At 70.9% G+C, this 57,671-nt stretch carries 47 protein-coding genes (1 of these 47 running past the window's edge); 20 read left to right on the top strand and 27 right to left on the bottom strand.

The features are described 5' to 3' along the window. Positions 1-441 precede the first annotated feature (441 nt). A complete protein-coding gene (locus IEY87_RS09550) occupies positions 442-1,464 on the top strand; it encodes an AI-2E family transporter (RefSeq protein WP_225278252.1) in 1,023 nt (340 codons plus the stop codon). A gap of 1 nt (position 1,465) precedes the next feature. Here the strand turns inward: IEY87_RS09550 and IEY87_RS09555 are convergent, their stop codons facing one another. Continuing rightward, entirely contained in the window at positions 1,466-2,176 is a 711-nt protein-coding gene (locus IEY87_RS09555) for a DUF6597 domain-containing transcriptional factor (protein ID WP_189138204.1), read from the bottom strand. Between the two features lie 74 nt (positions 2,177-2,250). Further along, entirely contained in the window at positions 2,251-3,105 is an 855-nt protein-coding gene (locus tag IEY87_RS09560; protein WP_189138205.1) for a hypothetical protein, read from the bottom strand. A gap of 246 nt (positions 3,106-3,351) precedes the next feature. On the opposite strand from IEY87_RS09560, the gene erm reads away from it, so the two are divergent. Beyond that, the gene (gene erm, locus IEY87_RS09565) at positions 3,352-4,167 is read left to right on the top strand and encodes an ErmE/ErmH/ErmO/ErmR family 23S rRNA (adenine(2058)-N(6))-methyltransferase (RefSeq protein WP_189138206.1); all 816 of its coding nucleotides are present in this window, start codon (positions 3,352-3,354) and stop codon (positions 4,165-4,167) included. Here erm and IEY87_RS09570 read toward each other — a convergent pair. Then, positions 4,156-5,535, bottom strand: a complete 1,380-nt coding sequence (locus IEY87_RS09570; RefSeq protein WP_225278253.1) for a putative hexosyltransferase — start codon at positions 5,533-5,535, stop codon at positions 4,156-4,158. The two genes, erm and IEY87_RS09570, sit on opposite strands and share 12 nt — an antisense overlap. A gap of 118 nt (positions 5,536-5,653) precedes the next feature. On the opposite strand from IEY87_RS09570, the gene IEY87_RS09575 reads away from it, so the two are divergent. After that, positions 5,654-7,246 (top strand): molybdopterin-dependent oxidoreductase, encoded by a 1,593-nt coding sequence (locus tag IEY87_RS09575; protein WP_189138207.1) that lies wholly within the window; start codon positions 5,654-5,656, stop codon positions 7,244-7,246. A gap of 39 nt (positions 7,247-7,285) precedes the next feature. On the opposite strand, the gene IEY87_RS09580 is transcribed toward IEY87_RS09575, so the two are convergent. From IEY87_RS09580 to IEY87_RS09595, 3 genes are all read right to left on the bottom strand, one after another. Beyond that, a complete protein-coding gene (locus IEY87_RS09580) occupies positions 7,286-8,719 on the bottom strand; it encodes a carbohydrate-binding protein (protein ID WP_189138208.1) in 1,434 nt (477 codons plus the stop codon). Continuing rightward, entirely contained in the window at positions 8,716-10,272 is a 1,557-nt protein-coding gene (locus tag IEY87_RS45600) for a chitinase (RefSeq protein WP_225278254.1), read from the bottom strand. The genes IEY87_RS09580 and IEY87_RS45600 overlap by 4 nt, the downstream gene beginning before the upstream one ends. A 243-nt stretch (positions 10,273-10,515) precedes the next feature. Continuing rightward, the gene (locus IEY87_RS09595; RefSeq protein WP_225278255.1) at positions 10,516-12,345 is read right to left on the bottom strand and encodes a M14 family metallopeptidase; all 1,830 of its coding nucleotides are present in this window, start codon (positions 12,343-12,345) and stop codon (positions 10,516-10,518) included. Positions 12,346-12,494: 149 nt separating this feature from the next. On the opposite strand from IEY87_RS09595, the gene leuE reads away from it, so the two are divergent. Both leuE and IEY87_RS09605 read left to right on the top strand, forming a co-directional pair. After that, positions 12,495-13,175, top strand: a complete 681-nt coding sequence (gene leuE, locus IEY87_RS09600) for a leucine efflux protein LeuE (RefSeq protein WP_189138210.1) — start codon at positions 12,495-12,497, stop codon at positions 13,173-13,175. A 245-nt stretch (positions 13,176-13,420) separates the two neighbouring features. Next, positions 13,421-14,062 carry a VC0807 family protein gene (locus IEY87_RS09605; protein ID WP_189138211.1) on the top strand — a complete coding sequence of 214 codons (642 nt, stop codon included), beginning with the start codon at positions 13,421-13,423 and terminating at the stop codon, positions 14,060-14,062. Here IEY87_RS09605 and IEY87_RS09610 read toward each other — a convergent pair. Together IEY87_RS09610 and IEY87_RS09615 are read right to left on the bottom strand one after the other, a co-directional pair. Further along, entirely contained in the window at positions 13,970-15,028 is a 1,059-nt protein-coding gene (locus IEY87_RS09610) for a hypothetical protein (RefSeq protein WP_189138212.1), read from the bottom strand. The two genes, IEY87_RS09605 and IEY87_RS09610, sit on opposite strands and share 93 nt — an antisense overlap. Positions 15,029-15,102: 74 nt before the next feature. Next, positions 15,103-16,263: a sensor histidine kinase gene (locus tag IEY87_RS09615; RefSeq protein WP_189138213.1), complete on the bottom strand. Its 1,161-nt coding sequence runs from the start codon at positions 16,261-16,263 to the stop codon at positions 15,103-15,105. Positions 16,264-16,656: 393 nt separating this feature from the next. Between IEY87_RS09615 and IEY87_RS09620 the strand changes: the two genes are divergently transcribed. The 8 genes from IEY87_RS09620 (at position 16,657) to IEY87_RS09655 (ending at position 26,150) form a co-directional block, all read left to right on the top strand. Beyond that, entirely contained in the window at positions 16,657-17,274 is a 618-nt protein-coding gene (locus tag IEY87_RS09620; protein ID WP_189138214.1) for a DedA family protein, read from the top strand. Positions 17,275-17,311: 37 nt separating this feature from the next. Further along, positions 17,312-18,115: a DMT family transporter gene (locus IEY87_RS09625; protein ID WP_225278256.1), complete on the top strand. Its 804-nt coding sequence runs from the start codon at positions 17,312-17,314 to the stop codon at positions 18,113-18,115. 124 nt (positions 18,116-18,239) lie between these two features. Beyond that, positions 18,240-19,439, top strand: coding sequence for a glycosyltransferase (locus IEY87_RS09630; protein WP_225278266.1), 1,200 nt, complete (start codon positions 18,240-18,242; stop codon positions 19,437-19,439). Further along, a complete protein-coding gene (locus tag IEY87_RS09635) occupies positions 19,436-20,092 on the top strand; it encodes a DUF998 domain-containing protein (protein WP_189138215.1) in 657 nt (218 codons plus the stop codon). Before IEY87_RS09630 ends, IEY87_RS09635 begins: the two co-directional genes overlap by 4 nt. A 53-nt stretch (positions 20,093-20,145) precedes the next feature. Continuing rightward, complete coding sequence (locus IEY87_RS09640; protein ID WP_189138216.1) at positions 20,146-21,036, top strand: cytochrome P450 family protein; 891 nt, start codon at positions 20,146-20,148, stop codon at positions 21,034-21,036. Continuing rightward, complete coding sequence (locus tag IEY87_RS09645) at positions 21,033-21,785, top strand: isocitrate lyase/PEP mutase family protein (RefSeq protein WP_189138217.1); 753 nt, start codon at positions 21,033-21,035, stop codon at positions 21,783-21,785. The genes IEY87_RS09640 and IEY87_RS09645 overlap by 4 nt, the downstream gene beginning before the upstream one ends. Positions 21,786-21,792: 7 nt before the next feature. After that, positions 21,793-24,603: an AfsR/SARP family transcriptional regulator gene (locus IEY87_RS09650; protein WP_189138218.1), complete on the top strand. Its 2,811-nt coding sequence runs from the start codon at positions 21,793-21,795 to the stop codon at positions 24,601-24,603. 35 nt (positions 24,604-24,638) lie between these two features. Next, positions 24,639-26,150 (top strand): MFS transporter, encoded by a 1,512-nt coding sequence (locus tag IEY87_RS09655; RefSeq protein WP_189138219.1) that lies wholly within the window; start codon positions 24,639-24,641, stop codon positions 26,148-26,150. Between the two features lie 58 nt (positions 26,151-26,208). Here the strand turns inward: IEY87_RS09655 and IEY87_RS09660 are convergent, their stop codons facing one another. Genes IEY87_RS09660 through IEY87_RS09675 form a run of 4 tightly spaced genes read right to left on the bottom strand, consistent with a single transcriptional unit; the run spans position 26,209 to position 30,638 of the window. After that, positions 26,209-27,564 carry an ABC transporter substrate-binding protein gene (locus IEY87_RS09660; protein ID WP_189138220.1) on the bottom strand — a complete coding sequence of 452 codons (1,356 nt, stop codon included), beginning with the start codon at positions 27,562-27,564 and terminating at the stop codon, positions 26,209-26,211. Positions 27,565-27,608: 44 nt separating this feature from the next. Beyond that, positions 27,609-28,508 carry a carbohydrate ABC transporter permease gene (locus IEY87_RS09665; protein ID WP_189138221.1) on the bottom strand — a complete coding sequence of 300 codons (900 nt, stop codon included), beginning with the start codon at positions 28,506-28,508 and terminating at the stop codon, positions 27,609-27,611. Then, the gene (locus tag IEY87_RS09670) at positions 28,508-29,461 is read right to left on the bottom strand and encodes a carbohydrate ABC transporter permease (RefSeq protein ID WP_189138222.1); all 954 of its coding nucleotides are present in this window, start codon (positions 29,459-29,461) and stop codon (positions 28,508-28,510) included. The genes IEY87_RS09665 and IEY87_RS09670 overlap by 1 nt, the downstream gene beginning before the upstream one ends. Positions 29,462-29,483: 22 nt before the next feature. Continuing rightward, entirely contained in the window at positions 29,484-30,638 is a 1,155-nt protein-coding gene (locus tag IEY87_RS09675; protein ID WP_189138223.1) for an ROK family protein, read from the bottom strand. A gap of 165 nt (positions 30,639-30,803) precedes the next feature. On the opposite strand from IEY87_RS09675, the gene IEY87_RS09680 reads away from it, so the two are divergent. Then, positions 30,804-32,993 (top strand): alpha-galactosidase, encoded by a 2,190-nt coding sequence (locus IEY87_RS09680; RefSeq protein WP_189138224.1) that lies wholly within the window; start codon positions 30,804-30,806, stop codon positions 32,991-32,993. A 60-nt stretch (positions 32,994-33,053) separates the two neighbouring features. On the opposite strand, the gene IEY87_RS09685 is transcribed toward IEY87_RS09680, so the two are convergent. The 7 genes from IEY87_RS09685 to IEY87_RS09715 all read right to left on the bottom strand — a co-directional run bounded on the left by IEY87_RS09685 (position 33,054) and on the right by IEY87_RS09715 (position 40,929). Then, positions 33,054-33,920, bottom strand: a complete 867-nt coding sequence (locus IEY87_RS09685; RefSeq protein WP_189138225.1) for an alpha/beta hydrolase — start codon at positions 33,918-33,920, stop codon at positions 33,054-33,056. A 61-nt stretch (positions 33,921-33,981) separates the two neighbouring features. Continuing rightward, positions 33,982-35,376, bottom strand: coding sequence for an NAD(P)/FAD-dependent oxidoreductase (locus IEY87_RS09690; RefSeq protein WP_189138226.1), 1,395 nt, complete (start codon positions 35,374-35,376; stop codon positions 33,982-33,984). 140 nt (positions 35,377-35,516) lie between these two features. Next, positions 35,517-36,308: an ABC transporter permease gene (locus tag IEY87_RS09695; protein ID WP_189138227.1), complete on the bottom strand. Its 792-nt coding sequence runs from the start codon at positions 36,306-36,308 to the stop codon at positions 35,517-35,519. Next, complete coding sequence (locus IEY87_RS09700) at positions 36,305-37,156, bottom strand: ABC transporter permease (RefSeq protein WP_189138228.1); 852 nt, start codon at positions 37,154-37,156, stop codon at positions 36,305-36,307. The genes IEY87_RS09695 and IEY87_RS09700 overlap by 4 nt, the downstream gene beginning before the upstream one ends. Positions 37,157-37,160: 4 nt before the next feature. Then, the gene (locus IEY87_RS09705; RefSeq protein ID WP_225278257.1) at positions 37,161-38,354 is read right to left on the bottom strand and encodes a polyamine ABC transporter substrate-binding protein; all 1,194 of its coding nucleotides are present in this window, start codon (positions 38,352-38,354) and stop codon (positions 37,161-37,163) included. A gap of 39 nt (positions 38,355-38,393) precedes the next feature. Next, positions 38,394-39,473 carry an ABC transporter ATP-binding protein gene (locus IEY87_RS09710; protein ID WP_189138230.1) on the bottom strand — a complete coding sequence of 360 codons (1,080 nt, stop codon included), beginning with the start codon at positions 39,471-39,473 and terminating at the stop codon, positions 38,394-38,396. Positions 39,474-39,495: 22 nt separating this feature from the next. After that, entirely contained in the window at positions 39,496-40,929 is a 1,434-nt protein-coding gene (locus IEY87_RS09715; protein ID WP_189138231.1) for a gamma-aminobutyraldehyde dehydrogenase, read from the bottom strand. A 263-nt stretch (positions 40,930-41,192) separates the two neighbouring features. On the opposite strand from IEY87_RS09715, the gene IEY87_RS09720 reads away from it, so the two are divergent. Then, the gene (locus IEY87_RS09720; protein ID WP_189138232.1) at positions 41,193-41,687 is read left to right on the top strand and encodes an Lrp/AsnC family transcriptional regulator; all 495 of its coding nucleotides are present in this window, start codon (positions 41,193-41,195) and stop codon (positions 41,685-41,687) included. 197 nt (positions 41,688-41,884) lie between these two features. Here IEY87_RS09720 and IEY87_RS09725 read toward each other — a convergent pair whose 3' ends face one another. From IEY87_RS09725 to IEY87_RS09760, 8 genes are read right to left on the bottom strand one after another with little or no spacing between them, the layout of a single operon-like run. Continuing rightward, complete coding sequence (locus IEY87_RS09725) at positions 41,885-44,581, bottom strand: glycoside hydrolase family 38 N-terminal domain-containing protein (protein ID WP_189138233.1); 2,697 nt, start codon at positions 44,579-44,581, stop codon at positions 41,885-41,887. Continuing rightward, a complete protein-coding gene (locus IEY87_RS09730; RefSeq protein ID WP_189138234.1) occupies positions 44,578-45,669 on the bottom strand; it encodes a Gfo/Idh/MocA family protein in 1,092 nt (363 codons plus the stop codon). Before IEY87_RS09730 ends, IEY87_RS09725 begins: the two co-directional genes overlap by 4 nt. A gap of 57 nt (positions 45,670-45,726) precedes the next feature. Further along, the gene (locus tag IEY87_RS09735) at positions 45,727-46,620 is read right to left on the bottom strand and encodes a TIM barrel protein (protein ID WP_189138235.1); all 894 of its coding nucleotides are present in this window, start codon (positions 46,618-46,620) and stop codon (positions 45,727-45,729) included. Then, positions 46,611-47,798 (bottom strand): CehA/McbA family metallohydrolase, encoded by a 1,188-nt coding sequence (locus IEY87_RS09740; RefSeq protein WP_189138236.1) that lies wholly within the window; start codon positions 47,796-47,798, stop codon positions 46,611-46,613. The genes IEY87_RS09735 and IEY87_RS09740 overlap by 10 nt, the downstream gene beginning before the upstream one ends. Next, a complete protein-coding gene (locus IEY87_RS09745; protein WP_189138237.1) occupies positions 47,795-48,865 on the bottom strand; it encodes an ABC transporter ATP-binding protein in 1,071 nt (356 codons plus the stop codon). The genes IEY87_RS09740 and IEY87_RS09745 overlap by 4 nt, the downstream gene beginning before the upstream one ends. Position 48,866: 1 nt before the next feature. After that, positions 48,867-49,685: a carbohydrate ABC transporter permease gene (locus IEY87_RS09750; RefSeq protein WP_189138238.1), complete on the bottom strand. Its 819-nt coding sequence runs from the start codon at positions 49,683-49,685 to the stop codon at positions 48,867-48,869. After that, on the bottom strand, positions 49,682-50,614 hold the full coding sequence (locus IEY87_RS09755) for a carbohydrate ABC transporter permease (protein ID WP_225278258.1): 933 nt from the start codon (positions 50,612-50,614) through the stop codon (positions 49,682-49,684). The genes IEY87_RS09750 and IEY87_RS09755 overlap by 4 nt, the downstream gene beginning before the upstream one ends. Next, positions 50,589-51,989: an extracellular solute-binding protein gene (locus IEY87_RS09760; protein ID WP_189138239.1), complete on the bottom strand. Its 1,401-nt coding sequence runs from the start codon at positions 51,987-51,989 to the stop codon at positions 50,589-50,591. Before IEY87_RS09760 ends, IEY87_RS09755 begins: the two co-directional genes overlap by 26 nt. 111 nt (positions 51,990-52,100) lie before the next feature. Between IEY87_RS09760 and iolC the strand changes: the two genes are divergently transcribed. From iolC to IEY87_RS09785, 5 genes are all read left to right on the top strand, one after another. Beyond that, positions 52,101-53,042: a 5-dehydro-2-deoxygluconokinase gene (gene iolC / locus IEY87_RS09765; protein WP_225278259.1), complete on the top strand. Its 942-nt coding sequence runs from the start codon at positions 52,101-52,103 to the stop codon at positions 53,040-53,042. Further along, on the top strand, positions 53,039-53,944 hold the full coding sequence (locus tag IEY87_RS09770; RefSeq protein ID WP_225278260.1) for a Cgl0159 family (beta/alpha)8-fold protein: 906 nt from the start codon (positions 53,039-53,041) through the stop codon (positions 53,942-53,944). The genes iolC and IEY87_RS09770 overlap by 4 nt, the downstream gene beginning before the upstream one ends. Then, entirely contained in the window at positions 53,941-54,780 is an 840-nt protein-coding gene (gene iolB, locus IEY87_RS09775) for a 5-deoxy-glucuronate isomerase (protein WP_189138241.1), read from the top strand. The genes IEY87_RS09770 and iolB overlap by 4 nt, the downstream gene beginning before the upstream one ends. Next, positions 54,777-56,618: a 3D-(3,5/4)-trihydroxycyclohexane-1,2-dione acylhydrolase (decyclizing) gene (gene iolD, locus IEY87_RS09780; RefSeq protein ID WP_189138242.1), complete on the top strand. Its 1,842-nt coding sequence runs from the start codon at positions 54,777-54,779 to the stop codon at positions 56,616-56,618. Before iolB ends, iolD begins: the two co-directional genes overlap by 4 nt. Before the next feature lie 81 nt (positions 56,619-56,699). Continuing rightward, positions 56,700-57,671: the 5' portion of an AI-2E family transporter gene (locus IEY87_RS09785; RefSeq protein ID WP_189138243.1), read on the top strand. 36 nt of this gene lie beyond the right edge of the window; 972 of the gene's 1,008 nt are visible here — the first part of the coding sequence; the start codon lies at positions 56,700-56,702; its stop codon lies beyond the right edge, outside the window.

Here is a 57,671-nt window from a genome sequence, read left to right on the forward strand (position 1 = left end):
TCATGCACTGGCTTTTAACACACTGTTGAGTTCTCAAGAAACGGACGCGTACATCCCCGCACCAAACCCCATCAGGGCCGAGCGGCGGAGGCGCTCATTTCGTGTTCTGTTATGTCTTAATCCTGTCAGCCGTTCAAGTCTCTGTCAAATTGACCGGACTCGCTCGACCTGCAGGAATAACCACCGCCCCGCTTCCGGGACAACCCCTCTAACTTACTCCGAAGTCGGATCCTTGTCGAATCGACTCCCCGTGGACACAAAAAATCCACGGACCGGATGGTGCTAGGGAGGTGTCCTGAGTGAGGCCGACGATCACCGCCGTCCTCGTGGGACTGGTGAACTCTATGTACGGCTCCGGGAACCGTCAAATCGACGGTTTACCCGCCTGCGGCAGTGTCACTTCTAAGCCACGGGTACGTACCCTCCGTGGAGCATCGACCTGTGCCGAGAGCCCTCATCATCCTGGTGGGAATCGCCGGCGCGGTGATCCTTCTCTTCGGCATCCGCGAGGTTTCGTCCATCGTCGGGCCTTTCGTCCTCGCCCTGGTGCTCGTCATCGCCGTGTCCCCGGTGCGCACCTGGCTGGCGGCCCGGCGGGCGCCGATCTGGGTGCAGGTCGCGGTGCCGTTCCTGATTCTCGTCATGGTGCTGCTGGCGATGGCCGGCGTGCTGACGATCTCGGCGGTGCAGCTCGGCTCGCTCGTCCCCTCCTACACCCGGGAGTTCCAGGCGCTGCTCGTCGACGCCCAGAACTTCGCCGTCGCCAAAGGCGTCAGCAACGAGCAACTCGACCGGGCGATCGAGAGCTTCGATCCCCAGCGGATCATCGGCATCGCGCAGAGCCTGCTCGGCGGTGTCATCGGGGTCTTCTCGGGATTGTTCCTCATCGTCGTCCTGCTCCTGGCGATGTGCCTGGACGCGCCCGCCACGGCCAGGATCCTGTCCACCAGCGAGGACAGAAGGCCCGCGGTGGTGACCGCGTTGGACACCTTCGCCCACAAGACGCGGCGCTATCTGATCGTCTCCACCGTCTTCGGGCTGATCAACGCGGTCCTCAACGTCCTGGCCCTCACGGTCATCGGCGTCCCGCTACCGCTCCTGTGGGGGGTCCTCGCCCTGATCGCGAACTACATCCCCAACATCGGCTTCGTTCTCAGCCTGATGCCGCCGGCGGCCCTGGCCCTCCTGGACGGAGGCGTCAAGCAGATGCTCCTGGTGATCGCCGCCTACACCGCCATCAACGTCGTCACCCAGTCCTTCATCCTGCCCAAGTTCCTGGGGGACGCGGTGGGCCTGTCGACCACGATGACCTTCATCTCGCTCATCGTCTGGACGTTCGTGCTCGGCCCGCTGGGCGCCGTCCTCGCCATCCCCCTCAGCCTGCTCACGAAGGCGCTCCTGATCGACAGCGATCCGGCGGCGAAGTGGGCCGCCGCGCTCGTCTCGAACAGGCCGCCGCCCTGACCTAACCGCCGTGCAGCAGGTGGCGCAGCGTCACGCCGCTCAGGCGCTTGACGTCGTGTGACAGGTGCGCCTGGTCCGCGTAGCCCGCCGCCACCGCGACGTCCGCCGCCGCGACGCCTGAGCGGGCCAGTCGCAGAGCTCGCTGGAACCGGGCGACGCGCTGCAGCGTCTTGGGCGCGTAGCCGAAGCTCGCCACGGTCCTGCGGTGCAGGTGCCGCTCGCTGAGCCCCAGCTGCCAGGCCACCTCCCGCACACCGCGGCCGGCGCGGAGCCCGGCGAGGATGGCGGGGGCCGCCGGGTCCGGGGCGGGGATCTGTCTCAGGCGGGCCACCACCGCGGCCCGCACGGCAGCGAGCGGGTCGGCCGCCTCCGGATCGAGGTCCGGTACGTCCAGCGCCCCGGCCAGGGATGGCACGGTGCCCAGATCGGTCAGGGGGACACGCTGGTCGCGCAGGTCCTGGAGGGGTACGCCGAAGAACTCGCCCACCGCGCCGGGCCGGAAGCGGATGCCGAACAGCACGTCACCCGGGCGGACCCTGCTGGGCACGGGACCCGTGTCGGGGCCGGCGACGAAGGGCCCGCCGGGGCCCCAGATCAGGTCGACGCAGCCGTCGGGCACCACGAGCAGGGTGCCCTCCCGCTCACCGACCCGCCGCCACAGGCAGGCGACACGCCCGGCCAGATCCCGCTCCGGCGCCCACTCCGCATACATGCCCCCAGGCTAGGCGGCGCCTGTGACACTTCGCCGAGCCAGGCGGCGACCGTAGACGCAGGCGTCTGTGACACTCAGCCCGGTAGACGGCCGTACGCGCGTAGGGTTTTGAGGCGTCCTACCGTCAGGTAGCCGCCCCACTCGTGGGCCACTACCGGCGTCCACATGAGGAAGTTGGGATGCCACCCGCCCTCCTCCGACTGGGCCGCCGGGAGGGCGTCCAGGTGGCGGTCGAGCACCTCGGCGTCGAACAGTGGCAGCCGCAGCGGCGCCGGTGCGAAGTCCAGCGGGAAGTGCGCCTCCCCCGGCGCGTCCGGGTCGAGCGAGACGGTGGCCAGGATGCCGTCCTTCAGGCGGTCGAACTCGGCCAGCGCCCGCTCCCTGTCCGGGACCAGGTCCAGGAAGGTGACGACGGCGCGGGCCTCGTACGGCGTGATCTTGTCCATGGCGGCGACGGCGCGCCAGCAGAAGTCGGTGGCCGGCCCCCGCCAGGGGTGGTCGATGCCGTGTTTGTGCAGGAGGCCGGCGAGGGAGGCGGTGGGGATGAGGTTGCCCGGCGGGTCGTCGGCGGTCTCCCACCAGGGGGCCCGGGGGGTGTCGCGGACGCTGGGCAGCACGAACGGGACGCCGCCGTCCTCGGTGGTGACGCTGAGCAGGTAGTCGCAGGCGGCCGTCACCATCGGATCGGAGAAGGCGTCGAGCTCGTCCAGGATCCAGAACGCCACCTCGACCGGCTCCGGCTGGCTGCCCACGCCGCGCAGGTCGGGTTCGAGCGCGTGGCCGAATCCCCCGTCGGGGTTCTGGTAGCAGCGCAGCGTGTCGAGCACCCGCTCCCGGGACCCGCCGGCGAACAGCGCCTCGAACCTGAGCCTGTCGATCAGCCGGGCGTGAAGCCGCAGGTAGGTGCCTGCTCGGTGAAGAACGTCCATGGGGCGGACGCTACTCGTGGGCCGGTGCGGAAGCTTGTAGGAATCGGACACGCGGCCGGTTTATTCGGTTGCCGCCACAGGGAGGCCCCGCCTAGCGTCGGCGGCATGTGCTTGTGCTTCTACGCGGTTCGCATCCGTCACGGCCGGCCTCTGGCCCGCCGGTGACGCGATGACCGACTGAGCGTCCACCGGCGTGCCCGGGGCCCTTCGAGATCTCCATCGACTCGAGGACCCGGAAGGGCAGCTGTGGCGCAGAATTTCGCACACGGAAACTACTCACACACTCAGAAGAAGGCCAAGGACGGTCGTACGCCCCAGGACAGGGCCAGGCGGGTCCTGTCGCAGAACTTCCTGGTCGACCCGCACGCCGTGGAACTGGTGGTCAAGGCCGCCGGTCCCGAGGGGCTCGTGCTGGAGCCGGGCGCGGGCGAGGGCGTGCTCACCCGGGCGCTGGCCGCGGCCGGGGCCGAGGTGGTCGGCTACGAGGTGGACCCGCGGCTGGCCGGCAGGCTGGCGGCGCTGACCCGCGACGATCCCCGGATCGACGTGGTGCGGGGCGACTTCACCACCGCCCGGCCGCCGCGTGAGCCGTTCGCGGTGGTGGGCAACATCCCCTACTCGATCACGTCCAAGATCGTGCGCTGGTGCCTGCGGGCGCCGGGGCTCACCTCGGCGACCCTGCTCACGCAGCGGGAGTACGCCCGCAAGCGGACGGGCGACTACGGCCGCTGGAGCCTGGTGGCCGTGGAGTCCTGGCCGTGGTTCGACTGGCGGCTGGGCGACCGGATCGGCCGGGCGAGCTTCCGGCCGGTCCCGTCGGTCGACTCGGCGATCCTGCGCCTCCAGCGCCGGCCCGAGCCGCTGGTGGGGTCGGGCCGGGACTATCAGCGGCTGGTCGAGCTGGGGTTCGGCGGGGTGGGCGGGTCGCTGCGCGCCACGCTGCGCACCCGCTACGAGGGGGTGGACGGGGCGCTCGACGCGGCGGGCGTGGCCCGCGACACGGTCGTGGGCCACGTCCACCCCGATCAGTGGATCACGTTGTATGGGCGGCTATGCCGTTGAGGTGACGCTCGCCGGGCCCGCCGGGGTGGCCGGCTCGGCGGGCTCCGGCTCGGGCGGGTTGCGGCGGGCCCACGGCATCGCCAGGAACAGGACCGGCAGCAGCACGATCGACGCGCGCGACCAGTAGCTGTGCAGCTCGACCCAGGTCGCCGGATCCTGGGTCATGTAGATGTAGCCGTAGGCCGCCCAGAGAGAGGTGCCGAGGATCGCCGGCCAGGCGAACCGGGTGGGCCTGGCGATCAGGAACGGCATGAACCAGAGCAGGTACTGGGCGCCCAGCCTGGGCGTGACGACCATGAAGATCAGCAGGATGGCGAGCGTCATGTCGATCGGATCGGCCCGGCGCCAGATCACCACGGCGGCCACGACGCAGACGTAGATCAGGTAGGTGCCGATCTTGGCCATCAGCGGCTCCAGCGACCAGTGGCCGCCGGTGGGCCAGGGAGTCCAGCCCCATTCGCCGACGATCGGCCTGATGTCCTGGATGACCCTGATGACCTCGGGAATCTGGCTGAGCGAGGTGCCCGCGAAGACCGGCAGCGTCACCAGGAAGAACAGCGGCACCACGCCGGTCACGAACAGCCCCACGATCCGCGCCCGCAGGTGCGGCAGGAACAGCAGGAAGCCGGGGATCAGCCAGATCGGCCAGCTCTTGGCGCACAGCGCCAGGCCCATGAGCAGGCCGGCGAGCGCGGCGCGCTTGAGGTCGGCCCGATCGGACGGGATCGGCTTCAGCGCCTGGACCAGCATGCCGAGCGCCCGCCGGGGCACCGCGTTCCGGCCGTCGCGCAGCACGTCCAGCCGGAACCTGGCGACGGCGCTGTCGGTCACGCCCACCCGCTCCGGCGAGCCGGGCCCTCGGGCGACGACGAACGCGGCCACGCCGAAGACCAGCGCCACCGGCTCGACCTGGCCGTGGATGGAGGCGACCAGCAGGGCCAGCGGGTTGAGCGCGTACTGGAAGGCGCGCAGTGACGCTTTGGGGCCGCCCGCCAGCTTGGCCACCAGAGGGATGAGCACGATGTCGGCCACCACGGTGACGAGCCGGCCGGCGTACTCCCATGGGATGCCGAACCACAGCAGGATCCCGTACACATAGGGGATCGTCGGCAGGAAGTGCCAGCCGCCGTTGCTGGCCAGGACCGGGTCCTCGCCGCGCAGCACGGCCTCGCCCGCCGGTTTGAAGCTGTTGACGAAGTCGACCGGCTGCCAGGCGCCCTCGGCCGCGGTGTACATCAGGAGCACGCGGACCGCGATGCCCACACCGATGGCGGCGATCAGGGGTGGCCGCCAGTCCCGCCACTGGGCGATCAGGGCGAGTGCGACTCCGATGACGAGGATGGCCCCCGTGAAGACTGCGTAATCCATGGCGGGATCTAGAGTGCCGTACGAAAAAGCATGGTGCTACCTGCACTTCTGAATTCTTATCCCCGACATGCGGTGCCTTAAGGCGTCAGATCATGACCGTCTGTGCTGAACTTTTCGCATGGGGGGATCGCTAATCAACCAGGCGCTGGTCAGGCTCTACTTCGACGTGCGTGAAGGAGTGCGTGATCCGGTCGCTGCCTGGGCGAAACTCACAGCGAATTCAGAGGTTTATCGGCAGGCGCGGGGCGGGCGCCGGGTTCCCCTCGACGACGACACCGCCGCTGAGCTGGCCGCGGCGGCGATCGTGCACACCGCCGCCGAGCACGGGGCGGACCAGGTGGCCGCGCTGGCGACCTCGCCGCTGGCCGAGCTGGTCGGCGGGCTGGGCGGCGCGGTGCTGACCGAGCAGTCCAGCGCGCCCGCGCAGATGCTCGGCCCGCGCTTCCCCGGGCCGGCCACCGAGCACTGGGCGCGGGCCGCCTATGTGCTGCTGTGGGGGGAGAACAATCGGACGGTACGGGCTCCCGGCACGCCGTGGGTGATCGCCGGGCGCTACAAGGGGCAGAAGGTGGTGGCGATCGGGCCGCATCCGACGCGGCTGTCGGACGAGACGCTGGTCGTCCGGCCCGGCGGCGACGGCGCGCTGGCCATGGCGGTCGGGCATGTGCTGCTCAAGGAGTTCTACCTGGACCGGCCGGCCTTCGCCGAGCACGCGATGGAGTGGACCGATCTGCCGTTCCTGGTGCGGCTGCGCGAGCGCGGCGGCGCGCTGGTGCCCGGCGGGCTGCTCGGGCCGGTCGCCGATCGGCTGAGCCTGTACGGCGCGGACGGCGCGCAGGGGACCGAGGTGCTGCTGCCGCGCTTCGACGACGGGCCGGGCGTGCTGCACCGGGGCGTGCCGGCGGTCCGGGACGGCGAGCAGCTGGTGACGACGGTGTTCGACCTGCTGCTGGCGGTGTACGGGGTGGGCAGGCCGGGGCTGCCGGGCCGTTGGCCGTCCGGTTACGACGATCGCGCCGAGCCGTACACGCCCGGCTGGCAGGAGGCGCACACCGGGGTGGCCGCCTCGCGCACGGTGAAGATCGCGCGGGAGCTGGGCGTGACGGCGGAGAAGACGCACGGGCGGTGCATGGTCGTGCCGGGCTGGCTGGACACGCCGCACGCCGACACCGCCTACCGGGCGATGCTGGCGCTGCTCGTGCTCACCGGCTGCCGGGACGGCTGGGCGCAGCCGTCGGCCGGGACGGACATCCCGCTGGTGCCGTACCTGTGCCTGCACGCGTGCGGCGAGGACCCCGCCGAGGTGGGGTCGCTGAGCTGGGCGCTCGGTGACGGGCTGTTCGAGGACCGGACGTCGCGGTCGGTGCTGCTGGAGGCGGTGCGCGACGGGCTGCCGATGGCGCCGCCGCCCCGGGTGCTGGCCCTGTCGAGGTGGATCTACCCGCTGCCGCCCGAGGTGGACCTGCTCATCGGGCCGGACGAGCGGTGCGATCTGGCCCCGCCGGACGCGCGGCTGATCGCCGACGCGGTGGCCAAGCTCACCACCGCGCCGGTCGAGCCGGGCGGCGCGGACGCCGAACCGGGCGAGCGGCGGATGCGGCTGCTGATCGACCATGCCTGGATGCACGAGTACGGCGAGGCACTGCCGGTCTACCGGCCGCCGGGGGCCGGGATCCCGCTGAAACCCACTCAGCTCGTCCGCATGCCGTGAGCCCGGGGCGGCCTCGCACCGCCCCGGGCCCGGCACCGGTCAGAAACCGGCGGTGATCCTGGTGAACTCCCAGTTGCTCTGGGCGATGCCGCTGCAGTTGGAGGTCACGCCGCCGCCGGGGCAGGGGCGGTCCCGGTTGACGCCCCAGTAGGCGAGCCTGGTCAGGCCCCTGTCCCGCGCCCAGGTGACGATCTGGCTCCAGGTCTGCGGGGTGGTCAGCTCCTGCTGGTCGGACAGGCCGTTCATGCCGGAGATGCCCATGTGGGCGTACGCCTGCGCGTCGGACCAGCCGTAGGCGTTCTTCAGCGCGTTCTTCAGGCCCTCGGCGGCGTTGACGGTGTCGTTGTAGATGTTGGAGCCGCCGAAGTCGAACGGCATGATGGTGAAGTTGTCGATCGGCACGTTCAGGGCTCTGGCCTGGTTGATCAGCCGGACACCGTGCGCGTTCGGGCCGGTCGTGGAGGTGCCGAAGGTGACGGCCACCTTGACGTTCGGGTTGTTCTGCTTGACGATCTTGAGGCCGTTGAGGATGCGGTCCTGGACCGTGTAGTTCTCGAACTCGTCGGTGTTCTCGATGTCGAAGTCGACGACAGCGGGGCCGACGGCGTTGATGACTTGCTGCACGGCGCCGGCGAAGGCGGCCGGGCTGGAGCAGTTCGGGCCGAGCTTGTTGCCCTGCCAGCCGCCGAAGGAGATTTGGACGCTGCCGCCCTTGGACTTGATCGTGTTGATCGCCGCCGCGTCGGCGCCGCCGGTCAGCGGGCGCTGGCCGTCCCAGGCGGGGTTGCAGCCGCCGCTGGACAGGATGAACGCCATGGTGAACGACCTGACGCCGGTGGCGTCCATGACCGTGCCGGGGTTGGGCGGGTCGCCCCAGCCCATCCAGAGGTAGGGCGCGCCGGGCATCCTGGACGGGTTCGGGTCGGGGTTGCCGCCTTCGGAGGTTCTGGCGGTGACGGTGTTGCTCGTGCCCGACAGGTTGCCGGCGGCGTCACGGGCCCGGACCGTGTAGGTGTAGCTGGTGGCGGCGGCCCGGCCGGTGTCGGTGTAGGAGGTGCCGGAGACGGTCGTCACGAGGGTCGAGCCCCGGTAGACGTTGTAGCCGGTGACGCCCACATTGTCGGTGGAGGCGTTCCAGGCCAGCGAGACGCTGCTGGAGGTGACGCCGGTCGAGCGGAGGTTGCCCGGCACGGAGGGGGCGCTGGTGTCGGGGCCGCCGCCGCCGGAGACGACCTTCCACAGGGCGGGCACGACGTTCGGCTCCCAGCCGGGCTGGGAGGTGTGGCTCTGCAGGCACTCGTAGTCGACGCCGTTGTGGGTGACGCGGGTGCCGACGGTGTACGGGGTCCACGCCGTCCAGGCGGGGGCGGCGACGACCACCGCGCCGTAGGCGGCCGGGGCGATGGTGGCGAGGCCGGAGACGGTCAGGGCGAGGGAGGCGAGTAACGCGAGGGCCATTCGACGAAATTTCATGACATTCCCTGGAGGTGCGGCTTGACGGTCCTGGAGAAGTTCCAGTTGTTGCTGGCGTCCCAGTTGATGGACCACGTCATCGCGCCGCGGATGCCCGGGTAGGCGCGCGGTGGCGTGAAGGTCCCGCAGCGGGCGCGCTTGGCCAGGCAGTCCAGTGCCTGGTTGACCAGGGCGGGTGCGACGATCCCGCCACCGGCGGCCCCCGGCCCGGCAGGCAGGCCCAGGGCCACCTGGTCGGGACGCAGGCCGTTCTCCAGCTGGATGCAGGCCAGGGCGGTCATGAAGTCGACCGTTCCTTGTGCGTACGCCCACTGCCGATCGCAGCCGAGCATCGAGCCGGAGTTGTAGAACTGCATGTGGACGACGGTGAGGATGTCCTTGATGCTCAGCGCGAGCTTGAAGTACTCCATCTGCGCCGACTGCATGTCGATGGTCTGCGGCGCCATGGTGATGATCAGGTCGGCGCCCGCCTTGGCGCGCAGCGATCTGAGCGCCTGGGCCATGTAGGTGGCGTTGAGCCCGTTCTCCAGGTCGATGTCGACGCCGTCGAAGCCGTAGCTCCGCATCAGCGCGTACACCGTGTCCGCGAACCTGGTCGCGGCCGCGGCGTCGGCCACCTGCACCCGGCCGGTCTCGCCGCCGACGGACAGGATGACCTTCTTGCCGCGCTGGTGCAGCGCCTGCACGTCGGCCTTGAACTGGGCGTCGGTGTAGCCGCCGAGCGCGCTCGACAGCCCGGTGTCGACGCCGAAGACGACCTCGCCCGGTGTGGCGGTGGCCTCGCCGAACGCGATCGCGATCAGGTCGTAGTCGTTGGGCACTGCGGCGAGCCTCAGCTCGGTGGCCTGGTTGACGAAGTTGTGCCAGTAGCCGGTGAGGAAGTGCGCGGGCAGCTGCCCGCCGGGCTGGCCCGGGTCGCAGCCGGTGGTGGTCGCGGTGACCGGGTCGCTGGCGGGCGACTCCCCCGCCGCGTTGTAGGCCTTGACCGTGTAGGTGTGGGTCTCGCAGGCGCCGAGGCCGCCGATGGTCGAGCCGGTGGCGGTGACCGTGGCCTTGACGGTCGTGCCCTCGTAGACCCGGTAGCCGGTGACGGTCCCGCCGGAGGCTCCCCACGACAGGGCGATGGCGGTGCCGGTGGGGTTCGCCGTCACGGCGCCCGGCTTGCCGGGGACGCCGGGGCCGGGGCCGGAGCCGCCGTCGCAGCTCGCGCCGTTGATCGTGCAGTTGGAGATGCCGGGGAAGTTGCCGGGGCCGCCGTTGAAGCCGAAGCTGACGCTGGCTCCCGGCGCGAGGGCGGACGCCCAGCTCGGGTTGGTGAAGGTGTGCCGCTGACCGTTCCTGGTCAGCACGGCGTCCCAGGCGGAGGGGATGGTGAAGCCGGCCGGGATGTCGAAGGCCACGTTCCAGCCGTTCATCGGGGTGGACGTGCCGTTGGTGACGGTGACCCTGCCTTCGAAGCCGGTGCCCCAGTCGGAGACCTTGACGAAAGTGGCGGAGGCGGCGGCGTGGGCGGGAAGCGCGATGAGGCTGAGGGCGAGGGTCGCGAGTGACACTAAGATCACGCGAGCTTTCACATTTCATCCTTCTTGCCGGCGTGCCATGCGGCTCGCGCCTGGGGGGTTAGCGCAAGCCGCACGGCACGGCCCGCGGGAGGCGACGCGGGCGCTGGGGGGTGACAGCATTCTGTTAGGAAAGTTTCCTAAGAGTTGCCGCGATCGTAGCCTTGACAACCGAGCCTTACAAGACCCAATAAAAGATGCCCCGCCGTACGATCACGGCGGGGCATCGGACGGACGTCAGGGCTGCTGGGTGACGCGCACGTCGTCCACCGCGGCCTCGATCAGCGAGGCACTGGACAGGTCGGCGGCCTCGACGAGGATGCGCACCGTCTGCCCCGCGAAGGCGCTCAGGTCCGCCGTGGCCACGCTCCACGCGCCGTTGCGGTTGGTGGCCGCGCCCGCCTGCTGGAAGACGGTGGCCGTGGTCGAACCCACCACCCTGACCCGGAAGTAGTCCGCGCTGGTGGCGTTCGAGCCGTGCGCGAGGTACCACGACAACGACAGGCTGAGACCGCCGGAGGCGGGCAGCGTGATCGGCGGCGACTGGATCGAGGTGACGCCGCCGTCGACGTCGTGCGTGCCGGCCGAACTGCCCGCCAGGCGGCCGGTCACCAGGTCGTTGGAGCCGCTGACCGTGGTGCCGAGCTGCTTGGCCCCGGAGTCGGAGGTGGCCGCGGGATCGCCGCGCTCCCACTGCCCCGCGGTGGCGGTGTCGGTGCCGTTCGGGTTGGCCGCCCAGCCGGTGGCGGTCTCGAAGGTGTCGCTGTAGACCGTCACCGGCGGGGTGCCCGTGCCGCAGTACTGCGACTCCTTGCCGATGATCCGGTAGACGCAGTCGGAGTACTCGAGGAAGCGGAGCACGGCCTCCCGGTTACGGGTGGTCTGGGGGACGATCTGCTCGTCCGGCGGGTAGAAGCCGGGGTTGGAGCCGACCGGGTACATCTCGAAGGTGTAGCTGAAGATCTTGTACGCGCCCCACAGCCAGTCGTCGATGGTCCCGTCGGTGATGTAGAGGTCGCTGGCCTGCTGGGGGGTGTAGTCGTTGGTGGTGGCCATGTTCTGGCCGAGCGTGGCGTGCGCGTCCCGGTCGTCCTGGGTCAGGCCCGGCCCGGTGTCGTTGAAGGTGTAGCCGTACGGCCACAGGATCAGCTGGCTGTAGGTGTGCCAGTCGATGTGCGCCTTGAGCTGCTGCACGCCGCCGACGACCCGGCCGCGCACCCAGTCCGCCGCCGCCTTGACCTCGGGCGCCGACTCGGCGGCCGCGCCCCGGTAGGTCTCGCTGGAGGTGGACCCGGAGGAGCCGCCGCAGCAGCCCCAGTTGTAGCCCCAGTTGCGGTTCATGTCCGTGCCCACGGCCGACGAGCCGCTGTTCGGCTGCCTGTTCTTCCGCCAGGACCGGTAGCTGCCGGTGGCGATGTCGTACTCGCCGCCGTCGGGGTTGAGGTCCGGCATGATCCAGATCTCCCTGGTGTTCACCAGGTTCGCGATCCGGGAGTCGGTGCCGTAGCCGTCGGTGAGCAGGTCCATGAGGTAGAGGGCCATCTCGACCGTGAGGTGCTCGCGGGCGTGCTGGTGGGCGGTGAACAGCACCTCCGTCTCCGCCTCGTCCGTCGCCACGTTGTCGCTGATTTTGACGCCGATGAGCGGCCTGCCCTCGTAGGAGGAGCCGTAGGTGAACTTCTGGGCGATGGCCGGATGGTCGGCGACCAGGCCGTTCACGTACGCGGTCATCTCCGCGTAGTTGTGGTAGGCCGAGTCCGCCGGCGGGAAGTCAGCTGCCACGGCAGCCGACGGGGATAACGGGCGCGGCACCTCCGCGATCCGGTAGCCGAGCCGCTTGATCGCGGTGACCTCGGCTTCCGTGGCGGTGATCAGGACCGAGTCCCGCGTCACCTCGTCGATGGCGGCGCCGGTCGAGGCGACCGCGCTGCGTTCCTGCGCGGTGGCCGGACCTTGCACCCGGTACTGCTTGTTGGCCGGCGGCTCGGCGGTGGCTCCCGCCCCGGTCATGCCGGTCAGGCAGATGAGTCCCAGGACGGCCAGCAGGATGACTAATCGGCGTCTCACCATGTCCTCCCAGGCGCGCGGGCTTGGTGTTTACGCACGCCTGCACTGAGAGTGAAGAGCCTCGGCCCAGGAGGAAAGACCCAAAAACCGGCGAGTCCAGTGACGCGATACCGTGATATGTCACCACGGCAACCCTCGAGTGAGGCTGCATGTTCTTCGGGATCACCGACATCTGGACCTATGTCATCGGCGCTTTCCTCATCATCCTGCTGCCGGGTCCCAACTCCCTGTACGTCCTGGCCCTGTCCGCACAGCGCGGTGTCCGCCAGGGGTACCGGGCCGCCGCGGGGGTGTTCGTCGGCGACGCCGTCCTGATGGCGCTGGCCGCCGCGGGCGCCGCGTCGCTCCTGCGGTCGAGTCCGGTGCTGTTCGCGATCGTGAAGTACGCCGGCGCGGCCTATCTGGCCTGGATCGGCTTCCAGATGCTGCGCGGCGCCTGGCAGGCGTGGCGGACGCGGCCCGAGGGCGAGCTCGGCCAGGTGGCCGCCACGGCGGTGATGGAGTCCGATCGGCCCGGGTCCAAGGCCGTGCGGCCGTTCCGCAAGGCGCTGACGATCAGCCTGCTCAATCCGAAGGCGATCCTGTTCTTCGTCTCGTTCTTCATCCAGTTCGTGGACCCCGGTTACGCCGCCCCGGCGCTGTCGTTCCTCATCCTGGGGGCGATCATCCAGGTCTTCAGCCTCCTCTACCTGTCCGCGCTGATCTTCGGCGGGAGCTTCCTGGCCGCTCAGTTCCGCACCCGCAGGCGGCTGAGCGCGGGGCTCACCTCGGGGGTGGGCGCGCTGTTCCTGGGGTTCGGGGCGAAGCTGGCCACCACCTCCCTGGGGTGACCGGACGGGTATGGCGAGCCGACGTGGGAGAACACCCTCTCCGAGGGCTGAACGTGGCAAAAGAGGCAGTCACTGCCGAGGGGGTCAGGTACGGTAAGCCACCGGAAAGCGACCGGCAACCATCCGATGCGATCGTCAGGGACGTCCAGGTGGCCGCCAGGTGATATCGAGCGGCCCCTCTGGTCAGCCTGCCGGCCCGAAGTCCGGGTAGTGCCCGGCACATCGGCCTATCTGCGGAGCAAGCCATGACCCACCCACCTTTCACCCTGCCCCGGCTCACCTCCCTGGCCCGCCAGGCAGTGCCGAAGCTGCTCGAAGCGGTCGTGGCGCCGATGGCGGTGTTCTATCTCGCGATGGTGGTGCTGGGGCTGAAGTGGGCGCTGATCCTGACCTGCGCGTGGGTGTACGGCGGGGTGGCCTGGCGGTTGATCAGGCGGATCCCGGTGCCGGCGACGATGCTGCTGGCCGCGGCGGCGATCACCTTGCGCACCATCGTGGGACTGTGGACGGGCACCTGGATGTGGTACTTCATCCAGCCGGAATTGGGCACGATCTGCATCAGCATGGCCTTCCTCGCCTCGGTGCGACTGAACCGGCCGCTCGTGCAGAAGCTCACGCTCGACTACATCCATCTGCCGAACGCGGTGCTCAAGCACGAGCGGGTGCGCAGGTTCTTCGCCCGGATCACGCTGCTGTGGGCGTTCGTGCTGCTGGCGAACTCGACGGTGAGCATCAGCCTCGCGGTGTACGAGTCGCTGGCCGGCTCACTGGCCGGATACATGCTGCTGCGTACCTCAGCGGTGGCCCTGATAAGCGGCCTGGCGATCACCATCTCCGTCTTCGGCTTCAAGCGGCTGCTGCGCAGGCTGCACGTCGCCCACGCCTGAGAGCCCGCCTGAAGGCCCGCCCGCGAGCACGCCTGAGAGCGCGGCCCAGCGCTCGGTCAGCAGGAACGCGCCGCACATGCCCATCACCAGCCCGGTCAGTGTGCCGAACAGCGCCACGAAGTCCGGCCCGCCGAGGATGCCCGAGCCGAGCGGCCCCGCGGTGAAGGTGACGGTGAGCGCGTACAGGCCCCAGCCGAACATCGCCCCGGAGCCGAGCCAGCCGACGACCAGCGGCCGCCAGAACGGCCCGCGCCCGCGCGCCCGCACCAGCACCATCAGCGCGACGCCCGCGGCGATGGCCATCAGGCCCTGCACCGCCTCCCGCATGCTCCCGGCCGGCGTCAGCGCGGCGGCCGTCTCCGGAGGCAGTCCCGCCGTGCCGCCCAGCGCCCAGAAGAGGCGGGTGCCGCCGACGATCCCGGCCACCAGCAGCGATCCCCAGCCCACGACGGTCTGGAAGGGCCGGGTGAGCGAGGGGTGCCGGTGCCCGATCGAGGTGCTGAAGACGGTGCTCCAGCGGTCGCGGGCGTAGAGGACGAACGCCGTCATGAGACCGGCGCCCTGCCCGATGAAGCCGGTGTAGACGGCCAGGTAGACCCACGGCTCGATCGGGCCGCCGGTGTCGAAAACGGACACGCCCTCGATCACCACGCTCAGCGGCGCGGTCACCATCACCACCGACAGCAGCCCCGCGCCCACCCACAGCGGCAGGAGCACCAGCAAGGCGGGCAGCCGCATCCCCCACCGCATGGTGAACGCCAGCGCCAGGACCAGCGCGATCGCGTCCATGGCGAAGGTGAGGGCGTTCATCCCCATCATGACCGAGCCGTTCATCAGCTCCGGGTCGGTGACGCCCACGGAGCTGCCCGTCAGCCAGAGCACCTTGAGCGTGAGGTAGGGCAGCATGGCGGCGATGGCCACGACCGCCGCGGTGATTCGGCCGATTCCGGCCTTCTGCTCGTTCATGCTTCGAGCCTGCTCGGGCCGGCGCGGCCCGGCCTCCCGCGCCGAGGGGATCCTTCTCCCCCGCGAGAGGGAGCTCAGGGCAGGTCGACGGCCAGCTCGAACCCGTCCGCCGTGGGTCCGGCCGCCAGCGTGCCGCCTTCGCGCCGTACCCGCTCGTGCAGGCCCGTCAGCCCGAGACCGCCTGGCCTGGCCGTCGAGCGGGAGCGGGTGGCGGGGCCGTTGGCGACGGCGACGCGGCGCGCCGCGACGGTGACCGTGACCTCGGCGCCCGGCGCGTGCTTGGCCGCGTTGGTGAGCCCCTCCTGGACCACGGCATGCGCCAGCTCCGGCACCGGCTCGGCCAGGCGCAGGGTGATCGCCATCCCGGAGGCCCGAGCCCGGCCGACCAGCGCGACCACATCCTCGCGCACCGGGGACAGCGGCGCGGCATCGGCGCGTGCTGGGGACAGTGGCGCGGTGTCGGTGTCGTCGCGGAGGACGCCGATGATCTGGCGTAGCCGTTCGGTGGCGTCCGCGGCGGCCAGGCGCAGCTCGCCTGCCGCCTTGACCTGGTCGGGTGCCAGGCTGGGCGCCAGCTCCAGGCCGGCGGCGCGGACCGCGATGAGGGCGAGGTCGTGGCCGAGCGAGTCGTGCATGTCCCTGGCGATCCTGGCCCGCTCGCGCAGCCTCGCCTGCGCCTCGGCCGACGACTTCGCCTGCTCCCGCTGCTGCAGCAGCCTGCCGCGGAGCAGGCCTAGAAGGTACGGCACCGCGTAGGTGCCCGCCAGGCCGGTGGTCATGGTGGTCCACAGGCCGACCGTGCCGCCCTTCGCCAGCACCAGGCCCACGCCGATGACCGACAGCACGCCGGCCAGCGCCACGGCGGGCCGGGCCGAGGGCAGCCGCCGGCCGGCGAGGTAGACGTACCCGATGACGAACGGCGAGGTCGTCACGAACGGAAAGATCTTCACGTAGGCGGCGGACGGTGTGAGCCAGGTCAGGTCCGAGGTCGCCACGCCCGTGGCGAAGTCCCACGGGCCGAGCGGCAGCAGCAAGACCACCGCCGCGAGCGGCCACGCCCGGCCGACGAGCACGGCCAGTGCGGCCAGCACGACGCACGGCACGGTGAGCAACGCGAAGGCCGCCGGCTCCTCGAACGGGTCGGGGCCCGAGGCGGCCACCGCGATCACCAGCAGGCACCCCAGCAGCACGTCCTGGACCACCTGGCGGCGGCTCTCGCGGCGTAGACGTCTCACGTCGACGACCGTACAAGCCCTCGCCCGCGCACCGGCACGGCCGATCGTCGATCGCCGGCCCTGACGAAAGTAAGGGTGGTGACCGCGCCACCGCCGGGGTGGTGCTGGCTCCACCTCAAAGGCGGATACCCACACTCCTGTGCCGGGCGGCCGGGACCGGTTTGATCGAAGAGTGTCACCGGGGGGTCGCGCACTCGCCCCTGACGAAAGTCGGGGGTGTTGTGCGCCGATCGACCGATGTGCCATGACCTGCGGGATTTCTAGCTTGTGACGGTACGACCCCTGCCCCCGCTAGGGGACGGGTCCTCGTTCAACCGGGGAAATCCCCGATGTCTCATGGCCCCTCTCGGCGACACGCTGGGCAGGCGCCCCAAATGATCGGAGTACATGCTCATGTCGCACGCTGTCCTGGAATTTCTCCAGCAGGTGATGTCGTCGCCATGGCTGTATCTGGCGCTGTTCGGGCTCGCGCTGCTCGACGGGTTCTTTCCCATCGTGCCTGCGGAGACCTCCGTGATCACCGCCGGGGTGTTCGCGGCGACCGGGCAGACGAACCTCGCCCTGGTGATCGTGGTGGCGGCGCTGGGCGCGTTCGCCGGTGACCACATCTCCTACCTGCTCGGATACAAGGCCGGTGGCCGGATCCGGCGGCGCAAGGCGTTCGTGTGGGCGCGGGACACGCTCGCCGAGCGTGGCGGGCTGGTCCTGGTCGTGGCCCGCTACATCCCCGGCGGGCGGACCGCGACCACGCTCACCATGGGCGCCGTCCGCCATCCGCTGCGCTCGTTCACCTTCTTCGACGCGATCGCGGCCGTCTCCTGGGGCGTCTACTCCGGCCTGATCGGGTTCTTCGGCGGGATGGCGTTCGAGCGGGACCCGATCAAGGGCCTGCTGTTCGGGCTCGGCATCGCGCTGGGCGTCACCGCGATCGTCGAGGTGGTCCGGTGGGTCAGGAAGCGACGCGCCACCAACGCTTCTCCCCAGCGCCTCTCCGTGGACACGTCCGTTTGATCCCGCTCAGTGAACATCCAGTTAGAAAGGAGTCGGCATGATCGTGCTGGCCGCTGCTGTCGCCCTGATCGGATCGCTGTTCTTCGCGCTCGGCGCCGCTCTGCAGCAGTTCGAGGCGTTCGGCACGGCCAAGCCGGGTCTGCTGGCCCTGCTGCGCAGGCCGCGCTGGCTGTTCGGCGGACTGTCCATCCTGGTGGGCGGCGGCCTGCACATCGTGGCGCTGGGCCTCGGCCCGCTGACCGTCGTGCAACCGATGGGCGTGGCCAGCCTGCTGTTCGCGCTGCCGATCGCCGCCACGCTGCACGGCCGCAAGCCCGCCCGGCGCGAGCTGGCGGCGGCGGGCGTGGTCGCGGCCGGGCTGATCGGGCTGGTGCTGCTGGTCCCGGAGTCGGCGGGCACCACCCACCTGGCCCCGCAGGGGGTGCTCACGCTGCTCGGCGTGGCCGGGATCGCGGCGGTGCTGCTGTGGGCGGGCTCGAGGGCGGCCTCCCCGACCGGCCGCGCCGCCCTGCTGGCCACCAGCTCGGGCGTGCTGTACGGCGCCACCGCCACGCTCGTCCGGGCGCTGGTGGACGGCGGCTGGAACTGGTGGTACCTCCTGGCGCTGCCCGTTCCGGCGGTGCTGGCGCTGATGATGCTGCAGCGCGCCTACGCCGTCGGCCACTTCGGCGTCTCCTTCGCCTCCCTGCAGATCGCCGACCCGCTCACCGCGGTGGCCTTCGGCGCCCTGCTGCTCGGTGAGCCGCTGCCCACCGGCGTACTGCCGATCGCGGCGGCGGCGCTCACCGCGGCGGGCACCTTCGCCCTGGCGCGCAGCAGTCCGCTGGAGGCGCGGCTCTGACCGTGACCTGATCCCACCGACCTGATCCCACCGACCTGATCTCACCGACCCGATCTCACCGCTCCGGCCCTCCCCAGCCGGGGTTCCCCTCTCGACAATGGAGTCACCGATCATGGCCATGCCCATGCACACCCTTGAGAAGACCACGGCACTCGCCCCCGCTCCCACCCGCCCCCGGCGGATCCTGATCTCCAGCGACACCTACCCACCCGACGTGAACGGCGCCGCCTACTTCACCCACAGACTCGCCACCGGCCTGGCCGCACGCGGCAACGAGGTGCACGTGGTCTGCCAGTCGGAGCTCGGCCCGGCCGGCGCCGACGTGGTCGACGGCGTGGTCGTGCACCGGCTGCGCTCGGCGCCGCTGCTGGTCCACCCGACCATGCGGGTCACCGTCCCCACCCGGCTGGACCGGCTCATGGACGCCATCGACCCGGACGTGCTGCACACCCAGGGCCACTTCGTCGTCGGCAGGTCCGCCATCGCCGCCGCCCGGCGCCGCGGCGTGCCGGTCGTGGCCACCAACCACTTCATGCCCGACAACCTCTTCCAGTTCGCCCACATCCCGGCCGGGCTGCGGGAGAAGGCGGGCCGGCTGGCCTGGCGCGACTTCGGCCGCGTCTACGGCAAGGCCGACCACATCACCACGCCCACGCCGCTCGCCGCCGAGCTGCTCACCGCCCAGGGCTTCGGCCACGAGGTGGAGCCGGTCTCCTGCGGCATCGACCTGGCCCGATTCCACCCGCACGCCGAGCCGAAGGCCTGGGCCCGCAGGCGGTTCGGGCTGCCCGACCGTCCCACCGTGCTGTTCGTCGGCCGTCTGGACGAGGAGAAGCGGCTCGACGAGATCGTGCGGGCGCTGCCGTACGTGCTGAACGAGACCGACGCGCAGGTGGCGTTCGTCGGCAAGGGCAACCAGCGCGGTGAGCTGGAGAAGCTGGCCAGGCGGATCGGGGTGGACGAGCGGACGTTCTTCCTCGGGTTCGTGCCCGACGAGAGCATGCCGCAGGCGTTCGCCGCCGCCGACGTGTTCGCCATGCCGGGCGTCGCCGAGCTGCAGAGCATCGCGACACTGGAGGCGATGGCCAGCGGGTTGCCCGTGGTCGCCGCCGACGCCATGGCGCTGCCGCACCTGGTCGACGGCAATGGCTACCTGTTCCAGCCGGGCGAGGTGACGGCGCTGGCCGGGCACCTGACGCGCATCCTCACCGACGACGCCCTGCGCGAGCGCTTCGGCCGGGTCAGCCGAGAGATCGCCCTCACCCACGACCACCAGACCTCCCTCGCCCGGTTCGAGCAGATCTACGATGAGGTGGCACGATGAAGGCGACGGGTACCGCGACCCTGGCCGGGGTGCTGGTCGCCCTCCTGGCCTTCGCCTACGCGGAATTCACGCTGCCTGCCCAGCCACTGATCAGCCACTACGTGCTGGTCCCCGGCGGGCTGCTCCCGGTGGTGATCGGCATGCTGGCTCTCGCGACAGCCTGCCTGTCACTGGCGTACGGCCTCGCGATCAGCGACCCGGGGCCCACCGCGGCCGCCAGGGTGCTGCTGCTGGCCGCGGCCGGCGGTCTGATGCTGAGCGCGGTGTTCCCGACGGACGCCTCCGTGATCAAGTCGATGTCCGGGGAGATTCACCGCTGGGCGGCGGCCGTCGTCTTCACCACCCTGCCCGTCGCCGGCTGGAGCCTGGCCCGTGGGCGGGCGAGGCTGCCCCGCTGGAACGCGGTCAAGGCGCTGAGCGTGACCTCCGCGCTGGCGCTGGGCGTCTACCTGGCCGCGCATCCGGCCTCCTTCACCTCGCCATGGATCGGCGGCGAGTCCTACTACGGTCTGCTCGAACGCGCGCTGGTGCTGGCCGAGATCGGGCTGATCGCCGCCATGACCCTGGCCTTCAGGCAGCGCCAGGTCACCGCCGTGCCCCTCGCCGGCACCGGCGCCGACGCCCCGGCCCGCGACGAACGCCTGGCCGCCTGAGAGGTGGGCATGCTTCGTCGCCGGTCGAAAGGATGCCGCCCTAGCGTGAGCCCATGCTCATCACCCGTCACGCCGAAGCCCGCGCGCTGCTCGCGGACCCCCGTTACGTTCCGCCGCCGGTGCGGCAGGACGGCGAGCCCGGAACGCTCGCCTGGCTGCGCTCGCAGGTGTCGCGGTTCAGTCATGGGGAGGTCCACGCCGAGCGGCGACGGCTGCTGACCGCCTGCCTGGCGACGCTCGACGCGGACGCGCTGCGTTCGGCGGCCGGATCGCTGACGCTGGAGCGGGCGGGAGACTGGCGGGACGTGCCCACCGAGGTGCTCGGCGCCGCGCTCGGCTTCGCGGACACCGGCCGCCTGGCGCGGGCGGTACGGACCGCCGCGACGGGCTACCTGTCCGGCGTGGAGAGTGCCGAGGCGGACGCCGCGGTCACCGAGCTGACCCGGCTGGCCGGCGGGGCCACCCCCGAGAGCGTCGCCCGGATCACCCTGCTCCTCCAGGCACACGCCGCCACCGAGGACCTCATCGCCACCGCACTCACCCACGTCCCTGGCGACGCCGCGCACGCGAAGCCCGACATGACCCCGCTCGCATACGCGACAACCGGCGCACCCGCACACGCGAACCCCGACGCGACCGCGCTCGCAGACGCCGCCCCTGGTGGGGAGGTGGACGGGCTGGTGTACGAGACGCTTCGGCATGATCCGCCGGTGAAGGTCACGCGCAGGGTCGATCGGCAGACCGGTGCGGAGGTGGTGGTCGATCTGGTGGCGGCCAACCGTGATCCTGACGTGTTCGGCGATCCTGGCCGATTCGACGCCTCGCGGGGTGAGACGCCGCACCTGACGTTCGGGGCGGGCGTGCGGCCCTGTCCCGCCTCCCGGCACGGGCTCGCCCTGGCGGTGGGCGTGCTGGAGGCGCTGCTGGGCACGGTGGACGAATGAGCGAGAACTTCCGCGAGCTGCACCGGCCGGGCGACCCCCTGCTGCTGCCCAACGCCTGGGACTACGGCTCGGCGGCGCTGCTCGCCCGGCAGGGGTTCGCCGCCATCGGCACGACCAGCCTGGGCGTGTCCGCCGTGCACGGCAAGCCCGACGCGGGCGGCGCGACCAAGGCCGAGACGGTGACCCTCGCCAGGACGCTCATGAGTCTCGGCGTGCTGGTGAGCGTGGACGTCGAAGGCGGCTTCAGCGACGACCCCGAGCGGGTGTCGGAGCTGGTCGCGATGCTCGCCGGGCTCGGGGTCGCAGGCGTCAACCTGGAGGACGGCCGGGCCGACGGCACGCTGCGCCCGATCGAGACCCATCAGGCGATCATCGAGGCGGCCACGGGGCACGGCGTGTTCGTGAACGCCAGGACCGACACCCGCTGGCTGGGCACCGGCGACACGCTGGAACGGGTGCGCGCCTACGGGCACGCGGACGGCGTCTTCGTCCCCGCCATGAGCGACCTGGGCGAGATCGCGCGGCTGGTGGAGAGCACGCCGCTGCCGGTGAACATCCTCTACCAGCCGGGCGGCCCGAGCCTGGCCGAGCTCGCCGGGGTCGGCGTGGCCAGGGTGAGCACCGGCTCGCTGCTCTATCGGGCGAGCCTGCGGGGCGCCCTGGCGGAGTTGCGGGCCGTACAGGGAGGGCCGGAGCCCGGGCTGCCCAGCTACGCGGACATCACTGCGATGCTGCCTGAACCACAATAATCGGAGCATGCGCTTCGACATCCTTGGGCCGACCGAGGTGCGCGACGACGGCGGAGCGCCGGTGGCGCTCGGTGGTCCACGGGTGCGTGCGCTGCTCGCGCTGCTGGCCCTGGAGAGCGGGCGGATCGTCGACGCCGAGCGGCTCGTCGACCTCCTGTACGGGACGCGGCCTCCCGGCGGTGTCGCCAACGCGCTGCAGTCGCAGGTGTCGAGGCTGCGCCGGGCGCTGGGACGCGACCGGGTGGAGTTCCACCCCTCGGGTTACCGGCTGGTGGCCGACCCGCTCGACGTGGACGCGCACCGCTTCGAGCGCCTGGCCGCCGAGGGCGGTCAGGCGCTGGCCGGGGGCGATCCCCACCGCGCGGCGGCGCTGCTGCGCGAGGGGCTGGAGCTGTGGCGGGGCGCGCCGCTCGCCGACGCCCCGCACGCGGAGGCGGCCGCCGCCCGGCTGGCGGAGCTGCGGCTGGCCGCCATCGAGGATCGCGTCCAGGCCGAGCTGGAGCTGGGCCGCCACCGCGAGCTGGTGGCCGAGCTGACCCAGCTCACCGCCGCCCACCCGCTGCGCGAGCGGCCGCGCGCCCAGCTCATGCGCGCCCTGTACGGCAGCGGCCGCCAGGCCGAGGCGCTGGCCGCCTTCGACGAAGGGCGGCGCATCCTGGACGAGGAACTCGGCGTCGAGCCAGGCACGGAGCTCACCGCCGTCCACCTCGCGGTACTACGAGCCGATCCGTCCCTGGGTACGCCGGGCGGGAGTGCGGTCAGGCAGGGTGTTCGTGCTCAGCTGACCAGCTTTGTCGGTAGAGCGGAGGAGTTGCGGCAGGTTCGTGCCGAATTGGCGGGGGCCAGGCTGGTCACGCTGATCGGGCCCGGGGGCGCGGGGAAGACTCGGCTGGCCGTCGAGGCCGCCGGGCGGATCGAGGGGGATGTCTGCGTCGTGCAGCTCGCGCCTGTCGCCGACGGGGCCGAGGTGCCGTTGGCCGTGCTGGCCGGGCTCGAGATCCGCGACCGTACGCACGCCAGGGACCTGCCGGCCGTCGAGCCGACGGCTCGGCTGGTGACCGCGCTCGCCGACCGCGAGCTGCTGCTGGTGCTGGACAACTGCGAGCACCTGATCGAGGCGGCCGCGGCCCTGGCCGACACGCTGCTGGCCGCCTGCCCCGCCCTGCGCGTGCTGGCGACCAGCCGCGAGGCGCTCGGCATCACCGGCGAGTGCATCCTGCCCGTCGCACCGTTGCGGGTGCCGCCGCGGGACGCCGCCGACCCGCTCGCCTACGCCGCCGCCCGGCTGTTCGCCGACCGGGCCGCCGCGGTGCGGCAGGCGTTCGAGGTCAATGCGGAGAACGCGGCCCAGGTGATCCAGATCTGCCGGGCGCTCGACGGGCTGCCGCTGGCCATCGAGCTGGCGGCGGCCAGGCTGCGGGCGCTGTCGCTGTCGGAGGTGGCGGCCCGGCTGGACGACCGGTTCAGGCTGCTGACGCGCGGTAGCCGTACGGCGCTGCCCAGGCACCAGACGTTACGCGCGGTGGTCGCGTGGAGCTGGGACCTGCTGGACGACGGCGAGCAGACGCTGGCCAGGCGCCTGACGGTGTTCGCGGGCGGCGCGACCCCGCGCGCGGCCGAGCGGGTATGCGGGCTGCCCGAGGACGTGCTGTTCTCGCTCGCGGAGAAGTCGCTGGTCGAGGTGGTCGACGGCCGCTACCGGATGCTGCGGACGATCCGCGCGTTCTGCGCCGAGCAGCTCGCGGCGGCCGGCGAGGCGGAGTCGATCCAACACGCGCACGCCGCCTACTACCTGGACCTGGTGAACACCGCCGACCCGCACCTGCGCACCGCCGAGCAGCTCGACTGGCTGACCCGCCTGGACAAGGAGAGCGACGACCTCACCGCGGCCGTGCGCTGGGCCATCGAGTCGGGCCCGAGTGAGCTGGCCCTGCGGCTGGTCGCGCTCTCCGCCTGCTACTGGTGGATGCGCGGCCACCGCGCCGTCAGCGCCCACCTGGCCACCGACCTGCTGGCGCGCCTCGGCGACAGGGTGCCGGCCGAGCTGAACGAGGAGTACGTGATGTGCGTGCTCGTCGCGGTGTGGTCCGGCGACGTCGGCGAGGAGCTCGCGGCCCGCCTGAACCGGCTGCGCGGGTTGCTGCCTGATCAGTACATGCCGCCACGGCTGGAGTTCCTGTCGATTCTGCTGCCCATGTTCACCGGGCCTCCCTCCGGCTACGACCTGTTGAGCGAGGACAGCCACGCGATCATCGAGCAACTGCCGCCCTGGTCGAGGGCGCTCACGCACTGCGGCTCGGGATTCATTCTCCAGATGGCGGGCAGGCCGGAGGAGGCCAGGGCCGCGTTCGAGCGGTCGCTGGCCGCCTTCAGGCGGCTCGGTGAGCGCTGGGGGACCATGCTCGCCCTGTCGGGGCTCGGCGATCTCGCCTTCGACCAGGGCGACTACGCCTCCTCCTCCGCGATGGCCGACGAGGCGCTGAAGCTGTCGCGGGAGCTGGGCGCGATGGCCGACGTCGCGGAGAACCTGTGCCGCCGGGCCGACGCCGTCGCCCGTACCGGCGACCCGGCCGGCGCGCTGGAGGACTACCGGCTGGCGGCACGGCTGTCGCGCCGCATCGACTCACGCGACACCCTCGCCAGGGCGCACTGCGGACTCGGCGAGCTGGCGCTGGCGCAGGGTGACCTCGGTACGGCGCGCCGCCTGCTGGAGCAGGCCCGCGCCGAGTGCCCCGACCAGTGGTACAGCGCCGGTGACCTCGCCGACCGCATCGCGGCAGGGCTGGCCCGCCTGGGAGAGCCGGTCAGCGAGCGGTAGGAGTCCGGTCAGCGGCGGCCTCGACGGTGGACGGCATGACGAAGAAATGGGCCAGTCTCGCCGTCGCGTGCCTGGCCACTCTCCTGCTCTCACTGGACCTCACGGTGCTGCACCTCGCCCTGCCGAGGCTGGTGGCCGACCTCGGCGCGAGCGCCACCGAGCTCCTGTGGATCGGCGACGTCTACGGCTTCGCGCTGGCCGGCCTGCTCATCACCATGGGCAACCTCGGTGACCGCGTCGGGCGCAAGCGGCTGCTGCTCATCGGCACGGTGGCCTTCGGCGCCGCCTCCGCGCTCACCGCCGTCGCGCCCAGCCCGGAGCTGCTCATCGCGGCCCGGGCGCTGCTCGGCGTGGCCGGCGCGACGATCATGCCCTCCACCTTGTCGATCATCCGGAACGTGTTCACCGACCCGGGCGAGCGGACCGCGGCCATCGGCATCTGGAGCGGGATGAGCGCGGCCGGGTTCGCCCTGGGCCCGGTGGTCGGCGGACTTCTGCTGGACCACTTCTGGTGGGGGTCGGTGTTCCTGATCAACGTGCCGATCATGGCGATCGTGCTGGCCGGGGGCCTGATGGTGCTGCCGGAGTCGCACGACCCGGACGCCGGCCGCATCGACCTGCCGAGCGTGGCGCTCTCCTTCACCGGCGTCATCGCGGTCATCTACGCCGTCAAGGAGGCGGCCCACCAGGGCCCGGGGCACGCCGACGTGCTGGTCGCCGGGGTCGTCGGGATCGCCTGCCTGGTCGCCTTCGGCCTGCGGCAGACGCGGCTGGCCGCGCCTCTGATCGACATGCGGCTCTTCAGGCGGCGGGCGTTCTCCGCGTCGATCGGCACCAACCTGCTGGCGATCTTCGCGATGATGGCCATGTCGCTGATGTTCGCGTGGTACTTCCAGCTCGTGCTCGGCTGGTCGCCCCTGCAGGCCGGGCTGGCCACCCTGCCCGGAGGGCTGAGCGGCGCGGTCGGCGGCATCGTCGCCGCCAAGCTCATCAACCCGCTGGGCCGGAACGGGGTCGTGGCGCTCGGACTCGGCATGAACGCCGCCTCGTTCCTCTACTACAGCACGCTCGGCCTGGAGCTCACCTATCCGGTCATGCTGGGGGCCATGCTGGTCGGCGGCATGGGCGTCGGGCTGGCGTTCACCGTCAACAACGACAACGTGCTCGCCACGGTCCCCGCCCAGCGCGCGGGTGCGGCGGCCGCGGTGTCGGAGACGTCGTTCGAGCTGGGCGGGGCGCTCGGCATCGCCATCCTGGGCACCCTGCTGAACAGCGTCTACAGCGGCAGCCTCCAGATGCCCGCCGGGATCCCGGACCAGGCGGCGAAGGAGTCGATCGCGGGGGCGCTCAGCACGGCGGAGTCGCTGCCCCCGGAGCAGGCCGGGCAGCTCATCGGGGCCGCCCGGGTGGCCTTCGTCGAGGCCGTGCACATCACCTCGCTCACCACGGCCGCGATGCTGGCGGTCGTCGCGGTGCTCGCCCTGGTCGGGCTGCGCGGCGTACCCAAGGTCATCCCCGAGGAGGTGCTGACCCGCGCGCACTCCTGACGGGTCTTGAGCACGATCGGTGGCGCGCGCCGCGTACGACGCGCGCCACCGGGGCGGCCTAGCCGAACAGGCCGTTGACCCGCTCGTTCGCCCCGTCCAGGGAGCTGACGTCGGCCTTGCGGGAGAAGATCGCGTCCATCGTCTCCGTCATCGTGGCGGTGATGTCGGCCCAGTGGTCGGCGATGGGCGCCAGGTGGGTGGTGCCCTCCTCGACGTGCATGGTGAAGGGCTTGACGTCGATGCCCAGTTTGCCGAACGCCTGCTCCGCCCTGGTCCGAGCGCTCTTGATCGCCGGGAAGATGACGGCCTCGTCCGCCACGATCTCCTCCTGGCAGGCGGGCGAGCCGAGGAACTTCACCCAGGCCCACGCGGCGTCGGGGTTGTCGGTGGCGGCGGAGATGTTGTCGGCCAGGCCGTTGAAGAGGCTGGCCCGCTTGCCGGTGGGGCCGACGGGGGTCGGGGCCAGCACCGACTTCACGCCCTTCATGTTCCAGTACGACTTGGTGTTCCAGCTACCCTCGGTGACCATCGCGTACTTGCCGGCCCCGTAGGCGTCCATCTGGTTCACCCCGGCGCCGGCGATCGCCATGCTCGGCATGTAGCCCTTGTCGATCAGGGAGGTGAACCACGTGATGGTCTCCTTGAACTTGGGGTCGGCGTAGTTGAACCGGCTGGGCCACGGGTTCTGGTCGGCGTACTGCCAGCCGTTGCTCATGGCGTACATGCTCCACTCGGTCTGGCCGAAGCCCGCGCCGCTGCCCGCCAGTCCGATGCCGTAGACGGCCACCTTCGTCTTGTCGAAGCCGGGCTCGTCACCGCGCTTGCCGTTCTTGTCCACGGTGAGGTGCGCGATGGTCTTCTCGTAGCTGCCGCCGTCCTTCGGGTTCCACTCCAGCTTCTCCATGTCCTCCGGCTTGAGGCCCGCGTCCTTGAGCAGCTCGCTGTTGTAGATGACGGCGACCGTGTCGAAGTCCTTCGGCAGCCCGTACCTCTTGCCGTCCTTGGTGACCCACAGGTCCGCCAGGCCGTCCTGGTAGAGGGACAGGTCCACCTTGTCCTTGGCGACCTGGTCGTCGATCGGCAGGATCGTGCCCTGGGCGGCGAAGTCGGGGTAGCGCGACAGGTGGCTGACGAACACGTCCGGGGCGGTGCCGGAGACGAAGGCGGTGGTCAGGGTGTTCCAGTAGTCGTCCCAGCCGTACTGGGTGATCTTGACCTTGTAGTTCGGGTTCGCCTTCTGGAAGGCGTCGGCGCAGGCCTGGTACTGCGGCTGCTGGGCGACGTCCCACAGCCAGTAGTCGATGGTGGCGGACTCGGCGGCGGCTTGGCCGCCTTCGGGGGCGCCGGCGCCGCAGGCGGAGAGGAGCAGCGCCGCGGTCGCGGCGGCGGCGAGTGAGCGGAGGTGTCCCTGCATCACAGAACCTTCTTTACGTGTGGTACCAACCAGGGGGTGGCGGCTTACTTGACGCCTGTGTAGCCGATCGAGTCGATGACCCTGCGGCCGAGCATGGTGAAGAGGATGATCATCGGCAGCGCCGCGAAGAGCGTGGCCGCCATGAGGCCCGCCCAGTCGGGGCTGCCCTGCGGGGTCTGGGATCGGAAGATGCCCAGGGCGACGGTGAGCACCCGGACGCTCTCGTCCTTGCCGACCAGGAGCGGCCAGAAGTAGTCGTTCCAGCTCGTGATGTAGGTGAGGATGGCCAGCGTGGCGATCGGCGCCTTGTTGACCGGCAGGATGATGCGGAAGAAGATCCGCACATGGCCCGCGCCGTCGATGCGCGCCGCCTCCTCCAGACTGGCGTTGACGCCCAGGAAGAACTGGCGCAGGAAGAACACCGCGAACGGCGTCATGAGCAGGTGGGGCAGCACGATGCCGAGGTAGGTGTTGAGCAGGCCGAGATCCTTGATCAGGATGAAGTTCGGCAGCGTGGTGAAGATCGGCGGCACCATGAGCGCGGTGAGGAAGAGCATGAAGACCGCGTCGCGGCCGGGCCACCGCATCCGGGCGAAGGCGTAGGCGGCCATCGCGCTGAAGAACACCTGCCCGGCCGTGGTGACGGTGGCGACGACGATCGAGTTGCGCAGGAAGAGCCAGAAGCTCACGGTGCCGCTGGAGCCGCCCTCGGCCACCGCCTCGGCGGTGCTGGACAGCCCGAGCACCCGCCGGTAGGCCCCGAGGGTGAAGTCGACGGGCAGCAGGTCGGTGGCGCCGGCGGCCAGCGAGCGGGTGCTGGAGAAAGAGGTGCGCAGCATCCAGTAGAAGGGGAAGAGCGTCACGATCATGACGACGACGAGCACGGCCCAGCCGGCGATCCGCCCCCAGGGGAGCCGCCCGCTGCGCGGCGAGGTGACTGCCATCACGATCCCTTCAGGTCGGACTCGCCCGCCCGGCTGAGGCGGAGCTGCAGATAGGCGACCCCGGCCAGCAGCACGAACAGCACCGACGACAGGGCGGCGGCGTAGCCGAAGTGGAAGCGGGTGAAGGCCAGGTCGTAGATGTAGTAGTAGATGACCCTGGTGGCGTTGATCGGCCCGCCGCCCGTGGTGACGGCCACGGTGTCGAACACCTGGAAGGACCCGATGACGGTGAGCACCATGACCAGCGCCATGACCGGGCGCAGCAGCGGCAGGGTGACCCGCCAGAAGATCCGCCACTCGCCGGCACCGTCGATCGCGGCGGCCTCGTAGACGCTGCTCGGGATCATCTGCAGCCCGGCGAAGATCAGCAGAGCGGTGTAGCCGACATGCCGCCAGGTGTTGACCAGGGCGATGGTCGGGATGGCCAGCTCGGACTCGCCGAAGAAGGCCAGCCGGTCCACGCCGAGCCACTCCAGCCCCTGGTTGACGATGCCGAGCTGGTAGTCGAGCATCCAGAACCACACCAGGGCGACCACCACGTTGGCCACCAGGAACGGCAGCAGCACCACGCCGCGGACGAACATGGACCTGGTCAGCCGGTGCATGAGGACGGCCAGCAGGACCGACATGACGGTCTGGACGCCGATGTTGATCACCACGTACTCGGCGGTGACCACGAGCGCGTTCCAGAACAGGTGGTCGCCGAGTAGCCGCTCGTAGTTGTCCAGCCCGATGAAGCGGGGTGGCGTGAGCACGTTGTACTGGGTCAGGCTCAGGTAGAAGGCGCGCAGGGTCGGCCAGAGGTAGAAGAGCACGAAACCGAGGGCCGCCGGTAGGACGAACGCGAGCGCGATGGGCAGGTCGCCCAGGCGCCGGCCGCGGCGGCGGGGCGGGGCGCCCCGGGACGCCGCCTCGGTCCGGCGCGGCGCGGCGTGGACGGTGTCGCTGGTCATACAACCTCCTCGTGCCCGCCAGTCAGCGGTGCAGCAGCAGGTGCTGGAGAGCGGTGACCGCCGCTCCCCTGGCCCATTCGTTGAAGGCGAAGGGCTTGACGACCACCGGTACGGGGGTGGACGTCCAATGCGTGTGGCGGGCGAGCGCGGTCTGGAAGGCGTCCGCGCACACCTCGTACATGTGGACCGCCTCGCCGGACAGGATCACGAGCTCGGGGCCGGTGATGTTGGCGACGGTGGCGACGATCTGGCCGAGCGCGGTGCCGGCCTCGTCGAGCACGCGGCGGGCGACGGGGTGGCCGTCGCGGGTCTCGTCGCGGGCCATCGCCAGGCAGTCGTCGAAGGTGAGCTCGGGCCGGTCCAGCGCGGTGGCGACGGACCGGCGGATGGCCGGGGAGCTGGCGTAGGCGCGGGCGCAGCCGCGGTGGCCCTGCTCGCACATGGGGCCGCGGTCGTCGATGGCGAGGTGACCCACCAGCCCGGTGGCGCCGGACCGCCCGGTGACCAGCCGGTCGCCGATGACCATCCCGCAGCCGATGCCGGCGCCGACGGTGATCAGGGCGAAGGAGGAATGGCCGACGCCCTCGCCGAACCACTGCTGGACGGCGGTCAGCGCGCGGACGTCGTTGTCGAGCACGGTCGGCACGGCGACGGCCTCTTCGACGAGTCTGGCCAGGGGTAGCTGGCTCCAGCCGAGGAACGGCGAGGTGTGCACGACGGGGTCGCTGGGGGTGGCCGTGCCCGCGAGGCTGATGCCGACGGCCGACAGCGGCCGGTCCTCCTCGGTCAGGTCGGCGACCGTCTGGGCGATCTGACCGAGGACGTTGTCGATGTCGTGGTCGATCAGCGTCCTTTGGGTCTCCTCCTGGATGGTGGCGGCCAGGTCGGTGCGTACGGCGTAGAGCTCGTCGGCGGTGAGCTTGATGCCGACGAACGACATGCGGGACGCGTCGACCTGGAGGGGCTGCGAGGGCCGCCCGACGGTCGAGGGTCCCTCTCCCGTCAGTTGCTCACGCAGGTAGCCCGTCTCGATGAAGGGCTTGGTGACCTTCGTCAGCGCGGAGGGCGACAGAGCCAGCCGCCGGGCCACTTCGGCGCGGGACATGGGCCCGTGCACCAGCAGCTCGACGAAGACCGAGCGCATCGCATCGGTGAGCCGTTCACTCTGTGAGAACACGCGGCCCATGGTTGGGTAAGTTCGTTCACTGTGTCAAGTAAATGAAGTGATGCCCATCACATCTGTTACCTTTCTGCGCCGTACTAGATCAAGATTCATTGACCTTGTGCACTTATTGGAGCTAGTCTCCAGCCGCCTGCACACTGAAGAAGCCGGGGGACCGCCATGCCCGTAACTCCTCTCGACGAGCACTGCTGGGCGATCGACACGCCTGCTTCGACGTACGTGATCCGCGTGGAGGTGGACCCGGCGACCGGGGAGGCCGCGCCGGCGCAGAAGTACTGGGGTCCGCGGCTGTCCACGGAGGCGGCCCGCCAGGTCGCCGCCGCGCGGGAGCCGCGCCGGCACGTCACGAGCTTCTCCACCCCTTCCGAGGCCGAGGAGCTGCTGCCGGTGGACGGCGGCACCCGGTGGGGGACGCCGTCCCTGCAGGTCTCCTTCGGCCACGCCCGCTCGGTCGAGCTGCGGTTCGCCGGGGCGAGCGAGCACGAGGAGGGCGGCGGCGCCCAGCGGCTGGACCTCACGCTGGCCGACGCCCATCACCCGTTCGAGGTGGTGCTGTCCATCCGGGCCCGCGAGGACACCGACGTCATCGAGCGGTGGACCACCGTGCGGCACCGGCCGGACCAGGCGGGCGAGCCGATCACCGTGACCCGGCTCGACTCCGCCAACTGGTTCGTCCCCGACCAGGCCGGCTACCGCTACAGCGGCGTCTTCGGCGCCTGGGCGGAGGAGTTCCAGCTCCAGCGGGAGCCGCTGCCCGTCGGCGAGCTGGTCTTCACCAGCCGCCAGGGCATCACCAGCCACCAGGCGAACCCGTGGATCATGATCGACGCGGGGGCGGCGGGCGAGGAGCACGGCGAGGTGTGGGGCGTCGCCCTGGCCTGGAGCGGAAGCTGGCGGCTGACCACCACGCACCGGCCCGAGGGCGGCGTGTCCGTCTCGGCCGGCTTCGGTCACGAGGGCGTGCGCTGGACGCTCGAACCGGGCCAGGAGCTGACCGGTCCACCGGCGCTCGGGCTCTACAGCACCGCCGGGTTCGGCGCGGCGAGCAGGGCCTGGCACGAGTACGCCCGCCGCCACGTCCTGCCGACGCCCGGTGAGGAGCGGCCGGTGCTCTACAACTCCTGGGAGGCCACCGCCTTCGCCGTGACCGAGTCCGGCCAGCTGGAGCTCGCCAAGACCGCGGCCTCGCTCGGCGTCGAGCTGTTCGTCATCGACGACGGCTGGTTCGGGGCCCGCGACGACGACACCACCTCGCTGGGCGACTGGTGGCCGCACCGCGAGCGTTTCCCCGCCGGCCTGCGCGGCATGCTGGACGGCATCCGCGAGCTGGGGATGCGGGTGGGCCTGTGGGTGGAGCCGGAGATGGTCAGCCCCGACAGCGACCTCTACCGCGCCCATCCCGACTGGATCCTGCACCTGGAGCACCGGCGCAGGGACCAGAAGCGCAACCAGCTCGTGCTGAACTTCGCCCGGCGGGACATCCGCGACTGGGCGCTGGACTGGCTCGACCGGCTGGTCACCGAGCTCGACCTCGACTACTTCAAGTGGGACATGAACCGGCCGTTCACCCAGGCCGGCTGGCCGGAGCAGGGCGCGGCGCAGGACCGGGTCTGGATCGAGCACACGCGCGGCGTCTACGACGTGCTGGACCGGCTGCGGGAGCGGCACCCCGGGCTGCGGATCGAGTCGTGCTCCGGCGGCGGCGGCCGGGTCGACCTCGGCATCCTGCGGCGCACCGACGAGGTCTGGCCCTCGGACAACACCGACGCCAAGGACCGCCAGCAGATCCAGCACGGCTTCTCCCAGCTCTACCCGGCGAGCACGATGTCGGCCTGGGTGACCGACTCCCCCAACGTGACGACCGGCCGCGCCATGCCGCTGCGCTACCGGTTCCACGTGGCCATGGCGGGGGTGCTGGGCATCGGCGGCGACCTGCCCGAGTGGTCGCCGCAGGAGCTGGCGGAGGCGGCCGAGCTGATCGCCCAGTACAAGTCCGTGCGCCGCGTCATCCAGCACGGCGCCCAGTTCCGGCTGGCGGGCACGCCGGGGCAGGAGCGCTCGGCCGTGCAGTACGTGCTGGACGACCTGGTCGTGGCGCTGGTCTACAACCCGCTCGGCAACGCCAAGCGCGGGCCGCGCCGGCTGCGGCTGGCGGGGCTGGACCCGGAGGCGCTGTACGAGGTGGTGCTGGGCGGCGACCCTGGGGAGGGCGAGCGGGGGCGGCTCGTGCACGGGTCGCGCTGGTACGGCTCGGCCCTCATGGCGGCCGGCATCCGGCCCGCCGCCTGGGAGCCGATCGGCGCCGACTATCGCAGCGACCTGGTCGTGCTCAAGCAGGTGAGCCACTGACCCTCGGGCGCGGAGGCGGGGCGGCGGCTTCTGAAGGTGCTGGGACAGGGGCGGCGGCTTCTAAAGGTGCTGGGACAGGAACTCGGCGGTCGCGTCGACGGCCTGGGTGACGTACGGCTCGCGGTCGTACAGGTCGATGTGCCGCTTGGCGTCCAGCCACACCAGCCGCTTGGGCTCGTCCAGCCGCTTGTACGCCTCCTCCGCGCCCTCCGGTGAGCAGAACCGGTCGATCACGCCGTGCACGATCAGCGCCGGTTTCGGCGAGAGGAAGTCGGCGCCCATCAGGTTGTCCATCGTGATCAGCTCCAGCACGCTTGCCCGGGTGACCTGGTTCGCCCAGTGCGGGGAGGGCGAGGCGCCGTAGTAGGAGAACGGCTCGTCCCCGGGCATGGCGGCCTCGCCCTCCTCGGCCACGGCCGGCAGATACTCGACCGGTCCGCCCTGGTCCTGCCGCTCCAGCACCTCGGTGTACGAGCCGAGCACCGCGTCGTAGTCCATGCCGGACCGCATGCCGTAGGGGTTGTTGTAGGCCCCCGCGATGCCGGCGAACACCTTCACCCGGGGGTCGAAGGCGGCGAACTTGAGCGCGTAGCCGCCGCCCAGGCAGATGCCGACCGCGCCGATCCGGTCCCCGTCGACCTCGGGCCTGGCCCGCAGGAGCGACACCGCGGCCCGCAGGTCGTGCAGCTTGCCCTGCGGGTCCTCGTGGCAGCGCGGCTCCCCGCCGGACTCGCCCCAGTTGCGGTGGTCGAAGGCGAGGGTGACATAGCCGCGCTCGGCCAGCCGCTCGGCGTACAGGCCGGTGACCTGATCGCGGACCCCGGTGAACGGGCCGGTGAGGACCAGCGCGGGCCGCGCCCCCGTCCCCTCCGGCACCCGGAGCTCTCCCACCAGCGTGACGCCGTCGACGGCGAACTCGATTCTCATGCCCCCAGTCTGGTCGAACCGCCCGCGCGAGGTAGGGGCCGCGGGCGGTTCGAGAGGGCGATCAGGAGTCGAAGCCGAGCCCCATCCGGTCCAGCGCCCGCAGCCACAGATTGCGTCTGCCCTGGTGCTGGTCCGCCTGGGCGATCGACCAGCGGGTGAACTGGATGACCCCCGACCGCACCGGCTCCGGCGGGAACGGGACCGGCTTCTCCTTCACCATGCGCAGCTCGGTCCGCTCGGTGCGCTCCCCCGACAGCAGGTCGAGCATGACGTTCGCGCCGAAGCGGGTCGCGCCGACGCCCATGCCGGTGTAGCCGACCGCGTACGCCAGCCGGCCGCCGTGCGCCTGCCCGTAGAAGGCGCTGAAGCGGCTGCAGGTGTCGATCACGCCGCCCCAGCGGTGCGAGAACCGCACGTCCTCCAACTGCGGGAAGGTGTCGTAGAAATGCCCGGCCAGCTTGGCGAAGGTCTCGTCACGCTGGTCGTACTCCGGCTTGACGTGGCCGCCGTTGTAGTAGACGGCGTCGTAGCCGCCCCACAGGATGCGGTTGTCGTCGGTCAGCCGGTAGTAGTGGAACTGGTTGGCCGCGTCGCCCACGCCCTGCCTGTTGCGCCAGCCCACCTCGGCGAGCTGCGCGTCGCTGAGCGGCTCGGTGGTCAGCGCGTAGTCGTACACCGGCACCACGAAGTGCCTCAGGCGGCGCAGCAACGGCGGGAAGACACCGGTGCCGAGCGCCACCCGGCGGGCGGTGACGGCCCCCTGCGGGGTGCGCAGGCCGATGGTGACGCCGTCGTCGTGCAGCGAACGTACCGGCGTGCGCTCGTAGACCCGCACGCCGAGCCGGACGCACGCCTCGCGCAGCCCCCATGCCAGCCTGGCCGGGTCCACCATGGCGCAGCCGCTGCGCTCCCACAGGCCGCCCAGGTAGGTGGGCGAGTTGACCTCGGCCCGCACCTGATCCCGGTCCAGCGGCACGTAGTCGAGGCCGAGCTGCTCGATGAGGTCGAGGTGCTCGTGCAGCGCGTCGAGCTGCCACGGCTCGGTGGCGACGTTCAGCTCGCCGGTGCGCTCGAAGGAGCAGTCGACGCCGTAGCGCTGCAGCGTCCGCTCGATCTCGTCCAGGTTCTCGACGCCCATGCGCTCCAGCCGGTCGATCTCCTCCGGCCAGCGCTCCAGCCCGTTGGGCAGGCCATGGGTCAGGGTCGCCATGCAGAACCCGCCGTTGCGGCCGGACGCCGCCCAGCCGATCCTGCGCCCCTCCAGCAGGATCACGTCCTGCGAGGGGTCTCGCTCCTTGGCCATCAGGGCGGTCCACAGCCCCGAGAAGCCGCCGCCGACCACGACCAGGTCGGCGCTCGTGTTGCCGACGAGCCGCGGTCGCGGCTCTGGCCTGGCCGGACTGTCCAGCCAGTACGGCTTGCGCTCCGCGTCAGCAAGCGCCTTCAGCGGATCCACACATCCCACATCCCTTACGGTGACTCAGCTATGAAAATCGCGGGACCAATACGGTGATCACGCGCGGGTTCCCCCCGCCGAAATCCGATCTCGCCTCCCTGTTCTTTGCCGTAGGAGCCCCCGCTGACGCGGGGGAAATCTCATGTGTGGGCACGCCGCCGTGCCGCGACCGCGTTGGCGATCGCGATCAGCACCCCGATACCGAAGATCAGCGTACCCATCACGTTGACCTGAGGAGGAATGCCGGTCTTGACCGAGCCGACGATCCACAGCGGAAAGGTGAGCGTGGAGCCGTTGACGAAGCTGGTGACCACGTAGTCGTCGATGGACAGCGCGAACGCCAGCATCGCCCCGGCGAGCACGCCAGGCAGGATCGAAGGCAGCGTGACCTGCCGGAACGTGGCCCACGGGCCCGCTCCCAGGTCCTTGGCCGCCTCCTCCAGCGACGGGTCGAGCGTGACGACCCGCGCCCGCACGGTCACGGTCACGAAGGACAGCGAGAACAGCACGTGCGCGATGGTGATCGTGATCCGGTCGCGCGGCAGGTTGGCCGAGACGAACAGCGACAGCAGCGACGCGCCCATGACCAGCTCGGGCGTGGAGATGGCGGCGAACACCAGGAAGTTCGTCGTCCCCTGGCCGCGGAAGCGGTGCCGGCCGAGCGCCAGCCCCAGCATCGTGCCGATCACCACGGTGATGGCGGTGCTGACCAGCGCGATCAGCACCGAGTTCCACAGCGCGTCGGTCAGGTCGGGGATCGCGAAGAGCTGGGCGTACCACTTGAGGGTGAAACCGTGCCAGCTCGTGTTGGACTTGCTCGGCGTGTCGTTGAAGCCGAACAGGATCATCACGGCGATCGGGGAGGACAGCCAGGCGATGACCAGCCAGGTGTAGCCGTGCAGCAGCCGGTCGCCGAGCCTGCCGCGCCTCATCGGGCCGCCGCCTCAAGGACGTTCTCGGTGCCGAGCACCCTGGCGTAGATGAAGATGCCCACCAGCAGCACCGCCATCAGGGTGAACGACAGCGCCGAGGCCGTCGGGTAGTCGTTGTTCACCAGGTATTCCGTCTGGATGATGTTGCCGATCATGGTGTTGCCGGTGCCGCCGAGCACCTGGGCGTTGATCGGGTCGGCCGTGGCGGGCACGAACGTCATCAGCACCCCGGCGAACACGCCCGGCAGCGACAGCGGCAGCACCACCTTGCGGAACGCCGCGCTCCGCGTGGCGTACAGGTCCTGCGCCGCCTCCACCACGCGCGGGTCCACCCGCTCCAGCGACACGTAGATCGGCAGGATCATGAACGGCAGCCAGTTGTACGTCAGCCCCGCCACCACCGCGAAGGCCGTGGCCAGCACGTGGAAGTCCGGAGGCAGCAGCCCCCACCCCTTCAGCGTGCCGAACAGGATCCCGTCGTCGGACAGCAGGAAGCCCCACGAGATCGTCCGCAGCACGAACGACACGAAGAACGGCAGCAGCAGCAGGAACAGGTACATCGACTTGCGGCTGCCGCCCTTGAAGGCGATCCAGTAGGCCACCGGGTAGCCGATCACCAGCATGGCGGCCGTCGCCAGCCCGCCGTACAGCAGGGAGCGGGCGAACTGGGTGCCGTAGGCGCTGATCGCGTCGCCGTAGTTGGAGAAGCTGAACGTCATGACGAAGCCGTCGATCACGTTGCCGGTCTGCAGCGACACCGACGCCATCGCCGCCAGCGGGACCACCAGGAAGATCGCCAGCCACATCCAGCTCGGCAGCGCGAGCAGGTAGGGGGTGAGCCGTCTCATCGGCCTAGGCCTGGGTGATCGACTGGAAGATCGGGTTGAACACCTGCTCCTGCGCGGTGGTCAGCGGGGTGTAGGTGCGCAGCTTGGCGTAGTCGGCCTCGGTCGGGAACATCAGCGGGCTGTCGATCATGTCCAGCAGCGCCTGCTTGTCCTCGCCCGTCGCGCTGTCCGCCTTCTTGCGCAGCAGGTCCTGCACCGCCGGCACCGGGGTGACGAACTGGATGTACTCATCCAGCTCGGCCGCCACCTCGGGCTTGTACAGGTAGTCCATGAGCATCATCGCGTCCACCGGGTTGGCGGCGCCCTTGGGGATCATCAGGTTGTCGGTCCAGATCGTGCCGCCCTCGTCGGGCACCACGAACTTGACCGGCTCCCCGGCGAGCTGGCGCTGGAACACGTCGCCCGACCAGGCCATGGTCACCCAGATGTCGCCCTTGGAGACAGCGTCGATGTAGTTCTGGTCGTAGTACTTGCGGACGATGCCGTCCTCACGCTGGGCCTTGAGCTTCGCCCCGGCCTTCTGCCAGTCGGCCTCGGTGGACTTCTCCGGGTCGATGCCGAGGGCGATCATGCCGAAGTTGGCGATCTCCTGGGCGTCGGCCATCATGCCGACCCGGCCCTTGTACTTGGGGTCGAACAGCGCCGCGATGCTGGTGATGTCGTCCTTGACGTACTTGGTGTTGTACGCGATCCCGGTCACGCCCGAGGTGTAGGGGATCGTGTGGACGTTGCCCGGGTCGTAGGACCGCTGCTTGTACTTCTCGCCGGCGTTGGCCAGGAAGTTCGGCAGCTTCGACTGGTCCAGCGTCACCACGTAGCCCAGCTCGATCATGTGCTGGAGCTGGATGCCGTTGGTCATCACGATGATGTCGTAGCCCAGCGACTGACCGGCGCGGAGCACCGGGTCGGCCTTGCCGAAGAACTCCGCGTTCTCGTTGATGACCTCTTTGTACTCGTAGGAGATCCCGGTCTCGGCCTTGAACTTCTCCAGCGGGCCCTTGTCCTCCGGCATGTACTCGGGCCAGTTGGCGAAGATGACCTGGCCGTTCTTCTTCTGCTTGGACCAGAAGTCCGCGACGGCGTCGGCCTTGGGCGGAGCCACCTTCTGACCCTGCACGCCACAGGCGGCCAGGGCGAGCCCTGCCGCCGACAGGCCGGCGATCCTGAAGGCGTCACGTCGGGTGCGGGGCTGGGTCATCCCTCGGATGAGGGCAGGGGTGTACGGACCGGGCATGGATCAACTTCCCATCACATAAGAGTGCTGCGCCTGCCACGACAGCCAGACGGAGTCGCCCCGCTCCGCGGTGATCGTCGAGTCGTGCGCGTTCTGCTGGAACACCGTGATCTCGGCCCCGTCGGCGAGGCTCACGGTGTAGCTGTTGTACGTGCCCAGGTAGACCACCTCGGCCACCGTCCCCGGCACGACGCTCAGGTCGCCGTCCGGTTCGTCCACGGACAGGATGATCTTCTCGGGCCTGACGGTCACCGAGACCTCGCCGTCGTGCTGGGGCACCAGCACCCGGCCTTCCCCGATCCGCAGGACGCCCGCGGTGGCGGTGCCGGCCATCAGGTTGGAGGTGCCGATGAACCCCGCCACGAACGTCGTCGCGGGACTCTCGTAGATCTCACGCGGCCCGGCCAGTTGCTCGACCAGGCCGTCCTTCATGACCGCGATCCTGTCGCTCATGGTCAGCGCCTCGTTCTGGTCGTGCGTCACGTACACGAACGTGATGCCGACCTCGCGCTGGATGCGCTTGAGCTCCAGCTGCATGGCCTGGCGGAGCTTGAGGTCGAGCGCGCCGAGCGGCTCGTCCAGCAGCAGCGCCCTGGGCCTGTTGACCAGGGCGCGGGCCAGCGCGACCCGCTGCTGCTGGCCGCCCGACAGCTCGCGCGGCCGACGTTTCTCCCTGCCCGTGAGGTCGACGATCTCCAGCATCTCGCCGACCCGCCGCCGGATCTCCTCCTGCGGCGTTCTGCGCTGCTTCAGCCCGAACGCCACGTTGTCCCAGACGCTCATGTGCGGGAACAGCGCGTAGGACTGGAAGACCATGTTCACATCGCGCTTGTTGGGCGGGACGTTCGTCACGTCCTCGCCGCGCAGCCGGACCACACCCTTGGACGGCTCCTCGAAGCCCGCGATCATCCGCATGGTGGTGGTCTTGCCGCACCCCGACGGGCCGAGGAGGGAGAAGAACTCTCCCTCACCGACCGCCAGCGTCACGCCCTTGACCGCCTGCACGACTTCGCCGTGCGAGACGTACTCCTTGACGACGTCCTGTAGTTCGATCGCGCTGTCGGTCAAACCTCGCTCGGCCATTCAGGAAGATTCCCTTTGTGCGCTATTCGCCGATGTAGTGCATGACGTGCTTGACCCTCGTGTAGTCGTGCAAGCCGAATACCGAAAGATCCTTGCCGTAGCCCGAGTGCTTGAAGCCGCCGTGCGGCATCTCCGACACGAACGGGATATGGGTGTTGACCCAGACCACGCCGAAGTCGAGCCGGTTCGACATGCGCATCGCCCGGCCGTGATCGGAGGTCCAGACCGAGCCGCTCAGGCCGTAGCGAACGTCATTGGCCTTGGCCAGCGCGTCGGCCTCGTCGGCGAACGTCTGGACGGTGATGACCGGGCCGAAGACCTCGTCCTGGATCATCTCGTCGTCCTGCTTGAGGCCGTCGACGACGGTGGGGGCGAAGAAGTAGCCCCGGTCGCCGATCCGGTGACCGCCGGTCACCACCTTGGCGTGCGCCGGGACGCGGTCGAGGAAGCCCTGGACCTTGGCGAGCTGGCTGTCGTTGTTGAGCGGCCCGTACAGGGCGTCCTCGTTGGACAGGTCACCGGTCACGGTGGCCCCGGCCGCCTCGGTGAGCGCCGCCACGAACTCGTCGTGCACGCTCTCGTGCACCAGCACCCGGCAGGCGGCGGTGCAGTCCTGGCCCGCGTTGTAGAAGCCGGCGACGGCGATGTCCTCGGCGGCCTTGCGCAGGTTCTTCACGTCCTCGAACACCACGACGGGGGCCTTGCCGCCGAGCTCCAGGTGGACGCGCTTGAGGTCGTCGGCGGCGCTCCTGGCCACCGACATGCCCGCGCCGACCGAGCCGGTGATCGCCACCATGGCGGCGGTCGGGTGGGCCACCACCAGGGCGCCGGTCTCGCGGTCGCCGGTGACGACGTTGAAGACGCCGGCGGGCAGCACCTCGCCGAGGATCTCGGCGAGCTTGACCGTGGAGGCGGGGGTGGTGTCGGACGGCTTGAGCACGATCGTGTTGCCGGCCGCCAGCGCCGGGGCGATCTTCCAGACGGCCATCATCATCGGGTAGTTCCACGGCGTGACCTGGCCGATCACCCCGATCGGCTCGTGCCGAATGATGCTGGTGTGCTCGGCGAGGAACTCACCGGCCGTCGGGCCCTCCAGGGTGCGGGCGGCGCCGGCGAAGAAGCGGAAGTGATCGGCCGCGACCGGGGTCTCGTCCTCGGCCATGCGGGCGCGCGGCTTGCCGGTGTTGAGGCACTCGGCCTCGTTGATCTCGTCGGCCCGTGCCTCGATGGCGTCGGCGACCTTGAGCAGCAGGTTCGCCCGCTCGCCGGGGGTGGTCCGGCCCCACGACTCGAACGCCGCGGCGGCCGCGGCGAAGGCGGTGTCCACGTCCTCCGCGCCGGAGATGGGGGCCTGGAGATAGGCCTCGCCGGTGCAGGGATCAATGACATCGGAGAAACGGCCGCTCTTGGCGTCCACGAGCTCACCGTTGATGAAGTTCTGCAGACGGGTCGTCATGCGCCCTCCCTGTCGGTCGAATGACCAAAGATGCTTTGTCCAAGGGTGACCTCGACAAGCTCGGTCATGAAGACCCCCTCGTGAGGCTGAGATTTTGCGACTCTTACAGAGTAAGTGCAATCGAACAAGGGATTTCGTGGCGAAGATACCAAATTGCTACGAATTCGCTTGACAGGTGGGCCAGAACTGACAACATGTCGCACCAGGACGGCAATCCAGCGGGAACGCCCCCGTAACGCCGGACCGCTAGGAGGGTTCTTCGCATGACGACGCCGCCGCGCGTACGCCGCAGCAACGACGCCGAGCCCGGGCAGTTCGTTCTCGACGATCTCGCCAAGCAGATCATCGAACAACTCCAGTCCGACGGCCGCAAGCCCTACGCCGCGATCGGCAAGGCGGTGGGGCTGTCAGAGGCGGCGGTACGCCAGCGCGTGCAGCGACTGCAGGATGCCGGGGTCATGCAGATCGTCGCGGTCACCGACCCGCTCACGCTCGGCTTCCCCCGCCAGGCCATGATCGGCGTCACCTGCGAGGGCGATCTGGAGGCCGTGGCCGACGAACTCGCCGCCATCGACGAGATCGACTACGTGGTGCTCACGGCCGGGTCCTTCGACGTCATCGTCGAGGTGGTGTGCGAGGGCGACCGCCACCTGCTGGAGATCCTCAGCAAGATCCGCGCCATCCCGGCGGTCCGCGCCACCGAGTCCTTCGTCTACCTCAAACTCCGCAAACAAACCTACTCCTGGGGCACCCGCTGACCCAGGCGTAGGTGAGCGCGGCTCGGATCGGCAGCGGGGATCGATCTTCAACGCGTCGATCCCCGCTCTCCCTTCTCAGGCGAAGAGCTCCTCAACGGCGTCCACGAAGGACGCCCGCTGGATCCAGCGCTGCCAGCCCTTCATGGAGTGGCGTAATCATGGAGTGAATATCACTCATAGCCGCCACTCCACTACTTTCAGTTGACTATTTGCACGGTGGCGATCTCCCAAGCTCCCAGCGGCAGGCGGAGGACGCCGTCGGTGACCGGGAGTTCCTCGCCCGGGCGGCCACGGAGGTCCGCGCGGCGGGCCCGGTTGAACGTCCCCTCGATGACCGCCTCGGTGTCGCTGTCCGACAGCGCCACGACCCGCAACTCCTGCCAGCCGTCGCGGACCCGCAGCGAGGTCAGCGCCACGCCGGCCCCCGTCACCGACAGGCCGGCGGCCGGCGCGGGCAGCGGCAGGTGCGGGGCGCCGGTCCCGGCGACCGTGAGCAGGGGGTGCCGGAACGTCTCCGCCGCCGGCGGCACCGGCGACCACGTCCCGCTGTAGGGCATCAGCGCCAGGCTCACCGAGCGCAGCCCGCGTGACTGGGCGGCCGGGGTCGGCAGCTGGGGCCCGGCGGGCTCGGGGCGCAGCGCGTGCCGGTTGCGCGACAGGTAGCCGATCGAGCGCAGCAGGGTGAGCGCCAGCTCGCCGCCCTCCTCCACCAGCTCGTACTCGGTGACGTGCTCCAGCAGCGCCGCCACTCCCCCGGCGGCCACCCAGCCCGACGCCGGGAAGGTCGGCAGCGGCTCCTCGCCGCACCCGCCCTCGGCGGTCAGGCCCCGGGTGACGACCGCGAACTGCCCTTCGGCGTGCGAGAGCGCCGTCCGCTGCGGCAGCGGCACGTGCAGCCGCACCCGGTGGTCGGCGCAGCGGTTGTCGAACTCCACGGTGAGCCGCACGTACGGCTCGCCCGCGCGCAGCTCGACCCGCATCCGGACGGCGATCTCCTCGCTGACCTCGGTCCGGGACGCGGCCGGGATCTCGGGGGTGCCCTCGATCCCGTCGCCCGCGCCGGGCCACCGGTAGGTGCGCCACACGTCGAAGGCGGCCACCAGCGGCCCCGTGCAGACCGTGCTCACCTGGACCGTCTCCGGCTCGGAGACGAGTCTGTCCTCGGCCGGCGGCGCGTAGTTGTAGCTGTCGCCCACGTCGCCGCCGTCGACGATCCGGCCGGCGCCGGTGAGGGTGACCCCGTCGGCGCCGGTCAGCGTCAGGGTGCCGTCCCGCGCCACCTCGACGCGCAGCAGCCCGTTGTCGAGTACCCGCTCCTCGGCCTGCACGCCGGTGATGGGCGCGCCCTGGGCGGCTTCCGTCACGCTGTCGTACGGCGCGGGCCGCACGCTGGTGTGGCCGAGCGGCGGCGCCTCGACGAGGGCGGCCACGGTGCGGCGCGACTGGGCCACGATCCGGACCCGGTGCACGCCGTCCAGCGCCCCGCGCACCTGGCCCACGTTGAAGGCGGCCGACGACTCGCGGGCGACCTCGAAGGTCAGCACCCCGTCCGCCACGGACCAGCCGGTGATGTGCTGGCCGTAGAGCTCGGTGCCGTGCACGAACGTCAGCGCCGTGGCCGGGTCCATCTCCTCGTCGAGCAGCAGCGTCGGCGCGTACTCCAGCGGCTGGACGGGGATCCCGGCGCCGGCCGGGTCCACCAGCGGGTCCTCGCCCGCCACGTCGAGCAGCACCACGCCGCGCCGGGCGGCGGGCGTCGGGTTGACGACGAGCACGCCGCCGGACGGCACGGCGGCGGCGAGCTTCGCGGTGACCATGTCGCGCACGGCCTGCCCGAGCTGCTCGGCCTCGGCGATACGGGCGGCCACCTGCTGGGCCGTCTCGTCCACGCCGCAGCCGGTCACCGAGTCGTGGCCGCTGGCGTCGACCAGCCGCCACCAGGCCATGTCCAGGAAGCGGCCCGGCCAGTCGTCGCCCCAGAGCGTGGCGAGCGGCTCGGCGTAGCGTTCGACCATCCGCTCGGCCCGGCCCATGGCCTGCTTGACGTGCGCGCGCACGGAGATGACGCCGGGCAGGATGTTGGCGCGGGCGTGCGAGCGCAGCTCGCCGGTCACCCGGGGCAGCCCCGCCACGTCGCCGGAGTGCGCCTCGATGTATCCGGACAGGGTGTCCATCCGGGCGCCGAGCCGCGAGACCATCTCCGGCAGCCCGCGCACCGGGGCCGAGTGGTCGGTGCCGTACATCGCCAGCAGCGGCCCGTCGGGACCGTGCCAGCGGCGCATCGTCTCGACGAAGGCGGCCCCGCGCTCGGCGAGCTGCCCCGCGTCCTCGAACAGGTGCGCCCCGTTGCCGTAGCCGCCCGCCGGGAGGTACTGCGTGCGCAGCGCCGTCCCGTCGGGCGCGACCCAGGCGAAGGCGTCGGTCGTCACCGAGGAGGGCACGCCCCGGTAGACGCAGGCGTGCAGAAGGCCGGCCCGGTGCAGAATCTGCGGCATCTGCGCGGTGTGCCCGAACATGTCCGGCAGGTAGCCGACCGCCATGGCCCGGCCGAGCTTGTCGGCGCGGGCCATGCCCAGCTCCAGGTTGCGCACGATGTTCTCGCCCGAGCAGAGGAACTCGTCGAGCAGGATCTGCCACGGCCCCACCGCCAGCCGCCCGGACTCGACCAGCGCGGCGATGCGGTCGCGGTTCTCCGGCCGCACCTCCAGGTAGTCGTCCACGCAGGCGAGCTGCCCGTCGAGGGTGAAATGGTAGGCGGGCTCGCGCTCCATCGTGTCCAGCACCTCGTCCAGCAACGCCACCAGGCGCAGCCTGAACCGCTGGAACGGCTCGTACCACTCCCGGTCCCAGTGCGTGTGCGGGACGACGACGATCTCAGTGGTCTCTGCGGTCACGCCGCTTCCCCTCCGATCTGCAGGTCATGCTGTACGGCATAGCGGGCGGCGATGCGCTGGGCGGTGACGATGTCCTCCAGGGCGCCGGCCGCGTCGGTGCGCGGCGGCACGCCCTCGGTGACGAAGGCGTGGAAGGCGTCCAGTTGCACCTCGAACGCCTCGGTCACGTCCCGCCACTCGTTCCGGCTCTCGGCCCCGGTGTCGTCACGGGAGACCACGGTCAGCGTCGTCGGCGCGTTCATCAGGTAGGGCGAGGGGAAGGTCAGCTCCAGCGAGCCGCGATCGTGGTGGACGACCACGGTCTCCCGGTAGGCGGGGTAGTCCTCCAGGTAGTGCCAGCGGATCTCGAACCGGCCGCCGGCGCGCAGCGGCCCGGAGATCTCGATGGATCCGGGCGCGGGCCCCCAGGTCTCCACGTGCGACACCTCGGCGGGCGAGCCGGACAGGCGCCGCAGCAGCGACAGGTCGTGGCAGATAGAACCGAGCGCCACCCCGTACAGGGCGCGCACCCGCTCGGGCGCGGACGCGCCGAGCGCCTGCGCGACCAGCCCGCTCTCGGCCTCGCGCAGCGACGCCAGCAGGCCGGGGTCCACGTCGCGGGCCTGGGTCAGGTTGGCGAAGGCCAGCTGCGACTCCCCGCTGGGGTGCAGCACGGTCACCTCGATCGACCGGATCTTCTCCGGCCCGCCCAGCTCGGCCAGCAACTCCTCGGCCCGGCGGACGGCGGGGTCGTACTGCTTCATGTAGCCCACCATGAGCCGCCCCTCGGGCAGCGCCGCCACCTCCGCGCGGGTCAACGCCAGCGGCTTCTCGCACAGCACGGCGTACCCGGCCGCGAGCGCCTGCCGTACCGGCTCGCCGTGGGAGCCGGAGGCCAGTATGAGCACGGCCTCGAACCCGCCCGCCGCCAGCAGGTGGCCGAGGTCGGTGTGGCGGCCGGGCGCGCCCAGCCGGTCCGCCACGGTGTCGGCGAGCGTCTGCGACAGATCGCAGACCGCCGTCACCTCGAACACATCACGGCGGCGCGACAGCAGCGGTACGTACACCGCCTGCGTGACGGCTCCGCACCCGACAAGCGCGATCTTCACAACCCACTCCTCCAGCGTGGTCTCACCGGCATGGCCCAAACCGACGTCAAGTCCGGTTCAAAGTCCGAGTGCCCTCAGCTTCTCGCGATTGGCGGCTTGATCGGCGATGTTCTGCGTAACTGATCGCCGTCCGGGCAGGGTGTCCTGCTCGACGATGACCCAGCCCTGGTAGTCGATCTCCGCCAGCGTGCGGACCACGCCGGGCAGGTCGAGCTCGCCCTGGCCGAGCGGCGCGAAACCGCCTCTGCCCATCAGCTCGCGCAGGTCCACGCCGTCGGCGATGGCCTGGGCGAGGATGCTCCGGTCGCCGTCCTTGACGTGCACGTGGCCGACGCGGGCCGACCAGTCGCGCAGCGCGCGCACCGGGTCGCCGCCGGCCAGCAGGAGGTGGCCGGTGTCGAGACAGAGCTGCACGTCGGTCAGCTCCAGCAGCCGTTCGACGTCCTCGGGGGTCTCGACGTAGGTGCCGAGATGGTGGTGGAAGGCGGGTTCGAAGCCCGCGTCGCGGCAGCGCTGGGCGGCCTCCTGGACCCGGGCGGCGTAGCCGGCCCACTGCGACGGCTCCAGCCCTGGAGCGTTCCCGCCTGGGCGGGCGAAGCGGGCGGGCGAGCCGGAGCAGCCGAGCGTCGGCCGGGGCGCCAGGTGCTCGGGGGCGGCGGGCGCCGCCGCGAACACCTCCAGGGTGGCGTCGAGCGCGACCAGCCCCCGCTTGAACTCCTCGGCGTCGCTGTAGCGCAGGTCGGCCCAGCCACCGGCGAGCAGCAGCCCGCCCAGCCGCTCGGCCAGGTCGTCCTTGGTGCCGAGATAGCCGATCGGGCCGAGGTCGATGCCCTCGTAGCCCGCGCCGGCGATCGCGCGCACCATCTCGTCGGCGGTCAGCGGTGGCGGCCCGTCGCTCAGCTCGAACACGCCGAAGCTGACCGGGGCGTTGGCGACACTGGTCAGGCGCATAGCGCCATCACCTCGTTCTCGTAGGTTTCCAGACGGTGCCGGCCGGGGTCGGCGGGGAGCAGCACCCGGTCGCCGCGGATCACCTGGCGGGCGCCGTCGGGGCGTACCAGGATGAGGCCGTCGGCGTCCAGGGCGAGCAGTTCGTCGCCCAGCCTGAGGAGCAGCGGTGCGTCGGGGCCGGCGGAGATCGCGGTGCGGCCCGCGGAGACGGCGTCGAGGACCGAGCCGGTGTCCTCGGCCAGCACCCAGGTGGTGGGTGAGCCGGGCAGGCCGTCCGAGCCGTGCTTGTGGAAGTCGCTGGCGCCGATCCAGACGAGGTCGGATCGCCAGGCGTCGGCCCAGGCCAGGGGCGCGCCCCAGCGCCGGTCCCACCAGCCGGAGTGCCAGACCTCGGCGATGCGGGGCCGCTCGGTCAGCGGCTGCAGCCAGGCGCAGTCGCCGCCGAGCGGGTGGTTGATCGAGATCAGCCCGCCCGCGCGCCCGGCGTGCCGGACCCAGGAGTCGGCGGGCTGCCGGAAGTCCACCCAGCCGACGTCGCCGAAGACGTTGGCGTGGCCCCGGTCGGTGGTGACCTCCTGGCCGGGCAGCAACGTGATGCCCCGGTCGGTCTTGGCCAGCTCCGGGTGATGGCTGACGGTGTTGTGGTCGGTGACGGCCAGGAAGTCCAGGCCGCGCCCCCGGGCCAGCTCGGCGAGCTCGGCGATGGTCAGCGAGCCGTCGCTGTGCAGGGTGTGCGCGTGGAAGTCGCCGGCGAACCACCGCATACCGCCGAGGTCGGGGATGTCCCGGCGCGGCGGGCGCTCCCCGGCCGGCGGCTCCGCCACCTCCGGCCGGGCCGGCGGCACGGTCTCGGTGTGGATCTCCAGCGTGAAGTCGAGCCCCTGCGGGGGCACCCGGTGCAGGCGCAGCCACACGTTCCAGACGCCCGGCTCGGGCTCGCCCGGCAGATAGCCGGGCGTGGCCCAGTCCTCAGTGATCGTGTACGTGTCCCGCGCGCCTCCCGACCAGCCACGGAAGCCGTCCGCCCCGGCGCAGCCAAGGTCGAGGACCCCCTGCGACCGGTCGTAGGCCAGCCGTACGGTGACCGCGGCGGTGCCCGCGGGCACCTCGAACGCCACCTCGCGCAGGATGCGCTCCAACCGGTCGTCCAGGCTCCAGTGGCCCCGGATCACGCTCATGCCGACACCAGCTCGCCGTCGCGGTAGGCCAGCGCCCGGTCGCCTCTGGGCACCGCGTGGCCCCGATCGCCGAGCGCCGGCTCCCGTCCCTCGGGCACGACCGCCTGTACGAGCACGCCGGCCACCTCCAGGGTCACCAGGTGGGAGGCGCCCAGGTTCTCGACGATGATCACCTCGCCGGACAGGGAGCCGTCCGCGGGCTCGTCGGTGTAGGTCATGTATTCGGGACGGACGCCGTACACGATCTTCTCTCCGTCGGTCAGCAGGCCCGCCGCCAGGGCGGGGACGGGCACCTCGCACCCGGCCACCTCCAGCGTGTCACCCCTGACGACGGCGTCGAGCAGGTTCATCGGCGTGGAGCCGATGAACGAGGCGACGAAGGTGTTGGCGGGCCGCTGGAAGACCTCCGACGGGGTGCCGATCTGGCGGATGTGCCCGGCCTCCATCACCGCCATCCGGTCGGCCATGGCCAGCGCCTCGGCCTGGTCGTGGGTGACGAAGACGGTGGTGACGCCGAGCTCGCGCTGGAGCTTCTTCAGGAACGTGCGCGCCTCCAGCCGGAGCCGGGCGTCCAGGTTGGACAGCGGCTCGTCGAACAGGAACGCCTTGGCCTGGGTGGCCATCACCCGGGCCAGCGCGACCCGCTGCTGCTGACCGCCGGAGAGCTGGCCGGGCCGCCGGTCCATGAGCTGCTCCAGGCCCAGCCTGGCGCCCACCTCGCCGGCCTTGGCCTGGCGCTGCGCCTTGGCGACCTTCTTGATGCGCAGCGGGTAGGAGATGTTCTCGGTGACGTCCATGTGCGGGAACAAGGCGTAGTCCTGGAAGACCATGGCGATGTCCCGCCCGCCCGGCTGGACGCCGGTGACGTCGCGGTCGCCGATGACGACGTTGCCGCCGGTGGCGGTCTCCAGTCCGGCGATCGTCCGCAGCAGGGTGGTCTTGCCGCAGCCGGAGGGGCCCAGCAGGGCGAAGAACTCGCCGTCGGGGATGCTCAGGTCCAGCGAGTCGAGCGCCTTCACGCCACCGGGATAGACCTTGGTCAGGCCTTTGAGTTCGATTGCGGCCATTTCAGCGCTTGATCCCTCCGTGGAAGCGGAAGCCGTACTTCTTGCTGACGAACAGGTACATGATCACCACGGGGATGGAGTAGAGCAGGCCGAACGTGGACAACACCTTGAGGTTGGCCTGGCCGCCCTCGGTGTAGAGGGTGTACATGATGACCGCGGCCGGCTGCTTGTCGACATCGCTGAGCAGCAGGTACGGCATCAGGAAGTTGCCCCACACGTTGGCCACGGTCCACACCGCGATGGTCGCCAGGCCGGGCCGTACCAGGGGGACGACCACGTGCGCGACGATCTGCAGCGGCGAGGCGCCGAAGACGCGGGCGGACTCCTCGTAGGACTTCGGCGTGGTGTCCATGAAGTCCTTGATCATGAAGATCGCCGCCGGGAGCAGGCCGCCGCTCAGGATGAGGATCAGCCCGGTGTGCGAGTCGATCAGGTTGAGCTCGATGGCGAGCTGGAACAGCGGCACCATCGCGGCCGTGCCGGTGATGATCGAGGACAGCAGCAGCAGCGCGTAGAGCAGCGCGTCGCGCCCCGGCAGCCGCACCCGGCTGAGCGCGTAGGCCGCCAGGGCCGACAGCACCACGACGAGCACGGCGGTGCCGATCGACAGCACCAGCGAGTTGACCAGCGACCAGAGCGCGTACGGATGCTCGATGATCATCTGGAAGTTCTCGAAGGTGAAGTCCGGCAGCCGGACCTCGTAGCTGGGGTCGGAGGTGAACGGCGCGGTGGCCAGCCACAGCAGCGGGATCGTGAAGAAGGCCAGCAGCACCGCGATCAGCGTGTAGACGCCGATCCGGCCGGCGACGAACCGCGTCATCTCTTGCTCCTGAGCAGCCGCAGGTAGAACACCGCCACGACCAGGTTGATCAGCAGGATCACCGTGGAGATGGCCGCGCCGTAGCCCAGGTCGCCGCTCTGCAGCGCGGTCTTGTAGACGTGCACCGCCAGCACCTCGGACTTGCCGTCGGGACCGCCCGCGGTGAGCAGGAACGGGCTGAAGTCGTTGAACGTCCACAGGCTGATCAGCAGCAGGTTGGTCAGGATGTGCCCTCTGATGTGCGGGAACACCACGTCGCGCAGTTGCTGCCAGCCGGAGGCGCCGGCCAGGCGGGCGCTCTCCAGGTGGGAGGGGGGCACGTTGCCGAGCGCCGCGCCGTACAACATCATCGAGAACGCGGTGCCGCGCCAGGTGTTGAAGATGATGATGGACAGCATCGGGTGGTCGAGCAGCCAGGCGAAGCCTTCGATGCCGAGCAGCGCGTTGAGGGTGCCGCTGTCGCGGTCGAGCAGCGCCACCCACAGGAACGACACGACCGCGCTGGGCAGGATCCAGGCCAGGATGACCAGGCCCTCGACGATCCGCTTGAGCGGGCCGCGCCAGTCGCGCAGCATCCACGCGATCGTGAAGCCGAGCAGCACCTGGCCGATGACGGCCGAGCCCAGCACGAACTGGAACGTCAGCCAGGTGGAGTCCCAGAAGCCCGGGTCGCTGATCGCCTGGAGGAAGTTGTCCAGCCCGACGAACTTGGGGTCGGCGGCGGCCAGGCCGGTGAGCCGGTAGTTCATCAGGCCCAGGTAGATGACCCAGAGCGCCGGGAACACCAGGAACACGGCGATGAGCGCCAGGGCGGGCGCGACGAAGGCGCCCGCCCGCAGCCGGCCCAGCCCGGCCGCGTCGGAGCTGTAGCGGCCGGGGGGCGGGTCCGTGACCTTCGCGGGGTCAGGAGGCGATGTTACCGGCGCCACCGACGATTCCTTCGAGCTTGCTCTGGTACGCGGCCGCCGCCTGGTCGGCCGCGGTGCCGCCGACCACCGCGGCGGTGGCCTCCTGCAGCGCCACCGACACCTGCGGGTAGACCGCCACCGGCGGGCGGTAGGCCGTCAGCGGGAGCACCTCTTCGGAGATGTAGGTCAGCAGCGGCTCACCGGCGAGGATCTCCTTGTTGACGTCGGTGCGCGGAGTGATCCGCACGTTGCCGTCCTTGGTCTCCTCCTTCAGCGCCTCGGGCGAGAGGGTGAAGGCGAGCAGTTCGAAGGCCTCCTTCGGGTGCTCGCTGGCCGGGTTGACGGTGCGCAGCGCGCCGCCGGACATGCTGACGAAGTCCTGGCCGCGCACGCCCTTGCCGGGCTCGATGGCCGGGATCTTGGCGTACCCGACGACCTGGTCGCGATCGGCCATCTTGGCCACGCCGTCCTTGGGGTTGACGACGCCGCGCCAGAAGTAGTCGCCCTCCATCAGGATGCCGATCTTGCCCTCGGCGAACTGCTGGAAGGACTTGTCCCGGCCCTTGGCCTCCTGCTGGAGCTTGGGGTCGCCGAGGCCGCCGCCGTAGATCTTCTGGTAGAGGCCGAGCGCGTCCTTGAGCGGCTGGGAGGCGCCGGTCCACTTGCCGTCCTTCTGCACCTCGCCGCCCGCGCCCGCGAGCAGCGGCAGCACGCCCTGCATCGAGGTGGCCTCGCCCATGGCGGTGCCGGCGTTGATCTGGATCGGCACGGGCACGCCCGAGGTCTTCAGCTTGGCGCCGGCGTCGAGGATCTCCTGCCAGCTCTTCGGCTGCCAGTCCGCGGGCAGCCCGGCCTTGCCGAACAGCGTCTTGTTGAAGTAGAGGACGCGTCCGTCGGTGCCGACGGGCAGCGCGTACTTCTTGTCCTGGAAGGTGGCCAGGCCCTGGACGGCCTCGGGGATCTGCTGCCAGCCCTCCCAGCTGTCCGCTTCGGGGCCGACCACGTCCGTCAGCGGCTTGATGTAGCCGGCCTCGGCGAACTCGCCGGCCCAGATGCCGTCGATGTCGATCACGTCCGCGCCCTTGCCTGACTTCAGGTCCAGGGAGAGCTTGGTCTTGTACTGCTCGTCGTCGACGCCACTGGGGAGGAACTTGACCGAGACGTCCTTCCCCTTCGCCTTCTGGGCCGCTACGAACTGGGGAATGATCCAGTTGGCGATGTGGTCGGCCGCCGCGGCGTTCTTGCCGCCGGCGATGGCGTTCTGGGTGATCGTCAGCTCGACGGTCTCGCCACCGCCTCCGCCGCTGTCTCCGCCGCCCGAGCCACAGGCCGCCAGTCCCAGCGCGGTCGCGGCGACCACCGCGGCCACGCCCATCGGCCTTCTGCGCAACACCATGCAACCCTCCGACACTTCCTACGACCTCGGCACAACAGGCAACATAGCGGACATAAGAATGTCATGACAATATGCCATAGTGGGTGCGAAGGCTCCGTCTCTGGAGGTGCGTTGTACGACCTGATCACGATCGGCCGAAGCGGCGTCGACATCTATCCGCTGCAGACCGGCGTAGGCCTGGCCCAAGTCGAGACCTTCGGCAAGTTCCTCGGCGGCAGCCCCACCAACGTCGCGGTCGCGGCGGCCCGGCACGGGCTGCGCTCCGCCGTGGTCACCGCCGTGGGCGCCGACCCCTTCGGCGCGTGGGTGCGGCAGGCGATCCGCGGCTTCGGGGTCGACGACAGCTTCGTGGGCACCGTCGACGGGCCGCCCACGCCGGTCACCTTCTGCGAGATCTTCCCGCCCGACCACTTCCCGATCTACTTCTACCGCGGTGAGCATCCACCCGACCTGCGCCTCACGGCCGAGTCCCTGGACCTGCCCGCGATCGTGGCGGCGAAGGTCTTCTGGTTCACCGGGACGGGCCTGAGCCAGGAACCGAGCCGCTCGGCGCACGCCGCCGCGCTGGCAGCCCGTACGTCCGGCTGGACGGTGTTCGACCTGGACTACCGGCCCATGCTGTGGGGCTCGCCCGAGACCGCCAGGCGGGAGGTGCGCCAGGCGCTCCGCCACGCCAACGTGGCCGTCGGCAACCTCGACGAGGTGGAGATCGCCGTCGGCACCCGTGACCCGGAGCGGGCGGCTCAGGCGCTGCTGGACGCGGGCATGGCGATCGCGATCGTGAAGATGGGCCCCGACGGCGTCCTGGCCAGGAGCCGGGACGAGCTCGTGGTGGTCCCGCCGGTCACCGTGGAGGTGGTCAACGGGCTGGGCGCGGGCGACGCGTTCGGCGGTGCGGTGGCCCTCGGGCTGGCGCGCGGCTGGCCGCTGGAGCGTACGGTGCGCTTCGCCAACGCGGCGGGCGCGCACGTGGCCGCCCGGCTGGCCTGCGCGGACGCCATGCCGTCCACGGACGAGGTACTGGCCCTGCTACCGAACGAGGTGCGTCCGTGAGCGACCTCACGCTGCCCAGGACTGTCGGCTACGAGCAACTCCTGAACATCCGCGCCACCAATCCCGGTGAGATCGCCGCGGCCGCGGCCCGGCGCCGCCGGCGCGGCCTGCCGGGCGAGGGCGAGCGCCTGCTCATCATCGCCGCGGACCACCCGGCGCGCGGCTCGCTGGCCGTACGCGATCGTCCGCTGGCCATGGCCAGCCGCTTCGACCTGCTCGACCGGCTGCGGGTGGCGCTGGCCAGGCCCGGCGTGGACGGCATCCTGGCCTCCGCCGACGTGCTGGAGGACCTGCTGCTGCTCGGCGCGCTCGAAGGCAAGCTGGCCTTCGGCTCGATGAACCGGGGCGGGCTGCAGGGCTCGGTGTTCGAGATGGACGACCGGTTCACCGGCTTCGACGCCGCCTCGATCGAGGAGATGCGCCTGGACGGCGGCAAGATGCTGTGCCGCATCGACCCGGCCGACCACGCCACCGTGACCACGCTGGAGTCGTGCGCGCGGGCGGTCACCGACCTGGCCCGCAGGCAGCTCATCGCGATGGTGGAGCCGTTCTGGTCGACCCGGCCGGAAGGCGGCACGGTCCGCAACGACCTGTCGCCCGACGCGGTCATCCGCTCCATCAGCGTCGCCCAGGCGCTCGGCGTCACCTCCGCCTACACCTGGCTGAAGATTCCCGCCGTGGCCGAGATGGAGCGGGTCATGGCCTCGACCACGCTGCCCGCGCTGCTGCTCGGCGGCGATCCGCCCGACGTGGCCGCCGCCTACGCCGACTGGGGCCGCGCGCTGCGGCTGCCCGGCGTGCGGGGGCTCGTGATCGGGCGCGCTCTGCTCTACCCTCCGGACGACGACGTCGCCACCGCCGTGGACGGCGCCGCCGCCCTGGTTCGAGAGGTTGACTCATGACATTCCTTCCGTTCGGCAAGGCCGCCGGCGGGCCGTGGTCGGTGGAGATCACTCCCGCCGTGGCCGGGTGGGACTACTCCGGCCTGCGGATCGCCGACCTGACCGGCGCACCGATCGTCTTCGAGACCGGTGAGGAGGAGATGATCGTCCTGCCGCTGTCGGGCTCCTGCACCGTCACCTGCGGCTCCCGGACGTTCGAGCTCACCGGCCGGCCGTCGGTGTTCGACGGCCCCACCGATTTCGCCTATATCCCTATTTCTGAGCAGGTGGTGCTGGAGGGCACGGGCCGGATCGCGCTGCCCTCGGCCCGCGCCACCCGGCGCCTGGAGCCCCGGTACGTCCCCGCCGCCGAGGTCTCCGTGGAGCTGCGCGGCGCGGGGCAGGCCAGCAGGCAGGTGAACAACTTCGCCTCCCCCGACACCTTCGCGTGCGACAAGCTCGTCGCGGTCGAGGTGCTCACCCCCGGCGGCAACTGGTCGTCCTACCCGCCGCACAAGCACGACACCGCGGGCGCGGGCGAGGCCGAACTGGAGGAGATCTACTACTTCGAGGTCGCCGACCAGGGGCTGGGCTATCAGCGCGTCTACTCCTCCGAGCGCGGCCGGATCGACACCCTGGCCGAGGTCTCCTCGGGTGATGTGGTGCTGGTGCCCTACGGCTACCACGGCCCGTCGATGGCCGCCCCCGGCTACGACCTCTACTATCTGAACGTCCTGGCCGGACCGGCCGGCGAGCGGTCGATGGCCTTCTGCGACGACCCCCGCCACGCCTGGATCCGCTCCACGTGGAACGGCCAGGAGATCGACCCGCGACTGCCCTTCGGGAGGACCACATGAGGCTGACGGTGGCGCAGGCCGTGGTGCGCTTCCTGGCCGCCCAGCACACCGAGCGCGACGGCGTGGAGCACCGGCTCTTCGGCGGCGTCTTCGGCATCTTCGGCCACGGCAACGTGGCCGGGCTCGGCCAGGCGCTGGCCACCACCACCGAGGACCTGCCCTACCACCTGAGCCGCAACGAGCAGGCGATGGTGCACACCGCCGCCGCCTACGCGCGGGCCGCCAACCGGCTGTCCACCCTGGCCTGCACCACCTCGATCGGCCCCGGCGCGACCAACATGATCACCGGTGCGGCGGGCGCCACGATCAACCGGCTGCCCGTGCTGCTGCTGCCGGGCGACATCTTCGCCACCCGCGTCGCCAGTCCGGTGCTGCAGGAGCTGGAGGACACCCGCTCCTACGACATCTCGGTCAACGACTGCTTCAAGCCGGTCTCCCGGTTCTGGGACCGCGTCAACCGGCCGGAGCAGCTCCCGGCGTCCCTGCTCGCCGCCATGCGGGTGCTCACCGACCCCGCCGAGACGGGCGCGGTGACGCTGGCGCTGCCGCAGGACGTGCAGGCCGAGGCGGCGGACTGGCCGGAGGAGCTGTTCGCCAGGCGCGTCTGGCACATCCCCCGGCCGCGCCCCGAGCGGGCCGCCCTGACCCGAGCCGCCGAGCTGATCAGAACGGCCGAGCGGCCCCTGATCGTGGCCGGCGGCGGCGTCATCTACAGCGAGGCCGCGCAGGAGCTGCGAGCCTTCGCCGAGACCTTCGGCGTCCCGGTCGCCGAGACCCAGGCGGGCAAGGGCGCGCTCCCGCACGGCCACCCCATGGCCATGGGCGCGATCGGCGCCACGGGCAGCACCGCCGCCAACGCGCTGGCCCGCGAGGCCGACCTGATCATCGGCGTCGGCACCCGCTACAGCGACTTCACCACCGCCTCCCACACGCTGTTCGCCGACGGCGCCGCCTTCGTCAACCTCAACATCACCGGCTTCGACGCCGCCAAGCTCTCCGGGCTCCAGCTCGTCGCCGACGCCCGTGAGGGCCTGTCCGAGCTGGCCCAGGCCTGCGCGGGCTGGGCCACCTCCGCCGGCTACCGCTCCCGGGCCGCCGAGCTGTCGCGGGCCTGGGACGCCGTCGTGGACGAGGCGTACTCCCTGGACGGCAGCCCGCTGCCGCAGTCCGCCGTGATCGGCGCCGTCAACGCGGCCGCCGGCGACGACGGGGTGGTGCTCTGCGCGGCCGGCTCCATGCCCGGCGACCTGCACAAACTCTGGCGGCCCAGCGGCCCCGGCAGCTATCACGTCGAGTACGGCTACTCCTGCATGGGCTACGAGATCGCGGGCGGCCTCGGCGTCAAGCTGGCCGTCCCGCACCGCGAGGTCTTCGTCATGGTCGGCGACGGCTCCTACCTGATGATGGCCCAGGAGCTCGTCACGGCCGTCGCCGAAGGCGTCAAGCTGACCGTCGTGCTGGTCGACAACTCCGGCTTCGCCTCCATCGGCCGCCTGTCGGAGAGCGTCGGCGCCGAGCGGCTCGGCACGTCCTACGCCTACCGCGACGGCACCCCGCTGCCGGTGGACCTGGCGGCCAACGCCGCCAGCCTCGGCGCCACCGTCCTGCGCCCCGAGACCCTGGACGAGCTGCGCAAGGCCCTGGAGGCGGCCCGGTCGGCCACCGCGGTCACGGTGATCTACGTACGGACCGATCCCCTGATCGACGGCCCGTCGTCGCAGGCGTGGTGGGACGTGCCGGTGGCGGAGGTCTCCGCCACCGCGGCGGGCCAGGACATCAGGACGGAGTACGACACCGCCCGGCAGGACCGTCGCCGGCACCTGACCCCGCCCGGCTGAGCATGATCCTTTGTCGCCCGCGGAGGTTGCCGCGGGCGGCCCGAGGGAAGCCTGTGACCAGGCAAGACTCGGGGGGCGAGGATGGGGCCTTGGCGGGCGCTCGGGTGGGTGGGGATCGCCGCGGTGGTGCTCTACTGCCTGTCCTACGTGGGCACGGTGGTGCTGTCGATCATCATCGGGATCTTCATCACCGCGCTGCTGCACCCTCCTGCCCGCTGGGTCGTGCGCCGCGGCTACGGCCGGGGAGCGGCCACCCTCATCGTCTTCGCCGGGGGGCTGCTGCTGGGCGTGGGGCTGTTCGCGCTGCTCGTGCCGCCGACCGTCGCCAGCGTGACCGAGCTGCGGACCAGCGTGGACCGGGTGCTGGAGGAGTTCCACGGGCTCGCCGCCTACTTCGGCGTCGACGACGAGCAACTGCTCGCCCAGGCCAGGCAGTGGCTGACGCAGCGGGAGCAGCAGATCACCACGGGCGCGGTGACCGGGGTGCGGATCGCGGGTGAGATCATCATCGGCGCCGTGCTGGCCGTCATCCTGGCGGTGTACTTCGTGCACGGCGGCGACCGGCTGTGGCACTGGCTGACCGGGCTGTTCCCGACCCCGGCCAAGCAGCGGCTGCGGCACACCGGCGCGCTGGCGTTCTCCGTCATCGGCCGCTACATCCGCGGCGTGGCCGTCGTGGGGGCGGTGGACGCCTTCTTCATCGGGATGGCGCTGTGGATCCTCGGGGTGCCGATCGCGCTGCCGCTGGCCGTGCTGACCTGGGTGGGCGCGTTCCTGCCCGTGGTGGGGGCGTTCCTGGCGGGGCTGCTGGCGGCCGTGGTGGCGTTCGTGGCCAAGGGGTGGCTGATCGCGCTGATCGTGGTCGGGGTGACCGTGCTCGTGCAGCAACTCGAAGGGCATGTGCTCGCGCCGCAGATCTACGGCAAGGCGCTCGACCTGCCGGGCGCGGTGATCCTGGTGGCGATCACGGTCGGCAGCGTCGTCTTCGGCATCGCCGGCGCCTTCCTGGCGGCGCCCGTGACCTCGGTGATCGTGGCCCTGCTCAGCCAGGAG

This window comes from Nonomuraea glycinis (assembly GCF_014646515.1).
GTDB classification, from domain to species: Bacteria; Actinomycetota; Actinomycetes; order Streptosporangiales; family Streptosporangiaceae; genus Nonomuraea; species Nonomuraea glycinis.

What these genes read in the sequence shown, in the direction of transcription:
- iolB (WP_189138241.1), top strand. Translation starts at nt 53,941, where the DNA reads ATGACATTCCTTCCGTTCGGCAAGGCCGCCGGCGGGCCGTGGTCGGTG.
- leuE (WP_189138210.1), top strand. Translation starts at nt 12,495, where the DNA reads ATGTTCTTCGGGATCACCGACATCTGGACCTATGTCATCGGCGCTTTC.
- IEY87_RS09760 (WP_189138239.1), bottom strand. Translation starts at nt 51,989, where the DNA reads ATGGTGTTGCGCAGAAGGCCGATGGGCGTGGCCGCGGTGGTCGCCGCG.
- IEY87_RS09655 (WP_189138219.1), top strand. Translation starts at nt 24,639, where the DNA reads ATGACGAAGAAATGGGCCAGTCTCGCCGTCGCGTGCCTGGCCACTCTC.
- IEY87_RS09610 (WP_189138212.1), bottom strand. Translation starts at nt 15,028, where the DNA reads ATGAACGAGCAGAAGGCCGGAATCGGCCGAATCACCGCGGCGGTCGTG.
- IEY87_RS09670 (WP_189138222.1), bottom strand. Translation starts at nt 29,461, where the DNA reads ATGACCAGCGACACCGTCCACGCCGCGCCGCGCCGGACCGAGGCGGCG.
- iolD (WP_189138242.1), top strand. Translation starts at nt 54,777, where the DNA reads ATGAGGCTGACGGTGGCGCAGGCCGTGGTGCGCTTCCTGGCCGCCCAG.
- IEY87_RS09580 (WP_189138208.1), bottom strand. Translation starts at nt 8,719, where the DNA reads ATGAAATTTCGTCGAATGGCCCTCGCGTTACTCGCCTCCCTCGCCCTG.
- IEY87_RS09640 (WP_189138216.1), top strand. Translation starts at nt 20,146, where the DNA reads ATGCTCATCACCCGTCACGCCGAAGCCCGCGCGCTGCTCGCGGACCCC.
- IEY87_RS09630 (WP_225278266.1), top strand. Translation starts at nt 18,240, where the DNA reads ATGCACACCCTTGAGAAGACCACGGCACTCGCCCCCGCTCCCACCCGC.
- IEY87_RS09665 (WP_189138221.1), bottom strand. Translation starts at nt 28,508, where the DNA reads ATGGCAGTCACCTCGCCGCGCAGCGGGCGGCTCCCCTGGGGGCGGATC.
- IEY87_RS09715 (WP_189138231.1), bottom strand. Translation starts at nt 40,929, where the DNA reads ATGACGACCCGTCTGCAGAACTTCATCAACGGTGAGCTCGTGGACGCC.
- IEY87_RS09700 (WP_189138228.1), bottom strand. Translation starts at nt 37,156, where the DNA reads ATGAGACGGCTCACCCCCTACCTGCTCGCGCTGCCGAGCTGGATGTGG.
- IEY87_RS09685 (WP_189138225.1), bottom strand. Translation starts at nt 33,920, where the DNA reads ATGAGAATCGAGTTCGCCGTCGACGGCGTCACGCTGGTGGGAGAGCTC.
- IEY87_RS09750 (WP_189138238.1), bottom strand. Translation starts at nt 49,685, where the DNA reads ATGACGCGGTTCGTCGCCGGCCGGATCGGCGTCTACACGCTGATCGCG.
- IEY87_RS09645 (WP_189138217.1), top strand. Translation starts at nt 21,033, where the DNA reads ATGAGCGAGAACTTCCGCGAGCTGCACCGGCCGGGCGACCCCCTGCTG.
- IEY87_RS09560 (WP_189138205.1), bottom strand. Translation starts at nt 3,105, where the DNA reads ATGGACGTTCTTCACCGAGCAGGCACCTACCTGCGGCTTCACGCCCGG.
- IEY87_RS09605 (WP_189138211.1), top strand. Translation starts at nt 13,421, where the DNA reads ATGACCCACCCACCTTTCACCCTGCCCCGGCTCACCTCCCTGGCCCGC.
- IEY87_RS09625 (WP_225278256.1), top strand. Translation starts at nt 17,312, where the DNA reads ATGATCGTGCTGGCCGCTGCTGTCGCCCTGATCGGATCGCTGTTCTTC.
- IEY87_RS09555 (WP_189138204.1), bottom strand. Translation starts at nt 2,176, where the DNA reads ATGTATGCGGAGTGGGCGCCGGAGCGGGATCTGGCCGGGCGTGTCGCC.
- IEY87_RS09635 (WP_189138215.1), top strand. Translation starts at nt 19,436, where the DNA reads ATGAAGGCGACGGGTACCGCGACCCTGGCCGGGGTGCTGGTCGCCCTC.
- IEY87_RS09680 (WP_189138224.1), top strand. Translation starts at nt 30,804, where the DNA reads ATGCCCGTAACTCCTCTCGACGAGCACTGCTGGGCGATCGACACGCCT.
- IEY87_RS09735 (WP_189138235.1), bottom strand. Translation starts at nt 46,620, where the DNA reads ATGCGCCTGACCAGTGTCGCCAACGCCCCGGTCAGCTTCGGCGTGTTC.
- IEY87_RS09710 (WP_189138230.1), bottom strand. Translation starts at nt 39,473, where the DNA reads ATGGCCGAGCGAGGTTTGACCGACAGCGCGATCGAACTACAGGACGTC.
- IEY87_RS09620 (WP_189138214.1), top strand. Translation starts at nt 16,657, where the DNA reads ATGTCGCACGCTGTCCTGGAATTTCTCCAGCAGGTGATGTCGTCGCCA.
- IEY87_RS09745 (WP_189138237.1), bottom strand. Translation starts at nt 48,865, where the DNA reads ATGGCCGCAATCGAACTCAAAGGCCTGACCAAGGTCTATCCCGGTGGC.
- IEY87_RS09575 (WP_189138207.1), top strand. Translation starts at nt 5,654, where the DNA reads ATGGGGGGATCGCTAATCAACCAGGCGCTGGTCAGGCTCTACTTCGAC.
- IEY87_RS09740 (WP_189138236.1), bottom strand. Translation starts at nt 47,798, where the DNA reads ATGAGCGTGATCCGGGGCCACTGGAGCCTGGACGACCGGTTGGAGCGC.
- IEY87_RS09720 (WP_189138232.1), top strand. Translation starts at nt 41,193, where the DNA reads ATGACGACGCCGCCGCGCGTACGCCGCAGCAACGACGCCGAGCCCGGG.
- IEY87_RS09695 (WP_189138227.1), bottom strand. Translation starts at nt 36,308, where the DNA reads ATGAGGCGCGGCAGGCTCGGCGACCGGCTGCTGCACGGCTACACCTGG.
- IEY87_RS09570 (WP_225278253.1), bottom strand. Translation starts at nt 5,535, where the DNA reads ATGGATTACGCAGTCTTCACGGGGGCCATCCTCGTCATCGGAGTCGCA.
- IEY87_RS09660 (WP_189138220.1), bottom strand. Translation starts at nt 27,564, where the DNA reads ATGCAGGGACACCTCCGCTCACTCGCCGCCGCCGCGACCGCGGCGCTG.
- IEY87_RS09650 (WP_189138218.1), top strand. Translation starts at nt 21,793, where the DNA reads ATGCGCTTCGACATCCTTGGGCCGACCGAGGTGCGCGACGACGGCGGA.
- IEY87_RS09705 (WP_225278257.1), bottom strand. Translation starts at nt 38,354, where the DNA reads ATGACCCAGCCCCGCACCCGACGTGACGCCTTCAGGATCGCCGGCCTG.